Source organism: Streptomyces griseorubiginosus (assembly GCF_001514195.1).
GTDB classification, from domain to species: Bacteria; Actinomycetota; Actinomycetes; order Streptomycetales; family Streptomycetaceae; genus Streptomyces; species Streptomyces griseorubiginosus.
In genome coordinates, this window is the sequence record NZ_KQ948735.1 from 883,550 (window position 1) to 939,996 (window position 56,447).

The 56,447-nt window shown below is 71.7% G+C and carries 51 protein-coding genes and 1 pseudogene (2 of these 52 running past the window's edge); 22 read left to right on the forward strand and 30 right to left on the reverse strand.

All coding sequences use genetic code 11. From position 1 onward, the window contains the following. Positions 1–252, forward strand: the 3' portion of a protein-coding gene (locus tag AQJ54_RS10315) for a hypothetical protein (protein WP_062236204.1). It extends 33 nt beyond the left edge of the window; 252 of the gene's 285 nt are visible here — the last part of the coding sequence; the start codon falls outside the window, past its left edge; it ends in the stop codon at positions 250–252. A gap of 41 nt (positions 253–293) precedes the next feature. On the opposite strand, the gene pspAB is transcribed toward AQJ54_RS10315, so the two are convergent. From pspAB to glnA, 5 genes are all read right to left on the reverse strand, one after another. Then, the gene (gene pspAB, locus AQJ54_RS10320) at positions 294–878 is read right to left on the reverse strand and encodes a PspA-associated protein PspAB (protein WP_062024902.1); all 585 of its coding nucleotides are present in this window, start codon (positions 876–878) and stop codon (positions 294–296) included. Positions 879–880: 2 nt separating this feature from the next. Then, positions 881–1,798 carry a zinc metalloprotease HtpX gene (gene htpX / locus AQJ54_RS10325; RefSeq protein WP_062025298.1) on the reverse strand — a complete coding sequence of 306 codons (918 nt, stop codon included), beginning with the start codon at positions 1,796–1,798 and terminating at the stop codon, positions 881–883. Between the two features lie 219 nt (positions 1,799–2,017). Beyond that, positions 2,018–3,331 carry a hypothetical protein gene (locus AQJ54_RS10330; RefSeq protein ID WP_062236207.1) on the reverse strand — a complete coding sequence of 438 codons (1,314 nt, stop codon included), beginning with the start codon at positions 3,329–3,331 and terminating at the stop codon, positions 2,018–2,020. 91 nt (positions 3,332–3,422) lie between these two features. Further along, on the reverse strand, positions 3,423–3,704 hold the full coding sequence (locus AQJ54_RS10335; protein ID WP_062024900.1) for an SCO2583/SCO2584 N-terminal domain-containing protein: 282 nt from the start codon (positions 3,702–3,704) through the stop codon (positions 3,423–3,425). Between the two features lie 131 nt (positions 3,705–3,835). Next, on the reverse strand, positions 3,836–5,245 hold the full coding sequence (glnA, locus tag AQJ54_RS10340; protein WP_020137338.1) for a type I glutamate--ammonia ligase: 1,410 nt from the start codon (positions 5,243–5,245) through the stop codon (positions 3,836–3,838). A 200-nt stretch (positions 5,246–5,445) separates the two neighbouring features. Between glnA and AQJ54_RS10345 the strand changes: the two genes are divergently transcribed. After that, positions 5,446–5,916, forward strand: coding sequence for an RDD family protein (locus tag AQJ54_RS10345; protein ID WP_062236211.1), 471 nt, complete (start codon positions 5,446–5,448; stop codon positions 5,914–5,916). 164 nt (positions 5,917–6,080) lie between these two features. After that, complete coding sequence (locus AQJ54_RS10350; protein ID WP_062236213.1) at positions 6,081–7,340, forward strand: lipase family protein; 1,260 nt, start codon at positions 6,081–6,083, stop codon at positions 7,338–7,340. 71 nt (positions 7,341–7,411) lie between these two features. Here the strand turns inward: AQJ54_RS10350 and AQJ54_RS10355 are convergent, their stop codons facing one another. The 4 genes from AQJ54_RS10355 to lipB all read right to left on the reverse strand — a co-directional run bounded on the left by AQJ54_RS10355 (position 7,412) and on the right by lipB (position 10,484). Beyond that, the gene (locus tag AQJ54_RS10355; protein WP_062024895.1) at positions 7,412–8,113 is read right to left on the reverse strand and encodes a DUF4191 domain-containing protein; all 702 of its coding nucleotides are present in this window, start codon (positions 8,111–8,113) and stop codon (positions 7,412–7,414) included. A 65-nt stretch (positions 8,114–8,178) separates the two neighbouring features. Further along, positions 8,179–8,379 (reverse strand): SCO2195 family GlnR-regulated protein, encoded by a 201-nt coding sequence (locus AQJ54_RS10360; RefSeq protein ID WP_062024893.1) that lies wholly within the window; start codon positions 8,377–8,379, stop codon positions 8,179–8,181. A 264-nt stretch (positions 8,380–8,643) separates the two neighbouring features. Beyond that, positions 8,644–9,609 carry a lipoyl synthase gene (gene lipA / locus AQJ54_RS10365; protein WP_062024892.1) on the reverse strand — a complete coding sequence of 322 codons (966 nt, stop codon included), beginning with the start codon at positions 9,607–9,609 and terminating at the stop codon, positions 8,644–8,646. A 74-nt stretch (positions 9,610–9,683) separates the two neighbouring features. Further along, the gene (gene lipB, locus AQJ54_RS10370; protein ID WP_028809586.1) at positions 9,684–10,484 is read right to left on the reverse strand and encodes a lipoyl(octanoyl) transferase LipB; all 801 of its coding nucleotides are present in this window, start codon (positions 10,482–10,484) and stop codon (positions 9,684–9,686) included. Between the two features lie 244 nt (positions 10,485–10,728). On the opposite strand from lipB, the gene AQJ54_RS10375 reads away from it, so the two are divergent. Then, complete coding sequence (locus AQJ54_RS10375; protein WP_062024888.1) at positions 10,729–12,165, forward strand: NsdA family TPR-like regulatory protein; 1,437 nt, start codon at positions 10,729–10,731, stop codon at positions 12,163–12,165. Between the two features lie 97 nt (positions 12,166–12,262). Here the strand turns inward: AQJ54_RS10375 and AQJ54_RS10380 are convergent, their stop codons facing one another. Both AQJ54_RS10380 and AQJ54_RS10385 read right to left on the reverse strand, forming a co-directional pair. Then, positions 12,263–13,684 (reverse strand): NAD(P)/FAD-dependent oxidoreductase, encoded by a 1,422-nt coding sequence (locus AQJ54_RS10380; protein WP_062236216.1) that lies wholly within the window; start codon positions 13,682–13,684, stop codon positions 12,263–12,265. Positions 13,685–13,935: 251 nt separating this feature from the next. Then, positions 13,936–14,829, reverse strand: coding sequence for a TIGR01777 family oxidoreductase (locus AQJ54_RS10385; protein WP_211278519.1), 894 nt, complete (start codon positions 14,827–14,829; stop codon positions 13,936–13,938). A 74-nt stretch (positions 14,830–14,903) separates the two neighbouring features. Here AQJ54_RS10385 and AQJ54_RS10390 point away from each other — a divergent pair, with 74 nt between their 5' ends. Next, on the forward strand, positions 14,904–15,392 hold the full coding sequence (locus tag AQJ54_RS10390; protein WP_062024882.1) for a GNAT family N-acetyltransferase: 489 nt from the start codon (positions 14,904–14,906) through the stop codon (positions 15,390–15,392). 154 nt (positions 15,393–15,546) lie between these two features. Here AQJ54_RS10390 and AQJ54_RS10395 read toward each other — a convergent pair whose 3' ends face one another. After that, positions 15,547–16,731 carry a MarP family serine protease gene (locus tag AQJ54_RS10395; protein WP_062236222.1) on the reverse strand — a complete coding sequence of 395 codons (1,185 nt, stop codon included), beginning with the start codon at positions 16,729–16,731 and terminating at the stop codon, positions 15,547–15,549. Between the two features lie 1,202 nt (positions 16,732–17,933). Here AQJ54_RS10395 and AQJ54_RS10400 point away from each other — a divergent pair. Further along, the gene (locus AQJ54_RS10400) at positions 17,934–18,683 is read left to right on the forward strand and encodes a peptidoglycan recognition protein family protein (protein ID WP_062025295.1); all 750 of its coding nucleotides are present in this window, start codon (positions 17,934–17,936) and stop codon (positions 18,681–18,683) included. Between the two features lie 86 nt (positions 18,684–18,769). Continuing rightward, the gene (locus tag AQJ54_RS10405) at positions 18,770–18,979 is read left to right on the forward strand and encodes a hypothetical protein (RefSeq protein ID WP_062236224.1); all 210 of its coding nucleotides are present in this window, start codon (positions 18,770–18,772) and stop codon (positions 18,977–18,979) included. A gap of 56 nt (positions 18,980–19,035) precedes the next feature. Here the strand turns inward: AQJ54_RS10405 and AQJ54_RS10410 are convergent, their stop codons facing one another. From AQJ54_RS10410 to AQJ54_RS10425, 4 genes are all read right to left on the reverse strand, one after another. Next, positions 19,036–19,554: a DUF4240 domain-containing protein gene (locus AQJ54_RS10410; RefSeq protein ID WP_020137353.1), complete on the reverse strand. Its 519-nt coding sequence runs from the start codon at positions 19,552–19,554 to the stop codon at positions 19,036–19,038. A 56-nt stretch (positions 19,555–19,610) separates the two neighbouring features. Further along, positions 19,611–20,588: a helix-turn-helix transcriptional regulator gene (locus tag AQJ54_RS10415; RefSeq protein WP_062237101.1), complete on the reverse strand. Its 978-nt coding sequence runs from the start codon at positions 20,586–20,588 to the stop codon at positions 19,611–19,613. 59 nt (positions 20,589–20,647) lie between these two features. Next, on the reverse strand, positions 20,648–23,353 hold the full coding sequence (gene aceE, locus AQJ54_RS10420) for a pyruvate dehydrogenase (acetyl-transferring), homodimeric type (protein ID WP_062236227.1): 2,706 nt from the start codon (positions 23,351–23,353) through the stop codon (positions 20,648–20,650). Positions 23,354–23,614: 261 nt separating this feature from the next. Beyond that, entirely contained in the window at positions 23,615–24,238 is a 624-nt protein-coding gene (locus tag AQJ54_RS10425; protein ID WP_020115869.1) for a GntR family transcriptional regulator, read from the reverse strand. Between the two features lie 214 nt (positions 24,239–24,452). On the opposite strand from AQJ54_RS10425, the gene AQJ54_RS10430 reads away from it, so the two are divergent. Next, positions 24,453–25,115 carry a hypothetical protein gene (locus AQJ54_RS10430; RefSeq protein ID WP_062236230.1) on the forward strand — a complete coding sequence of 221 codons (663 nt, stop codon included), beginning with the start codon at positions 24,453–24,455 and terminating at the stop codon, positions 25,113–25,115. Between the two features lie 52 nt (positions 25,116–25,167). Here the strand turns inward: AQJ54_RS10430 and sucB are convergent, their stop codons facing one another. The 3 genes from sucB to AQJ54_RS10445 all read right to left on the reverse strand — a co-directional run bounded on the left by sucB (position 25,168) and on the right by AQJ54_RS10445 (position 30,172). Continuing rightward, on the reverse strand, positions 25,168–26,898 hold the full coding sequence (gene sucB / locus AQJ54_RS10435) for a 2-oxoglutarate dehydrogenase, E2 component, dihydrolipoamide succinyltransferase (protein WP_062236233.1): 1,731 nt from the start codon (positions 26,896–26,898) through the stop codon (positions 25,168–25,170). Between the two features lie 59 nt (positions 26,899–26,957). Beyond that, positions 26,958–28,346 (reverse strand): dihydrolipoyl dehydrogenase, encoded by a 1,389-nt coding sequence (gene lpdA, locus AQJ54_RS10440; protein ID WP_030327201.1) that lies wholly within the window; start codon positions 28,344–28,346, stop codon positions 26,958–26,960. Between the two features lie 290 nt (positions 28,347–28,636). After that, entirely contained in the window at positions 28,637–30,172 is a 1,536-nt protein-coding gene (locus tag AQJ54_RS10445; protein ID WP_062236236.1) for a leucyl aminopeptidase, read from the reverse strand. A gap of 207 nt (positions 30,173–30,379) precedes the next feature. Between AQJ54_RS10445 and AQJ54_RS10450 the strand changes: the two genes are divergently transcribed. Continuing rightward, the gene (locus AQJ54_RS10450; RefSeq protein WP_062237103.1) at positions 30,380–31,171 is read left to right on the forward strand and encodes an endo alpha-1,4 polygalactosaminidase; all 792 of its coding nucleotides are present in this window, start codon (positions 30,380–30,382) and stop codon (positions 31,169–31,171) included. A 31-nt stretch (positions 31,172–31,202) separates the two neighbouring features. On the opposite strand, the gene AQJ54_RS10455 is transcribed toward AQJ54_RS10450, so the two are convergent. Further along, complete coding sequence (locus AQJ54_RS10455; protein ID WP_062236239.1) at positions 31,203–31,985, reverse strand: adenosylcobinamide-GDP ribazoletransferase; 783 nt, start codon at positions 31,983–31,985, stop codon at positions 31,203–31,205. Positions 31,986–32,058: 73 nt separating this feature from the next. Between AQJ54_RS10455 and AQJ54_RS10460 the strand changes: the two genes are divergently transcribed. Then, the gene (locus AQJ54_RS10460) at positions 32,059–32,814 is read left to right on the forward strand and encodes a hypothetical protein (RefSeq protein WP_062024864.1); all 756 of its coding nucleotides are present in this window, start codon (positions 32,059–32,061) and stop codon (positions 32,812–32,814) included. Between the two features lie 656 nt (positions 32,815–33,470). On the opposite strand, the pseudogene AQJ54_RS46360 reads toward AQJ54_RS10460, so the two are convergent. From AQJ54_RS46360 to cobT, 3 genes and pseudogenes are all read right to left on the reverse strand, one after another. Next, a pseudogene (locus AQJ54_RS46360) lies at positions 33,471–34,139 on the reverse strand (hypothetical protein); the annotation flags it as partial. A 10-nt stretch (positions 34,140–34,149) separates the two neighbouring features. Beyond that, positions 34,150–35,916, reverse strand: coding sequence for a phosphatidylglycerol lysyltransferase domain-containing protein (locus AQJ54_RS10470; protein WP_062236242.1), 1,767 nt, complete (start codon positions 35,914–35,916; stop codon positions 34,150–34,152). Between the two features lie 84 nt (positions 35,917–36,000). After that, complete coding sequence (gene cobT, locus AQJ54_RS10475; RefSeq protein ID WP_062024860.1) at positions 36,001–37,104, reverse strand: nicotinate-nucleotide--dimethylbenzimidazole phosphoribosyltransferase; 1,104 nt, start codon at positions 37,102–37,104, stop codon at positions 36,001–36,003. 151 nt (positions 37,105–37,255) lie between these two features. Here cobT and AQJ54_RS47570 point away from each other — a divergent pair, with 151 nt between their 5' ends. Next, positions 37,256–38,020: a class I SAM-dependent methyltransferase gene (locus tag AQJ54_RS47570; RefSeq protein WP_346265458.1), complete on the forward strand. Its 765-nt coding sequence runs from the start codon at positions 37,256–37,258 to the stop codon at positions 38,018–38,020. Here AQJ54_RS47570 and AQJ54_RS10485 read toward each other — a convergent pair. Next, the gene (locus tag AQJ54_RS10485; RefSeq protein ID WP_062236245.1) at positions 38,009–39,211 is read right to left on the reverse strand and encodes a bifunctional adenosylcobinamide kinase/adenosylcobinamide-phosphate guanylyltransferase; all 1,203 of its coding nucleotides are present in this window, start codon (positions 39,209–39,211) and stop codon (positions 38,009–38,011) included. The genes AQJ54_RS47570 and AQJ54_RS10485 overlap by 12 nt on opposite strands. Positions 39,212–39,329: 118 nt before the next feature. Between AQJ54_RS10485 and AQJ54_RS10490 the strand changes: the two genes are divergently transcribed. Then, positions 39,330–39,545, forward strand: coding sequence for a hypothetical protein (locus tag AQJ54_RS10490; protein ID WP_020137368.1), 216 nt, complete (start codon positions 39,330–39,332; stop codon positions 39,543–39,545). A 73-nt stretch (positions 39,546–39,618) separates the two neighbouring features. On the opposite strand, the gene AQJ54_RS10495 is transcribed toward AQJ54_RS10490, so the two are convergent. Beyond that, positions 39,619–40,320, reverse strand: coding sequence for a methyltransferase domain-containing protein (locus tag AQJ54_RS10495; RefSeq protein ID WP_062236248.1), 702 nt, complete (start codon positions 40,318–40,320; stop codon positions 39,619–39,621). Between the two features lie 83 nt (positions 40,321–40,403). After that, complete coding sequence (locus AQJ54_RS10500) at positions 40,404–41,006, reverse strand: DUF3043 domain-containing protein (RefSeq protein ID WP_062024854.1); 603 nt, start codon at positions 41,004–41,006, stop codon at positions 40,404–40,406. Between the two features lie 317 nt (positions 41,007–41,323). Between AQJ54_RS10500 and AQJ54_RS10505 the strand changes: the two genes are divergently transcribed. The 7 genes from AQJ54_RS10505 to AQJ54_RS10535 all read left to right on the forward strand — a co-directional run bounded on the left by AQJ54_RS10505 (position 41,324) and on the right by AQJ54_RS10535 (position 48,583). Then, positions 41,324–42,088 carry a PspA/IM30 family protein gene (locus AQJ54_RS10505; RefSeq protein ID WP_028809590.1) on the forward strand — a complete coding sequence of 255 codons (765 nt, stop codon included), beginning with the start codon at positions 41,324–41,326 and terminating at the stop codon, positions 42,086–42,088. Between the two features lie 22 nt (positions 42,089–42,110). Further along, entirely contained in the window at positions 42,111–42,389 is a 279-nt protein-coding gene (gene pspAA / locus AQJ54_RS10510; RefSeq protein ID WP_020137372.1) for a PspA-associated protein PspAA, read from the forward strand. A gap of 184 nt (positions 42,390–42,573) precedes the next feature. After that, positions 42,574–43,803, forward strand: a complete 1,230-nt coding sequence (locus AQJ54_RS10515; protein WP_062236251.1) for a sensor histidine kinase — start codon at positions 42,574–42,576, stop codon at positions 43,801–43,803. Next, complete coding sequence (locus tag AQJ54_RS10520; RefSeq protein ID WP_062024850.1) at positions 43,800–44,477, forward strand: response regulator; 678 nt, start codon at positions 43,800–43,802, stop codon at positions 44,475–44,477. The genes AQJ54_RS10515 and AQJ54_RS10520 overlap by 4 nt, the downstream gene beginning before the upstream one ends. 165 nt (positions 44,478–44,642) lie before the next feature. Continuing rightward, on the forward strand, positions 44,643–45,068 hold the full coding sequence (locus AQJ54_RS10525) for a YciI family protein (RefSeq protein ID WP_062024848.1): 426 nt from the start codon (positions 44,643–44,645) through the stop codon (positions 45,066–45,068). A 16-nt stretch (positions 45,069–45,084) separates the two neighbouring features. Continuing rightward, positions 45,085–46,278: an RNA polymerase sigma factor gene (locus tag AQJ54_RS10530; RefSeq protein ID WP_062236254.1), complete on the forward strand. Its 1,194-nt coding sequence runs from the start codon at positions 45,085–45,087 to the stop codon at positions 46,276–46,278. Between the two features lie 73 nt (positions 46,279–46,351). Continuing rightward, positions 46,352–48,583, forward strand: coding sequence for a protein kinase domain-containing protein (locus AQJ54_RS10535; protein ID WP_062236257.1), 2,232 nt, complete (start codon positions 46,352–46,354; stop codon positions 48,581–48,583). A 21-nt stretch (positions 48,584–48,604) separates the two neighbouring features. Here the strand turns inward: AQJ54_RS10535 and nadA are convergent, their stop codons facing one another. Continuing rightward, entirely contained in the window at positions 48,605–49,789 is a 1,185-nt protein-coding gene (gene nadA, locus AQJ54_RS10540) for a quinolinate synthase NadA (RefSeq protein ID WP_062025290.1), read from the reverse strand. A 265-nt stretch (positions 49,790–50,054) separates the two neighbouring features. On the opposite strand from nadA, the gene AQJ54_RS10545 reads away from it, so the two are divergent. Beyond that, complete coding sequence (locus AQJ54_RS10545; RefSeq protein ID WP_020137379.1) at positions 50,055–50,411, forward strand: iron-sulfur cluster assembly accessory protein; 357 nt, start codon at positions 50,055–50,057, stop codon at positions 50,409–50,411. A gap of 87 nt (positions 50,412–50,498) precedes the next feature. Here the strand turns inward: AQJ54_RS10545 and AQJ54_RS10550 are convergent, their stop codons facing one another. Together AQJ54_RS10550 and AQJ54_RS10555 are read right to left on the reverse strand one after the other, a co-directional pair. Then, positions 50,499–52,490: an ICP22 family protein gene (locus AQJ54_RS10550; protein ID WP_062236260.1), complete on the reverse strand. Its 1,992-nt coding sequence runs from the start codon at positions 52,488–52,490 to the stop codon at positions 50,499–50,501. Positions 52,491–52,739: 249 nt separating this feature from the next. Further along, entirely contained in the window at positions 52,740–52,949 is a 210-nt protein-coding gene (locus tag AQJ54_RS10555) for a hypothetical protein (protein WP_020137381.1), read from the reverse strand. A 151-nt stretch (positions 52,950–53,100) separates the two neighbouring features. Here AQJ54_RS10555 and AQJ54_RS10560 point away from each other — a divergent pair, with 151 nt between their 5' ends. Further along, on the forward strand, positions 53,101–54,075 hold the full coding sequence (locus AQJ54_RS10560; protein ID WP_030327179.1) for a carbohydrate kinase family protein: 975 nt from the start codon (positions 53,101–53,103) through the stop codon (positions 54,073–54,075). A gap of 4 nt (positions 54,076–54,079) precedes the next feature. On the opposite strand, the gene AQJ54_RS10565 is transcribed toward AQJ54_RS10560, so the two are convergent. After that, positions 54,080–55,441 carry a cysteine desulfurase/sulfurtransferase TusA family protein gene (locus AQJ54_RS10565; protein WP_079069806.1) on the reverse strand — a complete coding sequence of 454 codons (1,362 nt, stop codon included), beginning with the start codon at positions 55,439–55,441 and terminating at the stop codon, positions 54,080–54,082. A 243-nt stretch (positions 55,442–55,684) separates the two neighbouring features. Between AQJ54_RS10565 and ctaC the strand changes: the two genes are divergently transcribed. Further along, positions 55,685–56,447 carry the 5' portion of an aa3-type cytochrome oxidase subunit II gene (ctaC, locus tag AQJ54_RS10570; protein WP_062024841.1) on the forward strand. Its footprint extends 197 nt past the window's final position, so 763 of the gene's 960 nt are visible here — the first part of the coding sequence; it begins with the start codon at positions 55,685–55,687; its stop codon lies off the right edge, out of view.

A 56,447-nucleotide genomic window follows, 5' to 3' on the forward strand; every position in this document is an offset into this window, starting at 1 on the left:
CTGGTGATTCTGGGCTTCGGGAACCACACCTGGTGGCTCGTCGCCGTAGCCCTGCTCTTCGTCTACCTGCAGTACGGCCGCGGTGCCTCGGCATCCTCGTCGGGCGGCGCGGCCGGCGGCGCCTCGGACGCCTCGCCCGGCGGCTACCGCGCGTACCGCGACCGCCGCGACAAGCAGGCGAAGTGGGACCGCAGGTACCGCCGCGAGCGCCCGCTGGAGTCCCGTCGCCAGGCGCGCGAGAGAAAGGGCTAGGGCTGAGGGCCGTCCAGCAGGCTGAAGCCAAAGGCTGAAGCTCAGAGGCCGGGAGCGCCCCACAGGGGGAACCACCGGTTCAGGTCCTGCTCGATCCGTAGATCGTTCGAGAGCGTCGCCTTCACCCGCAGCTCCAGCGCGTTGTCGCGGCGCTGTTCCGCGCCGGGCAGCGGGGCGAAGGGGTAGAAGGTGCCGCGCTTGTAGAGGTAGACCAGCGCCAGTGACCGGCCCGCGGTGTCCTGGAACCCGGCAAGTGAGCACAGCAGTTGGGGCCCGAAGCCGTTGACCTCCATCGAACTGTTCACCGCGTGCAGGTCGTTGACCAGCTGCGGCAGCTGCTCCGGGACACGTTCGGAGACCAGCCAGGAGTAACCGAAGTCGTCCCTGCGCAGTTCCACCGGCGGTCCGTCCCGCTCGGCGTCCGCGTCCAGCAGGGCCTGGACCTCCCGGTGCGTCTGTTCGAAGGCGGCCCCCTCGACCGTCGCGAAGCACACCGCTCCGCGCCCGGTCGGGGTGAAGGAGGCGGCCGCCTCCAGCGTCACGGCCGCCGACGGCAGCGCGAACAGCTGGTCGAGATCGGGCGCGACGGGCTTGGTGCGCCCGAGCAGGATGTCCAGCAGCCCCATCCTCAGCCCGCCTTCCCGGGCTCCAGCGGCTCGCCCAACTCCGCGGAGATCCGCCCCAGTTGCTCCAACCGCTGTTCCAGGGACGGGTGGGTCGAGAAGTACCGCTCGATGCCGGGCTCCTTGCCGGTGGCCGGGGTGAAGTAGAAGGCGTTGAAGGCCTGGGCCGTGCGCAGGTCCTTGGTGGGGATACGGGCCAGCTCCCCGGAGACCTTGGTCAGCGCGGAGGCGAGTGCCGAGGGCCGGCCGGTCAGGTGGGCCGCCGCCCGGTCCGCCGCCAGTTCGCGGTACCGGGACAGTGCCCTGATCAGCAGGAAACTGAGCGCGTACACGGCCGCCGAGACACCCATCACCCCGGCGAACAGCATGGCGGTGTTCTGGTCCTTGCGCCCGCTGAACAGCTGGCTGTAGAAGGCGAACCGGACGATCAGCCCGGCGATCACGCCCAGGAACGAGGCGATGGTGATCACGGCGACGTCCTTGTGCGCCACGTGCGACAGCTCGTGCGCGAGGACGCCCTCCAGCTCGGCGGGCTCCAGCCGGTCGAGCAGCCCGGTGGTCACGCACACCACGGCGTTGTCCGGGTTCCGGCCGGTGGCGAACGCGTTGGGCATGTCCATCGTGGACACCGCGACGACGGGCTTGGGCATGTCCGCGATGGCGCACAACCGGTCGACCACGGCGTGCAGTTCGGGATACTCCACCGGCCCCACGACCCGCCCGCGCATCGCGAACATGGCGATCTTGTCGGAGAACCAGAACTGCGCCACGAACATCACGGCGATCAACGCCACGACCATCAGCCAGGACTTCAGCAACACGATCAACGCGGCGAAAAAGGCCACGTACAGCAGCCCGAGCAGGAACAGCGTGACCGTCATCCGCACGGTCAGGCGCCGGTCGCTCCGGAAACGGCTCCGCATCTGCATCACCCCGCAGTCAGGCACTCGTCCCACGCTCCAGTGTGCACCCGGCCCGGCCATGAAGCGGTTCCGATCAGCCCTAGGACCAGCAAAGGCTCAGCCTCTGAGCCCCACCTCCCACTTGCGCCTGATCAGCACGTACTCGCTGAACAGCGGCCGCGCCCGGTCCAGCAGCACCGCCCACCTCCGTCGCCCCATGCGGCACATCGGCGGTGGGCGCTACCGACGCACCGCCTGCCGGGCCCAGTGCCGCAGCTGGTCGTCAGGGTCGTCGATCAGAGCGAAGGCAGCCCGCAGCCGTACGACCCCGTCGTGCGCGCTGAGCAGCCGGAACGCGGCGACCCGTTCCGCCCGGGGCCGCTCCGGCCCGAGCCGCGCCATCAGCCACTGATCGTCCAGGGACCGCGCGGAGGGCACCAGGGCCAGGGCCGCCTCCCGTACGACCCCGGGGGCGGGGTCGTCGAGCAGCTCACGCATCCGCTCCACGTCCGTCACGTCCAGGGCCCGCAGTCCGGCCACCGCCCGGGTCCGCACGGCAGCCACCGGATGCGAGGTGAGCGCCCGCAGCAGGTCGGCGTCGGCCCGCTCCCCGCACTCCGCCAGCCCGCTCACCACGCCGGGCGCGAGATCCCCGGCGGCCGAGCACCGCTCCCGGTACCAGGCGAGCGGATCACCCCCGCCCTGCCGCACCACGTACCGGGCACAGGCCCGCACCACCCCGGCCCGGTCCCCGAGGAACTCCACGGCCCGCCCAGTACGCCCGGCCCGCCGCAACGCGGTGACCCCGGCGGCCCGGGCATGCGCCCCGCGGGCACCGAGCAGCGTCTCGAGCACGTCGTCGTCCGCGCCGCCCTCCGCGACGGCTGCCAGGGTGGCGTCCGCACACAGGCTCTGGACGACCATGTCGGTGTCCCGGGCGGCGGCCCGGGCCAGCTCGGCGGGGGAGAGGTGCCCGGCCTCCACGGCGAGGCGGTAGGCCCACCGGCGTACCGTCCGGTGGGTGTGGGTGTAGAGGGGTGCGAGGGTCCCCGGAGCAGCGCCGCGCAGCAGCCCGGCGGCCAGGTCGGCGACGAAGTCGCCGCGTCCCCGTCGCCCGATGCGCAGGATCAGCGGCAGCAGCCGTACGGCGGCGTCGGCGTCGAGCAGTTCGGCCAACAGCCGCCTGGCCGTCTCCCGTACGGGTTCGGCCCAGTCGGCGCACCGCAGCACGACCAGCGGCAACAAGTCCGGGCGCCCCGCGGCCCGGCCCAGCGCCCGCTCGCGGATCCGCCCGTCACGGTGGCACAGGGCGAGCGCGAGCCGCCCGTCGGTGAGCTCCTCGCCACGGTGCAGGTCGTCGTTCAGGGTGCGACCCTGCTCGGTCCGCTCCCAGGCCGGCAGCCAACTGCCGTCGAGCCAGGCGCCGTGCCGTGCCTCCGCGTCGAGCGCGATCCAGACGGCCGGGTCGGCCGCGTCGGGCAGGACCTCCCGCAGACCGGCCCCCTCGGCGAGCCGCACCGCCACTGCCGCTATGTCCTCGACAACCCCGTCCACGCCCGCTCCCCACCCTCGATGTGTCCGCAGATCGTAGGCGGGTGCCGCGCTGGGTGCTCGCGAATTACCTGCTCAGCCGGTCGAGGCGGGCCTAGTACGACCCCCGGGAGTTCACGTACCCCAGCAGCAGGATGACCGCCGCCAGGCACCCGAACACAATCGCCGCCGACCCCCACGCCGACCGGCGAGGCGTCCTGAGCGACGACCGACGACGCGCCCTGAACTCTGGCTCCGCACGGAACGGCTGCGGCTCCGGCGGGTTCTCCTTCCAGCGGGCGGCCAGCATCCGGGCCCGCGCCGAGGGCTCCTTCAGCTCGGCCCCGTCGGCCCACTTGATGTCGAACTCCCGCGCCTCGTCGTCCTGTTCCGGCATCCCCTGACCCCCGTCACTCTCGAACAGCCGTACACAGAAAACGATACGACGACGCCCCCACCCCTGAACAACAGGAGTGGGGGCGCCGCAAAGCCGCCGTAGCGCGACCGTAGGACCGGCCTACGCGTCGATCACACGTCGAAGTAGAGCTCGAACTCGTGCGGGTGCGGACGCAGCTGGAGCGGGGCGATCTCGTTCGTGCGCTTGAAGTCGATCCACGTCTCGATCAGGTCCGGCGTGAAGACGTCGCCCTGGAGGAGGAACTCGTGGTCGGCCTCGAGGGAGTTGAGGACCGCCGGGAGGGAGGTCGGGACCTGGGCGACGTTCGCGTGCTCCTCGGGAGCCAGCTCGTACAGGTCCTTGTCGATCGGCTCGGCCGGCTCGATCTTGTTCTTGATGCCGTCCAGGCCCGCGAGGAGCAGCGCCGAGAAGGCGAGGTACGGGTTGCCGGAGGAGTCGGGCGCGCGGAACTCGACGCGCTTGGCCTTCGGGTTGGAGCCGGTGATCGGGATACGCATGGCCGCGGAGCGGTTGCGCTGCGAGTACACCAGGTTGATCGGCGCCTCGAAGCCCGGCACCAGACGGTGGTAGGAGTTCACCGTCGGGTTGGTGAAGGCGAGCAGCGACGGGGCGTGCTTGAGGATGCCGCCGATGTAGTAGCGGGCGGTGTCCGACAGGCCCGCGTAACCGGCCTCGTCGTAGAAGAGCGGCTGGCCGCCGGCCCACAGGGACTGGTGGACGTGCATGCCCGAGCCGTTGTCACCGAAGATCGGCTTCGGCATGAAGGTCGCGGTCTTGCCGTTCTTCCAGGCCACGTTCTTCACGATGTACTTGAAGAGCTGGAGGTCGTCGGCCGCGGCGAGCAGCGTGTTGAACTTGTAGTTGATCTCGGCCTGGCCGGCGGTGCCCACCTCGTGGTGCTGGCGCTCGACCTGGAGGCCGGAGGCGGCGAGCTGGAGGGAGATCTCGGCGCGCAGGTCGGCGAAGTGGTCGACCGGCGGGGTCGGGAAGTAGCCGCCCTTGTAGCGGACCTTGTAACCGCGGTTGTTCTCGACCGCACCGGTGTTCCAGGCGCCCGCCTCGGAGTCGATGTGGTAGAAGCTCTCGTTCGCCGAGGTGGCGAAACGGACGCTGTCGAAGACGTAGAACTCTGCCTCGGGACCGAAGTACGCGGTGTCGGCGATGCCGGTCGACGCGAGGTAGGCCTCGGCCTTCTTGGCCACGTTCCGCGGGTCACGGCTGTACTGCTCACCGGTGATCGGGTCGTGGATGAAGAAGTTGATGTTCAGCGTCTTGTCACGGCGGAAGGGGTCGACCCGCGCGGTCGACAGGTCCGCGCGCAGCGCCATGTCGGACTCGTGGATGGCCTGGAAACCGCGGATCGACGAACCGTCGAACGCGAGCTCCTCGTCCGGGTCGAACGCCTCGACGGGCAGCGTGAAGTGCTGCATGACGCCCGGCAGGTCGCAGAAGCGGACGTCGACGAACTTGACGTCCTCGTCCGCGATGAACTTCTTGGCCTCGTCGGCGTTCTGGAACATCCAGCTCCTCCTACTCCCGACCGTTCCTGGACCGGGGTGGTAGTTCGTTCGTGCGGCCAGTGCGGTGGCACACGTTGTCCTCGACCCTAGGGACGGGTGGTTTCTCGGGCGTGACCCATTTGTTTCGCACAAGTTAACCGGACATCGGCGGCCCCGCCCCTACTGTCCGTATCCCGAAACGCGGGCAGTACCGTGGACCCGTGGACAAGAGGGATGCAATCGGATCGTGGCTCTCCGGCCCCCGCGCGGCCGCCGAGGACGCAGGTGTCGACTTCGGATACCGCGGACAGCAGCTCGGCCTCCCGGAGGAGGGGCCGGGCTCGATCGCCCGCCCCGGGCGCCGTCTCGGCGCCCTCGCCGTGGACTGGGCGATGAGCGTCGTGATTGCATCCCAGTTCATCACGCAGGGCTATGGCGACCACGCCACCTCGAACTGGGCCCTTCTGGTGTTCTTCCTGATGAGCGCCCTGACCGTCGGCACCATCGGCTTCACCCCGGGCAAGCGCCTCTTCGGCCTGCGGGTGGTCGCGCTCGACACCGGCCGGGTCAACCCCCTGCGGGCCCTGCTGCGCACGGCCCTGCTCTGCCTCGCCGTCCCGGCCCTGATCTGGGACCGCGACGGCCGTGGCCTGCACGACCGGCTGGCGAAGACCGTCGAAGTACGGATCTGACGGCGCCCCTCGCCCCCTTTTTTTCGGCGCCCTCCGTCTTTGTCGTGTCCTGACAGTCCCGGCGACGAACATGCGCGGCGGCTGACTATAGGTCAGTAGGTCCCGGCTCCTAGCGTCTGGCACCCAGAGCAACCTCCCCCGTTGCGAAGGGACCCTCCGGACCGATGAAGCGAGCCGCCCTCGTCACCCTCCTCACCGCCGCCCTCCTGGGCGGCGGTCTCGCCACCGCAGCACCCCAGGCATCCGCCGCCGCCCGCCCGGCCGCCGCCTGTACGGCCGCCGACGCGGACGTCTACACACCCCCCGCCACCGTCCCGGCCACCCCCGGCACCGTGCTGGCCTGCCGTTCCGTCACGCTGAGCCAGGTGCCCGGCGGCATTCCCATGGCCGCCTGGAAGGTCCTCTACAGCTCCACCGACAACCAGGGCCGCCCCGTAGCCGTCTCCGGCACCCTCGCCGTCCCCACGGCGCCCTGGACCGGCACCGGCACCCGCCCCGTCGTAGCCTTCCACCCCGGCACTCTCGGCCTCGGCCCGCAGTGCGCGTTCTCCAAGCAGCTCGCCGGGGCCTTCCAGGACGAGTACGAGGGCGACAACATCGCGGCCCTGCTCAAGGCCGGGTACGCGGTCGCCGCGACCGACGGCCCCGGATACCTGGACGGGCAGACGCACCGCTATGTCGCCGGCACCGACTCCGGCCACGCCCTGCTCGACATCGCCCGCGCCGCGCCAGCGGTGCCCGGCAGCGGGTTGTCCCGGCAGGCGAGAGTGGGCCTCTGGGGCTACTCCGAGGGCGGCGCGGCCAGCCTGTGGGCCGCCCAGCTGGCGGCGGGCTACGCACCCGAGCTGAACGTGGTCGGGGACGCCTCCGGCGGTGTCCCGGGTGACCTCAAGCAGGTGGCGACCGCGCTCGACGGCGGCGCCTTCTCCGGCTTCCTCGCCGACGCGGCCCTCGGCATCCAGGCCGCCTACCCCACACTGCCCTTCGACTCGCTCCTCAACGATCAGGGCAAGGAGGCCGTGAAGACCGCCAAGTCCGTCTGCCTGGTCGGTACGGTCACCGCCCTCGCGGGCAAGAGCATCAAGGACTTCACCACGGCCGGCCTCACCCTCGACCAGCTCTACCAGCAGCGCGGCAGCGACGGCCGCACCTGGGGGCAGGTCCTGGACGCCCAGAAACTCGGCGTGAACCTCGGCACCTACCGCATCGGCTTCCCCGTCCTCCAGTACCGGGGCGCCCTCGACGAGGTCATCCCCACCGCCACCGAGGACGCCGTCCGCACCGCCTACTGCGCGGCCGGCGTGCGGACCGGCTGGAAGATCTATCCCGGCGACCACCTCCTCACCGACAACCAGGCCGTCGGCGACGTCGTCTCCTGGCTCGGCGACCGGTTCGCGGGCAGGGCGGCCCAGAACGACTGCTGACGCCCGAGGTCCGTCACGACGACGAGGGCGCCCGGAGTGATCCGGGCGCCCTCGTCGTCGTACGGGGAAAGTCAGCGGGCCTTGCCGCCGCCCTTCGGCAGCTTCATGCCCTTGGGCATCGGGCCCTTCGGCAGCGGCATGTTGCTCATCAGGTCGCCCATCGCCCGCAGGCGGTCGTTGGTGGCGGTCACCTGGGGGCCGGTCAGCACGCGCGGCAGCTTGAGCATGGTGGTCCGCACCTTCTTCAGGGGGACCTGTCCCTCGCCCGTGCCCACGATGATGTCGTGCACCGGGACGTCCACGACGATGCGGTTCATCTTCTTCTTCTCGGCGGCCAGCAGGCCCTTGACCCGGTTCGGGTTGCCCTCGGCGACCAGGACGATGCCGGCCTTGCCGACGGCCCGGTGCACCACGTCCTGGCTGCGGTTCATCGCCACCGCGGGGGTGGTCGTCCAGCCCCGCCCGATGTTGTCCAGCACGGCCGCGGCCGCTCCCGGCTGTCCCTCCATCTGCCCGAACGCGGCCCGCTCGGCGCGGCGCCCGAAGATGATCGCCGTTCCGAGGAAGGCGAGCAGGAAGCCCAGGATGCCGAGGTAGACCGGGTGGCCGATCAGGAAACCGATCGCGAGAAAGACACCGAGGATGAGGATGAAGACACCCGCGAGCACCAGGCCGATCTTCTTGTCGGCCTTGCGGGTCATCTTGTACGTCAGGGCGATCTGCTTCAGTCGCCCGGGGTTCGCGGCATCCGCCGCACTGTCACTTCTCGCCATGCCCCGAAGTCTACGTGGCCCCGTAGGCGCTTTCGACGGCAGTGTCCGCCCTCACAGGGGAGGGTTCAGGAGCTGACGCTGAACGTCTGGTCGAGGACGCGCTGGACCTCGACCCGGTCCTTGGCGCGGCGGCGGTCCTCCAGGACGGAGGTCCAGGCGTTGCGGCGGGCGGTGCGCTGGCCGCTGCTCAGGAGCACGGACTCGACGGCACGGAGTGCATCGGTGAACGACGGGATCGCGGTGGCGCGAACGGGTGCGGCCTGCATGGAGGTCCCCCTCGGGAGCGGCGGCTCGGGTGGATGGTGCACGGGCTGTACAGCCAGCGTCACTGATTGGTGTTACCAGGGCGTGACCGGCTGGTCAAACGCCCATGAAGCCCTGTTGCCGGCCCCGAAAACACTGACGCGGCCCCGATGGCCCCCCTATCTGCGGGGACGTCCGGGACCGCGTCAATTGGCCGCTACCTGAAGGTAGTTGCTTGTGCTCGGATTCACATGTTTAGCGTGGCACTCCGTGCCATCGGAGGGGGTTCAGACGGCCTGCGAGGCGACGTAGGAACCACGCTTCTCTACGGCCATCTGGTAGAGCCGACCCGCCCGATAGGAGGACCGGACCAGGGGCCCGGACATCACGCCGGAGAAGCCGATCTGCTCGGCCTCCTCCTTCAGCTCCACGAACTCCTGCGGCTTGACCCAGCGCTCCACGGGGTGGTGGCGGACGCTCGGACGCAGGTACTGCGTGATGGTGATGAGCTCGCAGCCGGCGTCGTGCAGCTGCCGGAGCGCCTCGCTGACCTCCTCACGGGTCTCGCCCATGCCGAGGATCAGGTTGGACTTGGTCACCAGACCGAAGTCGCGGGCGTCGGTGATGACCTTCAGTGAGCGCTCGTAGCGGAAGCCGGGGCGGATCCGCTTGAAGATCCGCGGGACCGTCTCGACGTTGTGCGCGAAGACCTCGGGGCGGGACTCGAAGACCTGCCGGAGCAGCTCGGGCACCGCGTTGAAGTCGGGGGCGAGCAGCTCGACCTTGGTGCGGCCGGCCTCGCGGGCAGCGGTCTGCTCGTGGATCTGGCGGACCGTCTCCGCGTACAGCCAGGCACCGCCGTCCTCCAGGTCGTCGCGGGCGACGCCGGTGATGGTGGCGTAGTTGAGGTCCATGGTGACCACGGACTCGCCGACGCGGCGCGGCTCGTCGCGGTCGAGCGCCTCGGGCTTGCCGGTGTCGATCTGGCAGAAGTCGCACCGCCGGGTGCACTGATCGCCGCCGATGAGGAAGGTCGCCTCGCGGTCCTCCCAGCACTCGTAGATGTTGGGACAGCCGGCTTCCTGGCAGACCGTGTGCAGGCCCTCGCTCTTCACGAGTTTCTGCATGGCGGTGTACTCGGGGCCCATTTTCGCCCGGGTCTTGATCCACTCGGGCTTGCGCTCGATGGGGGTCTGAGCGTTACGGACCTCCAGGCGCAGCATCTTGCGTCCGTCGGGTGCGACTGCGGACACGACCGGCTCCCTAGCGATTGATTCTTCGGCGTGCTCAAGGGTACGCCCGTGGATTTGAAAGCCCACTGCCTGTCTCAGGCCGCAGGTGTCTTCTCGATCACCCTAGGCTTGAGGTCCGCGTTCTCCAGCACGTCCCTCAGGTGCCGCTCGGCGACCGGCAGCACCTCGGCGATGGTCACGTCCCGGCCCAGTTCGTTCGCGAGGGAGGCGACGCCCGCGTCCCGGATGCCGCAGGGGATGATCCGGTCGAACCACTTGTTGTCCGGGTTCACGTTCAGCGCGAAGCCGTGCATGGTGACGCCCTTGGCGACCCGGATGCCGATGGCCGCGATCTTGCGGTCCTCGCGGCGCTGGCCCGCGTTGGACGGCGCGTACTCCGGGCCGTTCATCCGCGGGTCGAACTCCTCGTCCGTGAGCCGGGGGTCGAAGTCGAGGGAGAGCCCGCCGAGCGCGGGGCGCGTCTCGACCGGATCGCCGAGCACCCAGACGCCGCTGCGGCCCTCGACCCGGGTGGTCTCCAGGCCGAACTCCGCGCAGGTGCGGATCAGGGCCTCCTCCAGGCGCCGTACGTGCGCCACCACGTCCACCGGCCGCGGCAGCTTCTGGATCGGGTAGCCCACCAGCTGGCCCGGACCGTGCCAGGTGATCTTCCCGCCGCGGTCGACGTCGATGACGGGGGTGCCGTCGAGGGGGCGCTCGTTGTCCGCGGTGCGCCGGCCGGCCGTGTAGACAGGGGGGTGTTCGAGCAGCAGGACGGTGTCGGGGACCTGGTCCTCGAAGCGCGCCGCGTGCACCCGGCGCTGCTCGTCCCAGGCTTCCTGGTACTCGACCGCGTCCGCACCGAACCCCATGCGGACGAACCGCAACCCACTCACGGCAAGCGCCTCCCTAGAAGGTCGTAAGGCACGAAAGGTGCCTACGCCACTGTACGTCCGGCCCGCGGGCGTCAGCCCCGGGGGCAATCCTCACACGATCGGATGAACGAGCGTCGAAGTGTGCGATCGTCTGCTCACTCTCCGCTACATTCGCGCCGTTCGCAGCGGCCATAAGGGCAGCTCACAGGCAATCCGGGCACCACGTACCACGTGCCGGCCCGAAAGGCAGGAGACCGCACCGCAGATGACGGAACGACCCGCGCAGCGCACTCCCAACCGACAGCTCGCCGCGCTCATCGCAGAAGCGGGGTTCTCCAACGCGGGTCTCGCCCGACGCGTGGACCAGCTCGGTCTGGAACACGGGCTGGATCTCAGATACGACAAGACATCCGTGACCCGGTGGCTGCGCGGGCAGCAGCCCCGGGGCACCACACCGGCCCTCATCGCCGAGGTCTTCACCCGGCGCCTCGGCCGCCGGCTCTCCGCGCAGGACCTCGGCCTCGACGCCTGCGCGCCGGTGTACGCCGGGCTGGAGTTCGCCGCCGGTCCCGAGGAGGCCGTCGACATCGTCAGCGGGCTGTGGCGCAAGGACTCCGGCAGCCACGCCGAACTGCGCAAGATCGCCTTCACCCCGGCCGGCCTGGTCGTCCCCAGCCGGGACTGGCTGATCGGCCGCCCCGACGACCGGGTGGCCCGCGGCGAGCCGCCGGTCCGCATCCCGCCCCAGGGGCGCCCGGTGGTGCCCCGCCAGCGTGGACAGGCCGAACGCGGACCCGGACAGCGGGTCACCGGCGGGGACATCGCCGCGCTCGCCTCGGTCGGCAGCCTCTTCCGCACCCTCGACGACCAGTACGGCGGCGGGCACGCCCGGCAGGCCCTGGTCCGCTACCTGGAACACGAGTGCGAGCCGATGCTGCGCGGCACCTACGGGGAGACCACCGGACGCAGGCTCTTCGCCGCGGCCGCCGACCTCACCCGGCTCGCGGGCTGGACGTCCTACGACATCGCGGCGCACGGGCTCGCCCAGCGGTACTTCGTCCAGGCGCTGCGGCTCGCGCAGGCGGCGGGGGACCGGGCCTACGGGGCGTACGTCCTGGTCACCATGAGCCGGCAGGCCGTCTACCTGGGGCACGGCAGGGAGGCGATCCAGCTCGCGCGGGTGGCCCAGCAGGGCGTCGGCGCGAGCGCCCCGCCGGTCGTGCAGGCGCTGCTGCACTCCGCCGAGGCAAGAGGGCACGGGGTGCTGGGGGAGGTACGGGCCTGCACGGCGTCCCTGGTCCGCGCCGAACGGGCCCTGGAGGCGGCCCGGCCCGGCGACGAGGTCCCGCACTGGGCGCGGTTCTTCGACGAGGCCCAGCTGGCGGACGAGTTCGGGCACTGCCACCGGGATCTCCAGCAGTTCCGGGCGGCCGCGCAACACGCCGAGCGCTCGCTTCAGTTGAGGGCGCCGGCGTATGCGCGGAGCCGGTTGTTCTGCCGGGTGGTCCTTGCCTCCGCGCGGCTGGGGCTGGGGGAGTTGGACCAGGCGTGTTCGCTCGCCGCGGAGGCGGCGGGGCAGGCGGCCGAGATGCGGTCGGTGCGGGCGGTGGAGTATGTGCGGGACTTCGAGCGGCGGTTGGAGCCGTACAAGGATGCTGCGCCGGTTCGGAGTTATCGGGACAAGGTGGCTGCGCTTCAGTAGGAGTCTCGCCGTAACTCCGCACCGCTGTGTGCCGGGTGCCGGTCCGTTGTGGCTTGTCGCGCAGTTCCCCGCGCCCCTTACGGGGCGCGGGTGATCCCTAGGCTGCCTGGGCCGTCGGAGTCGGGTCTGCTCGGTGCATGGATCCGGACGTGCCAAGGTCTTTCAGAATTGCTGTCGTCGCCCTGTGGGCCGAGTGCAGGGCTCCCTGGACCGTGCTGGTGTCGCGGTGGTCGCCGCAGACGTACAGGCCGGCCAGAAGGCGGACCGGGCGGCGCAGGTCGTGCGGGGGGCGCATGGCGGGGACCGCTTCACGGGTGTGGTGGACCGCCAGGGTTTCCCAGGCCCGCGTCGACGTGCCGTAGAGACGGGCGAGGTGGGTCCGGACCGCGGTGTCGAGGTCCGGGGGAGGAGTCCCGAGGACCGTCGACGACACCAGGACCCGTCCCGCGGGGGCCCGGCTCGGGTCGACCTCGCTGATCACCGCGGTGTGGGCCACCGGACCGCCCCGGTCGGCGTCCAGCAGCAGCGCGGAACCGGTGCGCGGCGGTTCGTCCGTCGTGTGGTGGACGACCGTCACCGGATGGAAGTCCGGCACCCGCAGGCCGGGCAGCAACTCGGCCGCCGTGCGGCCGTCCGTCGCCAGCAGCACCGCACGGCACCGGAACTCGCCGTGCTCCGCCGTCGTCACCGAGGTCGTGGCGACGGACGTGACCCGCACCCCCGTGTGCACGGTCCCCTCGGGCAGCGTCCGCGCGAGCAACTCCGGGAGCATCTCGGCGCCCCCCTCGGGGACGCACAGGCGACCGGCCGCGAAGGCCCGCAGCGCGAGGTCGGCGCACCGGCTGGACGTGGTCAGCGCGGGGTCGCAGAGCAGCGCGGCGAGCAGCGGCCGCAGAAAGCCGTCGATCGTGCGGGCGGGCAGTCCGCGCGCCGCGAGCGCCTGCCCGGCGGGCAGTTCGGGACGGGCGAGGAGGCGTTCGACGGGCACGTTCGCGAGCCGGGTGAGCGCGGCGCCGAGCCGGGCCTGGTCGACGGCCCCGCCGATCGGCGCAGCCGCCCGCGCGGCCCCCTGACCGGCCCCGGTCAGGACCCGGAACGCCCTCCTGGACGCGGTCCCCGGCACCGGGCCGCCACGACCGCCCGACACCCCCCGAGGGGCGCTCGCCAGGGCGCGCACCGCGTGCAGTGCGCCCCTTGCGCTACCGGCGCCCGCCGGAGCGTCCACCCGGTGGTGACGTCCGTCGCCGTGCAGCAGGACGCCGGGTGCGAAGGGCCGCAGCACCAGCCCGTCGAGCCCGGGCGCCAGACGTAGTTCGGGATACGCCGTGGACAGCAGCTGTCCGATCCGGTCGAGCCGGAATCCGTCCACCTTCTCCGTCGACATGCGGCCGCCCGCCCAGGGGGCGGCCTCCAACACCGTGACGGTCACTCCTGCGCTGGTCAGCCGATGCGCCGCGGAGAGCCCGGCGACCCCGGCTCCCACGATCACGACGTCCGCCTGGTACGCGGGCTCAAGCACGTGCCCCTCCTCGAGGTTGCGCGGCCGGTGGAGACGTGATGCCCCCAACAGGCTCCGGGGATACCCGAGTTCGGGTCGAGGGTAGGGCCGGAACCGGTCAGGAACAGTCGCGCATCCACAGGGCACGGTCGCACACCGGTCGCATGTCGTCACGGGTTGTCGCCGAGGCGGTTGCCAAGGAGGTCGCCGAGGAGGTTGCCCAGGAGGTCGCCAAGGGGGTCGTACGACGGCGCGCGGGTCCGAAGTGCTCCTCAGGCCGCCCGGATCGCTCCCTCGATGTCCGGGAACGCGAAGGTGAACCCCGACTCCAGCAGCCTCTTCGGCCGGACCCGGGCGCTGCCCAACACGTCGCCGGCCATCTCCCCGAGCACCGACCGCAGGACCGGCGCGGGCACGGAGAAGAGTGTCGGCCGGTGCAGCACGCGACCCATCGCCTCGGTGATCTCACGGTTCGTCAGGGGCTCCGGGGCGGTGAGGTTGAACGGCCCGGACAGTCCGTCGGTCTCCAGCAGATGCCGGATCGCGGCCACCTCGTCGTGCAGCGCGATGAACGACCAGTACTGCCCGCCGTCACCCATCCGTCCGCCGAGCCCCGCCTGGAACAGCGGGAACAGCTTGCCCCAGGCCCCGCCGCCGCGGCCCACCACGAGCCCGGTACGGGTGAACGCGGTTCGCACGCCCGCCTCCTGGGCCGGGGTGGCGGCCGCCTCCCACTCCACGCACAGCTCCGGCAGGAAGCCCCGTCCGGCGGGCGAGTCCTCGTCGACGACCCGGTCGCCGGTCTCGCCGTAGTACCCCATCGCGCTGCCGTTCACGAAGACCTTCGGCGGCTCGTCCAGGGAGGCGACGGCCTTGGCGAGCGCGGTCGTGCCGTTCACCCGGCTGTCGCGGATCTGCTTCTTGTACGCGTCCGTCCAGCGCCGTGAGCCGACCCCGGCCCCGGCGAGATTGACCACGGCGTCGCAGCTGGCGAGCCCGGCCGTGTCCACCCGTCCGGCCTCGGGGTCCCAGCGGACCTCCGTCTCGTCCCGCGGCTCCCGGCGCACCAGCCGCACCACCTCGTGCCCGTCCGCGGTGAGCGAGCGCACCAGGGCCGAGCCGATCAGTCCGGACGCCCCGGCCACCGCGATTCTTGAAAGTTGCATGACTTCATCCTGCCTGGTGGGTGCGTAAAAGCGATGTCTGGTTCCGGTACCCGCCGGGTCGTAGGGTGGCGGCCATGTCCCAGCTGTCCATACGCCACGCCCTTCCTGACGACGAAGAGGAACTGGCCCGTCTCGACCGCGCCGAGTGGTCGCCCCTGCACGAGGTCCTGCCCGAACAGCGGCCGCCCTACCGGCCGTTCTTCGACGAACGCCACCTCCCCGGCGACACTCTGGTCGCCGAGGCCGACCGCCGCATCCTCGGGTACATCCGTCTCGCCTTCCCGACCGGGCTCGAGGCGAACGCCCATGTGCGCCAGATCCAGGGTTTCGTCGTCAGCGGGGAGGCCCGCGGCCGCGGGGTGGGCCGGGCCCTGATCCGTGCGGTCACGGAGGAGGCCCGCCGCCGGGGCGCCCGCCGGCTGAGCCTGCGCGTCCTCGGCCACAACACACCCGCCCGCAGGCTCTACGAGTCCGAGGGCTTCGCGGTCGAGGGGGTGCTGCCCGAGGAGTGGCTGCTGGCGGGGGAGTACGTCGACGACGTGATCATGGGGCGCCGTCTCTGAGCACCTGATCGGCCGCGGCGGTCCTGCGGCGCCTGCGCACCACCAGACAGAGCGCGACCCCCGCCGCGAGCAGCGAGATCAGGAAGAACACGGGCACGTCAGCCTCCGGGGTGCCATGCGGGACCGGGGCCCCATCATCCGGCAGCCCGTGGCCCTACGACGTGACCAGCTCGCCCGTGTCCACCGGCGCCGTGGCGTTCGCAGCCCTGTCGGCGTCCCCGGCGACCTCGTCGGCGGTCAGGACGTACCCGGTCTCGTCGTCGGAGGTGGAGCGGGCGAAGACCACGCCGTAGACCTTGCCGGAGGTGGTCAGCAGCGGGCCGCCGGAGTTGCCGGGGCGGACGGTCGAGCGGATCGAGTAGATCTCGCGGGTGACGGTGGCATCGCTGTAGATGTTCTGGCCGTTCGCCTTCACCCGGTTGGCCACGGTGGCCGCCTGGAGGTTCAGGGACCCGTCCTGCGGATAGCCGGCCACCACCGCGGAGTCGCCGCGTGCGGCGCTGTCGTCGAAGCGCAGGACCGGGGCCCGCAGCTCCGGGACGTACAGCACGGCCACGTCCTTGTCCGGATCGAACAGCACCACTCGGGCCTCGTACGGCTGCCCGACCCCGCCGACCCGGACGCTGGGGTCGTCGATGCCGGCCACCACGTGGGCGTTGGTCATCACGTGCTCCGGCGCGTACACGAAGCCGCTGCCCTCGCGGCCCTGAGTGCCGGAGGAGCCCTCGATCTTGACGGTGCTGAGCTTGGCGGCGTTGGTGGCGGCGGCCGTGACGCTGTCGCCGGTGGGCTTGGCGACCTCGGCCGTCGACTCGTTCTCGAACGGGTTGAAGACCTGCGGGAAGCCGGCCTCGGTCAGGGCGGAGGTGGCGCGGGAGAACCATGTGGGGGTGGTGTCCGGCATGGAGTCCTGTACGGCGCCGAGCAGCGCGGAGTCCCGGATGGCGGTGGTGACCAGGGTCGACGAGGAGGCGCCGAGGACGCTAGCGGCGACCCAGGCGACGATCAGCACGGCCACGGAGTTGGCGGCGGCCCCGCCGATGCCGTCGGCGACCCTGAGCGGGCCCTGGTCCAGCTCCCTGCGCAGCCGCAGCGCCAGGCGTCCCGCCAGCTCGTGGCCCACGGCGGCCGGGACCAGCACGGTCAGCACGGCGGTCACCGTCGCCTCGGTGCTGCCCGGGGTGACCAGCTCCATCATCCACGGCAGCACCCACACGCCCACGATCGCGCCGCCGACGAAGCCGGCGAGCGAGACACAGCCGGCCACCAGGCCGCGCCGGTAGCCGGAGGCCGCGTAGGCGGCGATCACCAGCATCAGCAGGATGTCGAGCACGTCCACGGAGCCGCCCTTCTCTTTGGAACCTTCAGTACGCAGGCGAGGCGTCCAGTGATCAGCTGTGCGCACCCGTGCCGCCCGAAACCGGCCACGCGTGCGTGCACCTGGGAAAACGTCGTGGACCAGGACGATGGTTCCACCGGGTGGCACACCCCACATCGCGGACGGAACGGATCCGGCCGACAGTGGGAGTCATGCGTGTCCGAAGACCGAAAGGCCTCCGAAGGCGCCGAGCGCCCCGAATACGCGACGCGGTCCGCATACGCCGTGCGGTCCGCCTACGTGACGCGGTCCGCATGCGGGATGCGGTCCGCATGCGTGACGCGGTCCGCATGCGGGATGCGGTCCGCATGCGGGATGCGGTCCGCACGACCGGTGCGGTCCGGCTACGGGATGCTGCCCGGGCGCGCCTGACCCGCCACTTCCGCCCCGCACTCCGGTTCACCGGGCTGGGAGCACCTCCGCCCCCGGAACGGCCCACGGAGGCCGCCCCAAGCCCCGCCGCGGCCTCCGGAACCGCGGAGCCCGCCGTCTCCGAGGCAGCCGCAGGCCGGCGCGAACCGACCCGAGGCCCGATCACCCACCCCGAGAGCCACACCCCCTCTGAGCAGCCCCCGGAGCCCGCCGCCCCCACCCCTACGGCTCCTGCCCGGCCCTCGGTCCCCGCTGAACCCACGGCCGAGGGCCCCACGCCCACCGAGCCGACGGCTCCTCGTGCGGACCCCGCGGGGTCGACGGCTCCCGCTGAAGACGCCTCGCCCACCGGGGCGGCGGTCACCGGTGGAGGCGACTCCTCCAGTGGGCCGGCGGCTCCCTGCGGCCCTGGAACCCTGCCAGACCCCACCCCCGGAACCGAGCCCGCGCCCTCCGGCGAGCCGGTGGCCCCCGCCGAGCCCTTGGGTTCCACCGCGCCCCGCAAGGGGTCTGATCCCGCCGAGCCCTTGGGTTCCACCGTGCCCCGCAAGGGGTCTGATCCCGCCGAGCCCTTGGGTTCCATCGCGCCCCGCAACGGGACTGCCCCCGCAGAGCCTGCGTGCGTCGGCGAGCCGGTGGCGCCAGCCGAGCTCCTGGCCCCCACCGAGCCTTCCGCCCCGGCCGACGGCATCACCCCTGCCGCCCCCGACCCTTCCGCCGAGCCCCCCGCACCCCCTTCCGAACGGCGCCCCCTCCTCCGTACCCGCGGCGTCCGGTTCGGGCTTGCATGCGTGCCCGGGCTTGTCGTCGTGCTCGTGCTCGTGCTCTGTGTCCGGGGGGTCGAGAGTGCCGTCGAGGGCAAGGCGGCGCACGGCGCTGCCGTGGTGCGGCGGCCCGGTGTCGTGTCGTACTCCGCCGACCGGCCGCACATCGTGCCGCGGTCCGTGTGGGCGAGGGGGGACGGTGAGGCGAACACCGCCGCCCGCACCCCACCCGCCCCGCGCTACGACGACAAGGTCGTCGCCGTGTTCATCCATCACACCGACTCGCCCAACACCTACGACTGCGCCGACGCGCCCCGCATCATCCGCTACCTCGCCGCAGGTCAGACCGGCAACCGTGACTGGGACGACATCGGCTACAACTTCCTCGTGGACCGCTGCGGCACCATCTACGAGGGCCGCGCCGGCGGCGTCGACCGTGCCGTCACCGGCGCCCACACCCAGGGCTTCAACCACCGCACCGCAGGCATCGCCGCCCTGGGCACCTTCACCGCCGGCGTCCCCGTCCCCCGCGCCATGACCGACGCGATCGCCGCCCTGGTCGCCTGGAAGCTCGGACTGGCCGGAATCGACCCCCGCGCCACCGTCCGGCTGACCTCGAGCAACAGCCACAGCCGCTACCCGGCCGGCACCACCGCACGCCTGCCCGCCCTGGCCGGCCACAAGGACGGCTACATGACCACCTGCCCCGGCGCCGCACTCAGCGCACGACTGCCCGAGATCAGACAGGCCGCCGCCCGCCTCCAGGGCCGTACCTAGTCACAGGAACGCCACAGCGCTCCCGCAGGGCCCTCCGAACTCCGCGCCCTACGGTCGTCACCACAAGCCGACCGAAGGTGGGGATCATGAACGGCAGCAGCATCCACAAGAGCAACCAGCGGGTCTGGACCGTCGTCTGCGCGGTCGCGGCCGTCGTCCTCGGCCCGGCCGCCGTCACCGCATCCGCACTCGACCAGGCCAACGCGGCCCCCCTGCACCACGCGGTGAAGGCCGACCAGAGCCAGGCCTACCTGCCGACGGACCCGACCCGACGCCGGGCCACCGCGACGAGCTGAACTGAGGTCGGCCTGAACTCAGGGCGGCCCGAACAGAGGTGGCCGCCGACAAGCCCTCAGCCTCGAAACCGCTCCCACAGCTTGGGATACCGCTCCGCCAGCACCCGGTCGTTCTCCAGCTCGACCGGCGCCCCCAGCGGCTCGGCGGCCGCCGGCGGAATGCCCAGATCGGGAGCGACCGTGCCGGTGAGCTGCTCGTAGGCCTCGTCGGCCGCGTATCCCAGTTCCTCGCCGTCGCCGTCGATCTCCTCGTCGAAGTCGGCCAGGAGGTCGGCGAGCGAGTCGGGATCGTGCACCCCGCCCTCGTACACCTCACGCCCCTGCCCGATCAGCCAGCACCGGAAGAAGTCGAAGGCGTCGTCGCTCGCCCCGTCCAGCAGGATCCACGCGGCGCCCCACAGATCCCAGGTGTACGCGCGGTTGAAGCGGGCCTCGAAGTGACGGGCGAAGTCGAGGACCATGTCCGGGTCCAGCGCGAGGAGCCGGTCCACGAGCAGGTCGGCCTGCTCCTCGGGGTCGCCCTCGGCGGCGTCGCGGGTGGCGTCCACCAGCTCCCAGAACTCCGTCTCGTCCATCACGGGTCCAGCATCGGGCCTCCCGGGACGGGGCGCACGTGGAGTGCGGCGGATTGTTATGTCCCGTACAGGCGGCCAAGGCGCCGCGCGTCCGCGGCGAAGCGCGCCCGCAGGCCCTCCGGGGCCAGCACCTCCACCTCCGGCCCCAGTCCCGCGAGCTGGGAGTGCGCGACCTCCTCGGACTCCACCGGCACGGTCACCGTCACCCAACCCTCCGCGTCCGGCGCCGCGGCCTCCGCCAGCGCCTCCTGCACGGAGAGCCGGTCCAGGACGTGCGGCAGCACGCGCACACCGTCCGGGGACAGCCGTACGAGCACTTCCGCCCGCAGGATGGCCCGCGCGAACTGTGCGGCCCGCTCCTCCCAGAACCCCGGCAGATCGAAGTCCTCGTCGCGATCGAAGCGATCGCCGTCGGGCGCCACCGCCGTGAACCGGTCGATCCGGTACACCCGGAACGCTCCGGACGCCTCCGGCACCCGTGCGCACAGGTACCAGACGCCCGCCTTCAGCACGAGCCCGTACGGCTCCAGCTCCCGCTCGACCTCAGCCTCGCCCTTGCGGTAGCGGGCGACGACCCGCCGGTCGTCCCACACCGCGTCCGCGACGGCGGGCAGCAGCTCGGGCGTCTTCGGCTCGCTCCACCAGGTCGGGGCGTCGAGGTGGAAGCGCTGGGCGGCCGAGCGTGAGGCGTCGCGGAGTGACGGCAGCAGTGCCGCCGAGACCTTCAGGCGGGCCGCCGAGGCCGCGTCCTCCAGGCCCATCTCGCGCAGCGCCCCCGGCAGCCCGGACAGGAACAGGGCCTCCGCCTCGCCGCGGTGCAGTCCGGTGAGCTGGGTCCGGTACCCGCCGATCAGCCGGTACCCGCCGGCCCGCCCCCGCTCGGCGTACACCGGCACCCCCGCCTCGGACAGCGCCTGCGCGTCCCGGGTGACGGTCCGCTCGGACACCTCCAGCTCCTCGGCGAGCTCGGCGGCGGTCATGGAGGGCCGGGACTGGAGGAGGAGCACCATCTTGATCAGGCGGGCGGCACGCATGGGGCCCATCATGCAACGAGGCCCCCGCCGCGGCGGGGGCCTCCTCAGTCACCGGGTCGCTACAGCCCGTACTTCTCCCGTGCTTCCTTCACCGCCGTCGCCTTGACCTCGCCGCGGCGGGCCAGCTGGGCCAGGGCCGCGACCACGACCGACTCGGCGTCGACGCCGAAGTGGCGGCGGGCGCCCTCGCGGGTGTCGGAGAGGCCGAAGCCGTCCGCGCCGAGCGAGGACCAGTCCTGCTCGACCCACTGCGCGATCTGGTCCGGGACCTGGCGCATGTAGTCGGAGACCGCGAGCACCGGGCCCTCGGCGCCGTGCAGCGCCTGACGGACGTAGGGGACCCGCTCCTCGCCGCGCAGCAGGGCCGCGTCGGCCTCCAGCGCGTCGCGGCGCAGCTCGGTGAAGGAGGTCGCGGACCACACGTCGGCGGCCACGCCCCACTCCTCGGCCAGCATCCGCTGCGCCTTCAGCACCCAGTGGATCGCGGTGCCGGAGCCGAGCAGCTGGATGCGCGGGGCGTTGGCCGCGGCCACGCCGATCCCGGCCGACTCGACGGTGTTGAAGCGGTACAGGCCCTTGACGATGCCCTCGTCGATGCCGGCGACGGACGGCTTCGCCGGCTGCGGGAGCGGCTCGTTGTAGACGGTGAGGTAGTAGAAGACGTTCGGGTCCTCACCCGGGGCCGCCTCGCCGTACATCCGGCGGATGCCGTCGCGCACGATCGCGGCGACCTCGTAGGCGAACGCCGGGTCGTACGTCAGTGCCGCCGGGTTCGTCGCCGCGATGACCGGGGAGTGGCCGTCCGCGTGCTGGAGGCCCTCGCCCGTCAGCGTGGTGCGGCCCGCCGTGGCGCCGACGAGGAAGCCGCGGCCCAGCTGGTCGCCGAGCTGCCACATCTGGTCGGCCGTGCGCTGCCAGCCGAACATCGAGTAGAAGATGTAGAACGGGATCATCGCCTCGCCGTGCGTCGCGTACGACGTCGAAGCGGCGATGAAGTCGGCCATCGAACCGGCCTCGGTGATCCCCTCGTTGAGGATCTGGCCGTTCTTGGCCTCCTTGTAGTACATCAGCTGGTCGCGGTCGACCGGCTCGTACGTCTGGCCCTTGGGGGAGTAGATCCCGAGGGACGGGAAGAGGCTCTCCATGCCGAAGGTGCGCGCCTCGTCGGGGACGATCGGCACCCAGCGCTTGCCGGTCTCCTTGTCGCGGACCAGGTCCTTGACGAGCCGGACGAAGGCCATCGTGGTCGCCACGTTCTGCGAGCCGGAGCCCTTGTCGAAGGAGGCGAACGCCTTCTCCGCGGGGGCCGGCAGCGGAGCCACCGGGTGGACACGGCGGGCCGGGGCGGGACCGCCGAGGGCCGCGCGGCGCTCCTGGAGGTAGCGCACCTCGGGGGAGTCGGCGCCGGGGTGGCCGTAGGGAACGACCCCGTCGACGAACTGAGCGTCGGAGATGGGGAGTTCGAGAAGGTCACGCATCGTCTTGAACTCGTCCACCGTCAGCTTCTTCATCTGGTGGTTGGCGTTCTTCGACGCGAAGCCCTCGCCGAGGGTGTGGCCCTTGACCGTCTGGGCCAGGATCACGGTCGGCGCGCCCTTGAACTCGACGGCGGCCTTGTAGGCGGCGTACACCTTGCTCGCCTCGTGGCCACCGCGCGAGAGGTGGAAGCACTCGAGGATCTTGTCGTCGGAGAGCAGTTTCGCCATCTCGACGAGCGCCGGGTCCTTGCCGAAGAAGTCCTGGCGGATGTAGGCGGCGTCACGCGTCTGGTACGTCTGCACCTGCGCGTCCGGTACCTCGCGGAGCCGTCGTACCAGGGCGCCCGTGGTGTCCAGCTGGAACAGCTCGTCCCAGGCGGAGCCCCACAGCGACTTGACGACGTTCCAGCCGGCGCCGCGGAACTGGGCCTCCAGCTCCTGCACGATCTTGAAGTTCGCGCGGACCGGGCCGTCGAGGCGCTGGAGGTTGCAGTTGATGACGAAGGTCAGGTTGTCGAGACCCTCGCGGCTCGCGAGTGCGAGGGCGGCCGTGGACTCCGGCTCGTCCATCTCGCCGTCGCCGAGGAAGGCCCAGACGTGGGACTGCGAGACGTCCTTGATGCCGCGCGCCGTCAGATAGCGGTTGAAGCGGGCCTGGTAGATCGCCGAGAGCGGGCCGAGGCCCATGGAGACGGTCGGGAACTCCCAGAGCCAGGGCAGCCGGCGGGGGTGCGGGTACGACGGGAGGCCGTTGCCGCCCGACTCGCGGCGGAAGTTGTCGAGCTGCTGCTCGGTCAGCCGGCCGTCGAGGAAGGCGCGGGCGTAGATGCCGGGGGAGGCGTGGCCCTGGATGTAGAGCTGGTCGCCGGACCCGTCGGCCTCCTTGCCCTTGAAGAAGTGGTTGAAGCCGGTCTCGTAGAGCCAGGCCGCGGAGGCGAAGGTGGCGATGTGGCCACCGACGCCGTACTTGGAGCCGCGGGTGACCATCGCGGCCGCGTTCCAGCGGTTCCACGCGGTGATGCGGGCTTCCATCGCCGGGTCACCGGGCAGGCCCGGCTCCGCGGCGGTGGGGATGGTGTTGACGTAGTCGGTCTCGAGGAGCTTCGGCAGCGCGATGCCGTTGCCCTCCGCCCTCTCCAGCGTGCGGCGCATCAGGTACGCGGCACGGTGCGGGCCGGCCGCCTTGGCGACCGCGTCCAGGGAGGCCTGCCATTCGGCGGTCTCCTCGGGGTCCCGGTCGGGGAGCTGGTCGAGCTCGCTGGCCTGGATGGCGTTGGGGTCGGTCATGTCGCCGCCTTCCTCAGTCGAAGGGGGTTCCCTCAATCAGGCAGGGTTTCGGGGGTGCCCTTGGTCTTTGGCAGGACAGGGCGGAGGGCCCCGGTAAGGGCCCGTCGGCGACAATAACTCGCTGATCGATGATCGATCAAAGGGTTCCCGGGCAAAACTTCTCGATATCGAGAAAGTAGGCACGGGGTGCCTCCGACGGAGACACCGGGTGCCCTGTTCTTGAGGGATTTCCGCAGGTGAGCGCAGGTGCGCTCGACTGCGTCAGGCCCGCGGCGCGCACCCCAGGACATGGGCCTTCACGATCTCCGGGATCCGCGGGTCCCGCCGCTTGAAGGCCGCCACCAGCTCCTCGTGCTCCTCCGCGTACGACTGCTGGACGGTCCCCAGCCAGCGGATCGACAGCGCGGTGAACACCTCGATGCCCAGGCCCTCCCAGGTGTGCAGCAGCACCGAGTTGCCGGCCGCCCGCACCAGCTCGCGGTGGAAGCCCACCGTGTGCCGGACCTGGCCCGTACCGTCCGAGTCCCGGTCCGCCTCGTACAGCGCGGCGACATGCGGCTCCAGGGCCGAGCAGTCCTGCGCCAGCCGCTCCGCCGCCAGCTCCGCCGCGATCGCCTCCAGACCGGCCCGGACCGGGTAGCTCTCCTCCAGGTCGGCCGCGGTCAGGTTCCGTACCCGGACGCCCTTGTTCGGCGCCGACTCGATCAGCCGCAGCGACTCCAGCTCGCGCAGCGCCTCCCGCACCGGCGTCTGGCTGACCTCCAGCTCGGTCGCGATACGGCGCTCCACGATCCGCTCGCCCGGCTGCCAGCGCCCGCTGACGATCCCCTCCACGATGTGCTCGCGGATCTGTTCGCGCAGCGAGTGGACGACGGGCGCGGTCATGGGAGCTCCTTAAGGGCGTTTGACGTAAAGACAATAAGGCCGAGGGCCCGTCCGGGAGGGGCGCACGGGGGCGCTTCCATGCAGGTGAGACGAGGCTTACACGCTCCCAGCCGCACGACTTCTGTCAAGTCACGGAACCCCACGGCTTCCAGGGCGTGTCGCGTCGGTCAGGGGTTCCCACGCGGGGCGCCCCTTCGCACCACAGGGGGACGGCATGCACATCGGGGGACGACGGGGACTGGCCGTCGCGGCCGTGATCGGCGCGATCGTCGCCGTGACGGGTTGCCAGGAGACGACCACCCGGGCGACGGCGGGGACGACACCGGCCGGCGCGGAAGCGATCACGGGGATGGCGGGAAAGGCTCGCGGCACCGGCGCCGCCTGCGTCTTCGTCAAGCCGGACGGGGCACAGAAGTTCGGTCACGTCGGCTGGGGCTTCAGGATCCCGGCCACCGGCCGCTGGGTCTACGGCGCCGTCGAGAACCCCAGCGGCAAGCTGTACACCCCGCCGGGCGGCGACATCGGAGCCTGGCACGCGCAGGGGTCGTACGACCGCATGCTCAGGGACATGTCCACGGACGCCCACTATCCCGGCACCGCCGAGCACCCCTACAGCCGCTACCGCTGCACGACGACCTCGACCTACCACGTGAACAGGGCCCGGGCGATGATCCGTACGGTCGAGCAGCGCGGCTTCCTCGTCGGCGTCGACCCGAGGACCGGCGAGCTCACCTCGCGGGACTGCCTGGACGCCACCTACGACGTCCTCAAGGCGTACCGGACGAAGGGCCTCACCCCGACGCCCAGGCTCTCCGTCCCCAACGTGTGGGTGGAGGAGCTGTGGGGCTGGTCGGACCAGACGCTGACGCCCCGGTGACATGGCGGTGCCCCCTGCCCGGAGAGTTCCGGACAGAGGGCACCGGACAGCCTTACAGGCCGAGCTCGACCTCGAACTCGCCCGCCTCCAGGATCGCCTTGACCGCGGTCAGGTAACGGGCCGCGTCGGCGCCGTCCACCAGACGGTGGTCGTAGGAGAGGGTCAGGTAGGTCATGTCGCGGACGGCGATGACCGTGCCCTCCTCCGTCTCCAGGACGGCCGGGCGCTTGACCGTGGCGCCGATGCCGAGGATCGCGACCTGGCCCGGCGGCACGATGATCGTGTCGAAGAGCGCACCGCGCGAACCGGTGTTGGAGATGGTGAAGGTCGCGCCGGACAGCTCGTCGGGCGTGATCTTGTTGGCGCGGACCTTGCCGGCGAGGTCCGCCGTGGCCTTCGCGATGCCGGCGATGTTGAGGTCGCCCGCGTGCTTGATGACCGGGGTCATCAGGCCCTTCTCGGAGTCCACCGCGATACCGATGTTCTCGGTGTCGAAGTAGGTGATCGTGCCTTCGCCCTCGTTGATCTTGGCGTTGATCGGCGCGTGCGCCTTCAGCGCCTGGGCCGCGGCCTTGACGAAGAACGGCATCGGGGACAGCTTGACGCCCTCACGGGCGGCGAAGGAGTCCTTGGCCCGGGCGCGCAGCTTCATCAGACGCGTGACGTCGACCTCGACGACCGAGGACAGCTGCGCCTGCTCGTGCAGCGCCTTGACCATGTTGTCGCCGATGACCTTGCGGATGCGGGGCATCTTGACGGTCTGGCCACGGAGCGGGGAGGCCTCCAGGGACGGCGCCTTCTTGGCGGCCGGGGCGGCGGCAGCGGCCGGAGCCGGAGCGGCAGCGGCGGCCTTCGCGGCCTCGGCGGCGGCGACGACGTCCTGCTTGCGGATGCGGCCACCGACGCCGGTGCCCTTGACGGAGGCGAGGTCGACGCCGTTCTCGGCGGCGAGCTTGCGCACCAGCGGGGTGACGTACGCGCCGTCGTCACCGGAGGTCGCGGCCGGGGCCGGGGCCGGGGTGACCGGGGCGGGCGCCGGAGCCGGAGCGGCGGGCGCCGGGTCGGGAGCCGGAGCCGTCTGCTGCTGCGGGGCCGGAGCCGAGGGCGCCTGCGGGGCCGGGGCGGGCGCGGCGGGAGCCTGGGCGGCGGCCGGAGCCGCACCCGGGGCGCCGATGACGGCGAGCTTGGCGCCGACCTCGGCGGTCTCGTCCTCGCCGACCACGATCTCCAGCAGCACACCGGCGGCCGGGGACGGGATCTCGGTGTCGACCTTGTCGGTGGAGACCTCGAGCAGCGGCTCGTCCTCCGCGACCTCCTCGCCGACCTCCTTCAGCCACCGGGTGACGGTGCCCTCGGTGACGGACTCGCCGAGCGCGGGCAGGACGACGTCCGTGCCCTCGGCGGAGCCGCCGCCGGACGCGGCCTCGGCGGTGGGAGCGGGCGCCGGGGCGGCCTGCTCGGTGGACGGAGCGGCCGCGGCCGGCTCCGGGGCGGGCTCGGCGACCGGCTCGGCGGCCGGAGCCGGGGCAGCGGCAGGGGCGCCGGTGCCGTCGTCGATCACGGCCAGCTCGGCGCCGACCTCGACGGTCTCGTCCTCGGCGACCTTGATGGAGGCCAGGACGCCGGCGGCGGGGGAGGGGATCTCGGTGTCGACCTTGTCGGTCGAGACCTCGAGCAGCGGCTCGTCGGCCTCTACACGCTCACCCTCGGCCTTCAGCCAGCGGGTGACGGTGCCCTCGGTGACGCTCTCGCCGAGCGCCGGAAGGGTTACGGAAACCGCCATGGTTTCGGTTGCTCCTTACGAATTGCGGAAGTCTGTGTCGTCGCTTCGTCGACCGAGGGTCAGTCGTGCGAGTGGAGCGGCTTGCCGGCCAGCGCCAGGTGCGCCTCGCCGAGCGCCTCGCTCTGCGTCGGGTGGGCGTGGATGAGCTGCGCGACCTCGGCGGGCAGCGCCTCCCAGTTGTAGATCAGCTGGGCTTCGCCGACCTGCTCGCCCATGCGGTCGCCGACCATGTGGACGCCGACCACGGCACCGTCCTTCACCTGGACGAGCTTGATCTCGCCGGAGGTGTTCAGGATCTTGCTCTTGCCGTTGCCCGCGAGGTTGTACTTCAGAGCGACGACCTTGTCCGCGCCGTAGATCTCCTTGGCCTTGGCCTCGGTGATGCCCACGGAGGCGACCTCGGGGTGGCAGTACGTCACCCGCGGGACACCGTCGTAGTCGATCGGGACGGTCTTCAGACCGGCCAGACGCTCCGCCACCAGGATGCCCTCGGCGAAGCCGACGTGCGCGAGCTGGAGCGTCGGGACCAGGTCACCGACGGCGGAGATGGTCGGGACGTTGGTGCGCATGTACTCGTCGACCAGGACGTAGCCGCGGTCCATCGCGACGCCCTGCTCCTCGTAGCCGAGACCGGCGGAGACGGGCCCGCGGCCCACGGCCACCAGCAGCAGCTCGGCCTCGAACTCCTTGCCGTCGGCGAGGGTGACCTTCACGCCGTCCTGCGTGTACTCGGCCTTCTGGAAGAAGGTGCCGAGGTTGAACTTGATGCCGCGCTTGCGGAACGCGCGCTCAAGAAGCTTGGAGGAGTTCTCGTCCTCGAGCGGGGCGAGGTGCTTGAGGCCCTCGATGATGGTGATGTCGGTCCCGAAGGACTTCCAGGCGGAGGCGAACTCGACGCCGATGACACCGCCACCGAGGACGATCGCGGACTTCGGGACCCGGTCCAGCACGAGGGCGTGGTCCGAGGAGATGATCCGGTTGCCGTCGATCTCCAGACCCGGCAGCGACTTCGGCACGGAGCCGGTCGCCAGCAGGATGTGGCGGCCCTGGACGCGCTGGCCGTTCACGTCGACGGAGGTCGGGGAGGACAGGCGGCCCTCACCCTCGATGTACGTCACCTTGCGCGAGGCCACGAGCCCCTGGAGGCCCTTGTACAGACCGGCGATCACGCCGTCCTTGTACTTGTGCACCCCGGCGATGTCGATGCCCTCGAAGGTGGTCTTCACACCGAACTGCTCGCTCTCGCGGGCCTGGTCGGCGATCTCGCCCGCGTGCAGCAGGGCCTTGGTGGGGATGCATCCCCGGTGCAGGCAGGTACCGCCGACCTTGTCCTTCTCGATCAGGGCGACGTCAAGCCCCAGCTGCGCCCCGCGCAGGGCCGCGGCGTAACCGCCACTACCACCGCCGAGGATCACTAGGTCGAAAACGGTGCTGGCGTCGTTCGCCACGTCACGTCCTCCATGCATGTGCGCCGTACGCCGGTCTGCAGTGACCGGGCGGCGGCTGGTGTCCGGCCGCTCTTTCTTCGGCCCTGTGGTGGGGGCCCTGTCCTGCCGAGCCCCATCTTCGCACTTGTCGGGACCGAACGAGACGCCGGGCCGGGGTGTGAGACACCACACGCTCACATGTGAAGCGGGGCCCCGGTGAGACACCTGAAGGGGCGCGGGGAACTGCGCGACCAGCCACAACCGGCCCGCAGTCGCCCACGCCCCTCAGGTATCGAGCTCTTAGGCGAACATCACCCCAGGTCACCGGAGCCGACAAGCTCCGCCAGCCGCACCAGCGTCCGCACCGCGGACCCCGTCCCACCCTTCGGCGTGTACCCGAACGGGCCCCCGTCGTTGAACGCAGGACCCGCGATGTCGAGGTGCGCCCAGGCGATCCCCTCACCCACGAACTCCCGCAGGAACAGTCCCGCGACCAGCCCGCCGCCCATCCGCTCACCCATGTTCGCGATGTCGGCGGTGGCGGAGTCCATGCCCTTGCGCAGGTGCTCCGGCAGCGGCATCGGCCAGGCCGGCTCGCCGACCTCCTCCGCGGCCTCGTGCACCGCCGTGCGGAACGCGTCGTCGTTCGCCATGATCCCGAAGGTGCGGCTGCCCAGCGCCAGCATCATCGCCCCGGTCAGCGTCGCCACGTCCACGATCGCGTCCGGCTTCTCCGCCGACGCCGCCCACAGCGCGTCCGCCAGCACCAGCCGGCCCTCGGCGTCGGTGTTGAGCACCTCCACCGTCTTGCCGCTGTACATGCGCAGCACGTCACCGGGCCGGGTGGCGGACCCCGACGGCATGTTCTCGGCCAGCGCCAGCCACCCGGTCACGTTGACCTCGAGACCAAGGCGCGCGGCCGAGACCACGGCCGCGAACACCGCCGCCGCCCCGCTCATGTCGCACTTCATCGTCTCGTTGTGACCGGCCGGCTTCAGCGAGATGCCGCCCGAGTCGTAGGTGATGCCCTTGCCGACCAGCGCGAGGTGCTTCTTCGCCTTGGACGAGGTGTACGACAGCTTCACCAGCCGCGGCCCCGACGTCGACCCCGCGCCGACGCCGAGGATGCCGCCGTAGCCGCCCTTCTCCAGGGCCTTCACGTCGAGCACCTGCACCTTGAGCCCGTGCTCCTTGCCCGCGGTCTGCACGATCGCGGCGAAGGCCTCGGGGTTCAGGTCGTTCGGCGGCATGTTGATGAGGTCGCGCGCGCGGTTGAGCTCCTCGGAGACCGCGACGGCCCGGGCCAGGGCGGCCTTGTGCGCGGCGTCCCGCGGCTTGCCGCCGAGCAGCGCGGCCTCGGCCAGCGGCGCCTTGCCGTTGCCGGCCTTGGGGGCGCTTTTCGAAGGCGCATTCTCCTTGTAGGCGGTGAAGGAGTACGCCCCGAGCAGCACGCCCTCGGCGACCGCGCCGACGTCGGCGGCGTCGCCCAGCGGCAGCACGAACGCGGCCTTCTTCGCGCCCGTCAGCGCGCGGGCGGCGACACCGGCGGCCTTGCGCAGCGCCTCCGCGGCGAAGGAGGAGTCCTTCTCCGGCTCGGCGCCCAGGCCGACCGCCACCACGAGCGGGGCCTTGAGGCCGGCGGGCGAGGGCAGCTTCGTCAGCTCGCCCTCGGCGCCGGAGGCACCGAGGGTCTCCAGGACACCGGCGAGCTTGCCGTCGTAGGCCTTGTCCACGGATTCGGCGCCCGGCGCCACGACGGGGCCCTTAGCGCCCTTGGCGACGCCGATCACGATCGCGTCGGCCCGCAGGCCGGGCGCCGCGGAGGTGCTGAGAGTCAGAGCAGTCACGGTGGTGAATTCTCGCTTCCGATGTGAAGTTCGCATGAGTCGAGCGGGTGGGTCGACCGGGCCCGACGGCCGACCCTATTTCGTGTCCGAAAACGGATCCCGATCGGGGCCTCCACCCCTGTCGGCGACCACCCGTGAAGAGCCTACGCTCGGGTCGGCCGCCGATCGTCCCGCATGCCCAGGAGCCCAGCCTTGAAGCGCCCAGCCCTGAAGCGCCCCCTCCTCCTCGTCGCCCTGCTCCTGATGACCGCGGGGTGCTCGACCACGTCCGGGAGCACGTCCGGTTCCGATGCCGGGGACGCGCGGTGGCGGCCCCGCCCCGGCACCGCCTGGCAGTGGCAGCTGACCGGCCGGATCGACACCTCCGTCGACGTGCCGGTCTACGACGTCGACGGCTTCGACCAGTCGAAGGCGCTGGTGTCCGCCCTGCACGACAAGGGCCGCAAGGTCATCTGCTACCTGTCCACCGGCGCCTTCGAGGACTGGCGGCCCGACGCCGGCAGGTTCCCCCGGTCGGTGATCGGGCGCGGCAACGGCTGGGAGGGCGAGCGCTGGCTCGACATACGCGCCACGGACGTCCTCGAACCGCTGATGGCGCGCCGCCTCGACATGTGCCGTGAGAAGGGCTTCGACGCGGTGGAGCCGGACAACATGGACGGCTACAAGAACCGCACCGGCTTCCCCCTCACCGCGGCCGACCAGCTCCGCTACAACCGGCTGATCGCGCGGCTGGCACACGAGCGGGGCATGGCGGTCGGCCTGAAGAACGACCTCGACCAGATACCGGCACTGGTGGGCGACTTCGACTTCGCGGTCAACGAGCAGTGCGCGCAGTACGACGAGTGCGCGGACATGACACCATTCATCAAGGCCGACAAGGCCGTCTTCCACGTCGAGTACGAACTGCCCACCAGCCGCTTCTGCGTCGAGTCCCGCCGCCTGAAGCTGAGTTCGATGCTGAAGAAGTACGAGCTGGGGGTGTGGCGCGAGGCCTGCTAGAAGGCCGGGGCTGTCAGAAGGCCGGGGCCCGTCAGAAGGCCAGCGAGAGGATCACCAGCGCCGCCGTCGCCGCCGTCTCAGCAATCCCTCCGAACACATCGCCGGTCACCCCGCCGAAGCGGCGCGTGCAGTGCCGCAGCAGCAGTTCGGCGGCGGCCACGGAGGCGGCGACCGCGAGGACCGTGCGGACCACGTCGTACGGCCCGAAGAGCGCGCTTACGGCGGCCGCCCCCAGCGTCACGGCGAGGGCCACCAGTGCGGCGGCACGGAGCGGGACCACTCCGGCCACGGCGGCGCCCAGGCCCTCCGGACGGGCCGCGGGGACGCCGGTACGGGCGGCCAGGGTCAGCGCCAGGCGGGCCGCCGTCGCGGAGACCACCGCGGCGACCGCGCCCCGGGCCCAGGAGCCGCCGTACACCTGGGACAGCGCGGCGACCTGGGCGAACAGCACCAGCACGAGGGTGATCACACCGAACGGGCCGATGTCGGACTGCTTCATGATGCGCAGGGCGTCCTCGGCGGGCTTGCCGCTGCCCAGGCCGTCGGCCGTGTCGGCGAGGCCGTCGAGGTGCAGGCCGCGGGTGAGGACGGCGGGCACGGCGACCGTGGCGATCGCGGCGAGCAGCGCGGAGGCGCCGAGGAGGAGCAGCAGGAGACCCACGGCGGCCGAGAGACCGCCCAGCACCAGACCGACCAGCGGCGCGCACAGCATGCCGCCGCGGGCCGCCTCACGGTCCCAGCGGGTCACCTTCACCGGCAGCACGCTGAGCGTGCCGAAGGCGAAGCGGAGGCCGTCGGCGCGGGGTGAGGTCATGGACACGTCCGCAGGGTAGCCCGGACGACCTAGTGGCACGGCGGGCCGCCCCCGGTCCCGTGAGACTGGGGGCATGGGCCACTGGCTGCACCGCAACATCGTCGAACCGGGCAAGCTGCCGCTGCTGCTGGCGCTGACCGCGTTCGTGCTGACCTTCCTGATCACCCGGTGCGTGACCCGGCTGATCCGGGCCGGCAAGGGGCCCTTCGGCAACATCAGCACCGGCGGGGTGCACATCCACCATGTGGTCCCCGGGGTCGTGCTGTCGATCGTGGGCGGCTTCGGCGCGGTCGCCAGCGGGCGGCACGGCTTCGGTGCGGCGCTGTTCGCGGTCGTGTTCGGGATCGGTGCGGGGCTGGTGCTGGACGAGTTCGCGCTGATCCTGCACCTCGACGACGTGTACTGGAGCGAGGAGGGCCGCAAGAGCGTCGAGGTCGTCGTCCTCACGGCGGCGCTCGTCGGACTGGTGCTCGCCGGGTTCTCGCCGTTCGGCGTCGACGACGTGACGCAGGGCGAGGCGCAGGACCGCGGGGGCGTCATCTCCAGCGTGGTGGTCAACTTCCTGTTCGCGATGGGCGTGCTGCTCAAGGGCAAGGCGCGGATGGCGATCTTCAGTGTGATCGTCCCGCTCGTGGGGATCATCGGACTGATCCGCCTGGCCCGCCCCGGCTCCTTCTGGGCCCGCCGCTTCTACGGCCGCCGACCGCGTGCCCGGGCCCGGGCGATGCTCCGCGCCTACCGCCACGACAAGCGCTGGGCGGGCCCCCGCCGCAAATTCCAGGACCTCATCGCCGGCAAACCGGACCCGGTACGACCACTGGAGCCATGAGTCCCACCCCGCCGGCCTCAGCGACCGCGCGCCGGCAGCCCGGACCCCGATCCGGCGTCGGGCCGTGTCTCGGTCGCGGCCCGGGTCCGCGCCCTGAACCACGCGCCGGCCTCGGCCTCGGTTCCGGCCCCAGCATCGACAGCATGCCCGAGCCCCCCACGCCGACGACCATGACGATCGCCCCGACCCCCCCGCCCGTCACCACCGACCCCGGTCCCGGGCTCGGCTCCAGTCCCGGTCCCAGGCCCGGTCCCAGGGTTGGCCTCCGCTCCGGTCCCGGCCCGTGACCCGACCTCGACTTCACCCCTGGCCCCGGCTTCCGCCCCAATACCTGCTCCGGCATCGGCAGCGGGTTAGGACACCTGGCGTCGTCGAGCGTGACGCTCAGTACGAGGGCCCCTGCCATCACCACCTGCCCCGGCCCCAGCCCGTAACCCGACCTCGGCCTCTCCCCCGGCTCCTGCTTCCGCCCCGACACCAGTCCCGGTCCCTCGCTGAGCTCCAGCGCCAGCCCTAGTTCCGATCCGACCCCGTGGCTCGCCCCCACCTCCGGCCGAGGATCCGGCCCCGCCTTCAGAGTCCGTCCTGGGGACGCCTGATCCGTCGTCGCTCACCCGGGACCCAGCCCCGCTGCCCGCCCCGGCGTTCCGCGCCCCGCCCCCGCCGACCCGTCCGCCCCGGCGTCGCCGTACCGCCGACAGTGCGCACAGCAGCAGCATCGCTGCGATCGCTGCCAGGTGTTCTCTGCCGGCGAGGTTCTCCTTCGCCACCACCTCGATCACCATCGCCACGATCACCGCGCCCGCCGTGACCCGGGCGCCGTAGCGCCAGCCGAGGAAGACGGCGAGGCCCACCACGGCCGCCGACGGGCCGGTGTCGACGACATGGGCGTCCGTGGCGGTGAGGCCGAAGGGGTGGTGGGGGCCCAGCGAGACGCCCACGCGGGCGTACAGCGTGCCGGCGAGCGTGGCCGCGTAGGCCAGCGCCAGCGTCCGCCACCGGCCCAGACAGATCTCGGCGATCCCGAACACGAACAGGATCTGGACCAGCGCACCCCACACCGGCAGGTCGAGCGCGGGCACGAACAGGGAGAGGGGGGTGCGCAGGAGAGCGAGCCACAGGGGGTCCGCCGCGCGCACGGCACCCACGTCCTGGACGACGTCGTAGCCCCAGGGCTGGTTGTGCACGACGTGGAGGGTCAGTGTCAGGCAGACGGCCGTCATGGCCAGGGGGACCGCCCGCCACCTCCGCCGGAGCACGTGCGCGCGCACGGTGACGTACAGCGGCCCCCACTCCGCTCGGGCCCAGCGGGCGACCCTCTTCATCCCACCGTCCTCATCTGTGCGTACTCAGGTGCTCCCGGCGCCGCAGCCACCCCGGCAGACCCGGCACCTCCAGGAAGCCCTCCGCGCGGGCCGAGGCGATGCCGATCCGGGGCAGGTCCGCGCTCTTCTCGAAGAGCAGGAACCGCGGCTCCCAGATGGGCCGGTACTTGGCGTTGGCCCGGTACAGCGACTCGATCTGCCACCAGCGCGAGAAGAAGCTGAGCAGCGACCGCCACAACCGCAGTACCGGCCCGGCGCCGAGCCGTGCCCCACGTTCGAAGACCGAACGGAACATCGCGAAGTTGAGTGAGACCTGGGTGATCTGGATCTCCTGGGCCCGATTCAGGAGCTCGATGACCATGAACTCCATGAGGCCGTTGTCGGCGTCGCGGTCCCGGCGCATGAGGTCGAGCGACAGCCCGTGCGGCCCCCAGGGCACGAAGGAGAGCACCGCCTTCAGCTCACCCTCGCCGTCATGGCACTCCAGCGCCACACAGCGACCGTCCTCGGGGTCCCCGAGCCGCCCCAGCGCCATGCTGAAGCCGCGTTCGACGGCCCCGTCCCGCCAGTCGTCGGCCCGCCGTACGAGCGCCTCCATCTCCTCGGCGGGGATGTCCTCGTGGCGCCGGATCCGGACCGTGTACCCGGCCCGTCCGACCCGGTTGTAGGCCTGCCGGACGGTCCGCATGGCACGGCCCTCCAGGGTGAAGTCGGCGATCTCCACGATCGCCTCGTCACCCAGCTCCAACGCGTCCATGCCGTGCCGCGCGTACACCGTCCCCGCGTCCTCGCCCGCGCCCATCACCGCCGGCAGCCACCCGTGCTCCCGCGCCTCGGCGAGCCACGGCTCGATCGCCCCCGGCCAGGCCTCCGGGTCCCCGATCGGATCGCCGGAGGCCAGCGAGACCCCGCCGACGACCCGGTAGGTCACGGCCGCCTTCCCGGTCGGCGACCACACCACGCTCTTCTCCCTGCGCAACGCGAAGTAGCCGAGGGAGTCCCGTTCCCCGTGCTTGTCGAGGAGTTCCCGCAGCCGCCGCTCGTCGTCCTCGGTGAGCGGGTCGACGGCACGCCGGGAGCGGAAGGCGGCGTAGAAGACGGCCAGGACGAGGACCGTGCTGAGCACGTTGATGACGACGTCGACCCAGTTCGGCGTCACGATGCCGTCGAAGCGGGAGTCGTCGGCGGCCACGGAGACCAGCCGCAGGGTGCCGTACCACCACCGCTGCGCGAAGTTCGACGACGTGGACGCCTCGTTGGTGACGGTCACCAGCAGCGCGGCGAGCAGCGAGGACACGAGCAGTCCGCCGACCGCGACGGCCGCCGCGAGCCGCGGGTTGGACCGGTCGCCCTTGGCGTAGAACTCCCGCCGCCCCACCAGCAGCGCGACGACGAACGCGGCGGTGAGGACCAGCGAGATCCAGTTCTGCGCGTACCGGCGGATCTCCGGGAACGCCATCGCGAAGAGGAACAGCGCGAGGAACGCCCCGGAGAGCACCAGGTTCAGGATCCACGCGGCCCGCTTGCGGCGCCGCATGGTGATGGCGAGGAACGCCGTGAACACCCCGGAGGCGAATCCCGCCGTCAGCAGATACGGCGTGAAGTAGTCCTCCTGGTTGTGCCGCCGTACGTCCTGCCCCAGCGTCACCCACACCGCACTGAGGAAGTTGACGAACGCGACGACCCGCAGGTACCAGACGGCGAACCCGGCGGCCCGCCGTGAGGCGGCGGTGGACGGTCGGCGGGCACGGGCACCGGAATCCAGGACATCTCCCATAAAGGGTGATCCTGCCCCGCTTCGCCGCCGTGACGCCGCTCAGCCACGGCGGCGCGGCCCTGCGGTGCCCGACCGGCCGAACCCCTACTCCTCCGTCTCGGGCTTCTCGGACTCCGCGGACTCGGGCTCCTCCGAGACGACGTCCGGCCTCTCCGGCAGCTCGGCGGCCAGCGCTGCCGCGGCCTGCACCAGCGGCAGGGCCAGCAGCCCGCCCGCGCCCTCGCCGACGGTCACCCCGTGGTCGAGGAGCGGCTCCAGGGCCATCCGGTCCAGCGCCTTCGTCTGCCCCGGCTCCCCGCTGTTCTGCCCGGCCAGCCACCAGTCCGGCGCCCGGAACGCGATCCGCTGGCCCACCAGCGCGCAGGCGGACACCACGACCCCGTCCAGCACGACCGGCAGCTTGCGCACCGCGCTCTGGAGCAGGAAGCCCGTGATCGCCGCGAGATCGGCGCCGCCGACCGTCGCCAGCAGCTGCAACTGGTCCCCGAGCACCGGCCGCGCCCGCCTGAGCGCGTCCCGGATCGCCGCGCACTTGCGCATCCACGCCAGGTCGTCGATCCCGGTCCCGCCGCGCCCGGTCACCACGGACGCGTCGGTCCCGCACAGCGCGGCGACCAGCACGCCCGCCGCCGTGGTCCCGCCCACGCTCACATCGCCGAGCACGACGAGATCGGTACCGGAGTCGGCCTCCTCGTCGGCGACCGCGATCCCGGCCCGGAGAGCGGCCTCCGCCTCCTCGAGCGTCAACGCGTCCTCGACATCGATACGGCCGCTCCCGCGCCGCACCCGATGCCGTACGACGTCCTCCGGCAGTTCCTGCGGATCGCAGTCCAGCGCCATGTCGACGACCCGCACCGGCACGCCCAGCCGCCGCGCGAGGACCGACACCGGACGGCCGCCCTCCAGAACCTCCCGCACCAGCTCCGAGGCGCTGCCCGCGGGGCGTCCCGAGACCCCCTGGGCGGCGATCCCATGGTCTCCGGCGAACAGCACGACCCGCGGCCGTTCGACCGGCCGTACCGGAACGGCCGACTGCGCCGCGGCCAGCCACTCACCCAGGTCGTCGAGGCGGCCCAGCGACCCGGGCGGCACGACCTGCCGCTCCCGGCGCGCCTCCGCGTCGCGACGCACCCCGCCGTCGGGGCGCTCGATCAGATCGGTGAAGTCGTCGAGATTAAGCGAGCTCATTCGCCGAACAGTACCGGCCCTGATCGAACACGGCGGCGCCACGGGGCCCGGACGTCATTGCACCCCGGATCGGGATCCCATACGTTCCGTTTTGTAGTGGATTGCCGTGCTGGATTGCCGTGCTGAACTCCGTGCGTCCCCGGGAGGCCCCATGCCCGCACCGACCGCCCCGTCCGTACGGCGTCTTCGCTCCACCGCACGGGCGCTGCGGTGGCTGCCGGAGCCGGAGAGCTGGCTGGACGTGGGGACGGGGGACGCGGACTTCCCGGAGGCGGCCCGCACGTTCTTCCCCTACACCGCCTTCGACGGCATCGACCCCACGCCCCGCGTCCTGCACGCCCAGGCCGTCGAGCGCCTGGAGGAGGGCTACCGGGGCGCCCTGACGGACCCGCACCTCGCCGCCCACCTGCGCGCCCGCTACGACGTGGTCAGCCTCCTGAACCGGCCGGCCGATCCCGGTGAGCTCCGGGCCGCCCTCGCGGTCCTGCGCCCCGGCGGCCACCTCCTCGTGGAGTCCCCGGACGACCCCCGGCCCGCACTGGAGTCCCAGGGCTGCGCGATCGTCGCCACGTCCCGCAGATCCGCCCACATCCCGCCCCGCCTGACCCCCCACGTCCCGGCCGACCTCCTCCCCGTCGCCCGAGCCCTGGACCACACCGCGTCCCTCCTCCTGTCCGGCACCCGTTTCGCGAGGACGTACCGGGTGATCGCCCGCAAGCCGCTGAACCCGGTCGCCGGGAGGGAGCGCATCCCGGACGCGGCTGTCTGGGACGCGGTGGACACCGCCGTCACGGGCACCCAGGGCACCGCGGACGTCCAGGAAACCGGCACCCCCGACGTCCAGGACACCGGCGTCAACGACGTCCAGGACACCGGCGTCAACGACCCGTCCGCCCCGGCCCCCTCAGCCCCGTAGGACCAGTGCCTGGCCCGCCACGACCAGCACCACCTGCTCGCACTCGTTCGCGAACGCCGTGTTGAGGCGTCCGAGTTCGTCCCGGTAGCGGCGGCCGGAGGCGGTCGCCGGGACGATGCCCGAGCCCACCTCGTTGGAGACGGCGACCACGGTTCGCCGCGTCCCGCGCACCGCCTCCGTCAACTCCCGCACCCGCGACCGCAGTTCCCGCTCCCCGCCGCCGGCCCACTCGGCGTCGTCCCAGGCTCCCACGGCATCCATCGCGTCCGTCAGCCACAGCGACAGACAGTCGATCAGCAGTGGCGCCCCGTCGTCCTTCAGCAGCGGCACCAGATCGCACGTCTCGGTCGTCCGCCACGACCCCGGCCGCCGCTCCCGGTGGGTGGCGACCCGCGAGGCCCACTCGGTGTCCCCGTTCCGCGACCCCCCGGTGGCGACGTACAGCACCTCGGGAAACGCCTCCAGCCGCCGCTCGGCCTCCACCGACTTCCCGGACCGCGCCCCGCCCAGCACCAGCGTCCGCCGGGGCACGTCCGGCACGTCCTCGTAGACGCCGACGGCGAGGGTCGTCCCGTCGGGCACGGCACGCGCACCGGCCGCGGCCAGCCTCCGCCGCAACTCCGCCCCCGGCGGCACGTCATGGTCGACATGCACGGCGACCACGTCGGTCGTCGGCCCCACCGCCCCCACGGCCCGCAGCCGCGCCAGCGCGTCCGGCCGCCGTACGACGTCGGCGAGCACCACGTCGTACGGCTCGACGGCCCCCTCCTCAAGGCCCGCGGGCGCGCCCCCCGGCGGCAGGTACAGCACCCGCTGGCCGTCCGGCCCGGTCACGGCGTACCCGGTGCCCGGCGCGTCCATCGCCACCGCCCGCACCCGATGCCCGGTCAACAACGCCAACTCCCGCCCGTCCGGCACCCGCCCCGGCTGCGGGACCCCCGCGGGCACCTCGACGGGAGGCCCGTCGTGGGGGTGCGACAGCAGAACCTGCCGCACACCCGCGAGTGAATGCCCCGATCTCGCCGCGGCGAACGCGGCACCGGGCGTGAGATCGAGCAGCAGCGTCTCGTCGACGAGTACGGAGGTGGCCGCCCGGGCGTCCGTGGCGACCGCGGTTGCGCAGGCGGCGCAGGGGCAGGACGGTCGGGGGAGACCGGCGGGAGCACCTGTTCCGAGCAAAGTGAGTTCCACGCAACCGATTCTCGCCGGTCCCTGTTGATCAAGCGCGCCGACTTCCCCCCGCCGCCCCGCGTCCGACGACCAACCGCTTAGGGTGCTCTTCGTAACGGCTCAAACACGGGAGGCTCACATGGCCACATGGACCTGGCGATTCGAGAAGTCCGACGGTGCGGAGACCGAGCCCGCGGTCGAGCCCGAGGAGTTCACGACCCAGGGAGACGCCGAGTCCTGGCTCGGTGAGTACTGGAAGCCCCTGCTCGCCGGCGGCGCCGAACAGGTCCGCCTGTTCGAGGACGCCACCGAGATCTACGGCCCGATGAGCCTGAAGGCGGCCGAAGAGGCGTAAGCGGCGTGGAAGAGGCGTGGGCGGGGGCCCGCAAGAGCCCCCGCCCACACCTCTGCCGTTCGCCGGAACGGGCTCAGCCGCGCACCCCGCACAGGTGCAGCAGCGCCGCCACCCCCCGGTACGGATCCGTCCGCCCGGCCCGCTCCTCGCAGGCCAGCAGTGTCTCGATGTCGTCGGGCACCTCGGCGTCGTCGCCGGCCGTGTCCGTGAACACCCGCACGCCGTACCAGGCCTGGAGCGGCGCCCCGATGCCGGCGAGCGTCGCGGTCAGGGCGCCCAGCCGGTCGGCCCGCACATCGAGCCCCAGCCGGTTGCGGTACGCCGTGGTGTCGAAGGCGCCGAGCGCGTCGGCCCAGTCCGCGGCCAGCCCCGGCCGCATCGCCAGCGCGTCGCCGTTGCGCACCAGCAGCGACAGCAGCCCGCCCGGCGCCAGCATCCGCGCCAGCCCGGCCAGCAGCGGATCGGGCTCCTCGACGTACATGAGCACGCCGTGGCAGAGCACGACGTCGAAACTGCCCGGCAGGAAGTGCACCCCGGTGTCCCGGCCGTCGCCCTCGATGATCCGCATTCGGTCCCGGATGCCCTCGGGCTCGGCGGACAGCGACTCCCGGGCCGCAGCCACCATCGTGGCGTCCCGTTCGAGCCCGGTGACCTGATGTCCGGCACGGGCCAGCCGCAGCGCCTGGGTGCCCTGCCCCATCCCCACGTCGAGCACCCTGAGGCGCTGTCCGACCGGGTACCGCCCGACTATCTGCTCGTCGAGCTGCCGGGCCACCAGCTCCTGCCGTACGACGTTCCGCAGCCCGCCCAGCTTGCCCAGCCAGGCATCGGCCGCACCCCCGGAGAAAGACGTCGTACTCAGGGCCGCTCTCCGCGCTTGACCTGGGGCTTCGGCAGCCGGAGGCGACGCATCTGGAGGGAGCGCATGAGGGCGTAGCCGACCGCGCCCCTGCGGTTGTGGTCCGGGAAGCGCTCGATGAGCTGCTTGCGCAGCCGGACGCCGTTGACGATCGCGTCCAGCACGATGAGCACGATCACGACCAGCCACAGCAGCAGCGCGATGCTCTGGAGCGCGCCCACCCGCACCATGCTCAGCACGAGGATGACCACGGCCATCGGCAGGAAGAACTCCGCCACGTTGAACCGCGAGTCGATGAAGTCGCGGGCGAACTTGCGCACCGGGCCCTTGTCGCGCGCGGGCAGGTACCGCTCGTCGCCGCCGGCCAGCGCCTGGCGCTGCCGGTCCAGGGCCGCACGGCGCTCGTCGCGCTGCCTCTTGGAGGCCTCCTTGCGCGAGGTCGGCGTGTTGGCGACGCTGCGGCGCTGGGACTGGGCCTCACTGCGCTTGGGCGTGGGCCGGCCCTTGGGGGCCTGCGGGTCGCGGATCTGCTTGGAGTCGGTCAGCTGCGCCTTGTCGGCGACGGCGGCCTTCTCTTCCTTGGTGGCACGGCTACGGAACACAAAACCCAAGGGTAAGGGGTGTCCGGGGTTGGACCCCAGCCCCGTGGGGAACGATCCGGCAACACCAGTCGTCATGTAGGGGGACAGAGGGGACGTCCGGTGACGGGTCACTCACCCTGGTGACCCTGAAGGTCACCTACTCCTTACGCCGGAGCAAGGGATTCGTCAGTCGTCCTTGGGGATGAGCGCATCGGTCCCCGAACAGTGCGTCAATGGAAGCAGGGCCCGTACTGTGGGTTCTGTCGCAGAGCTGGAGCTGGAAGTCCGTCAGAAGGGGGCGCGCGAAGCCCATGAGCGGTGTCATGAAGCGTATGGGGATGATCTTCCGCGCGAAGGCGAACAAGGCCCTTGACCGGGCCGAGGACCCTCGCGAGACCCTCGATTACTCGTACCAGAAGCAGCTGGAGCTGCTCCAGAAGGTGCGCCGGGGCGTGGCCGACGTCGCCACCTCGCGCAAGCGCCTGGAGCTCCAGCTCAATCAGCTCCAGTCGCAGTCCTCGAAGCTGGAGGACCAGGGCCGCAAGGCGCTCGCGCTCGGCCGTGAGGACCTGGCCCGCGAGGCCCTGTCCCGCCGTGCCGCGCTCCAGCAGCAGGTGACCGATCTGGAGACCCAGCACTCCACGCTCCAAGGTGAGGAGGAGAAGCTCACTCTCGCGGCCCAGCGGCTCCAGGCCAAGGTGGACGCCTTCCGTACCAAGAAGGAGACCATCAAGGCGACCTACACGGCGGCCCAGGCACAGACCCGGATCGGCGAGGCCTTCTCCGGCATCTCCGAGGAGATGGGCGACGTGGGCCTGGCGATTCAGCGCGCCGAGGACAAGACGGCCCAGCTCCAGGCGCGGGCCGGCGCGATCGACGAACTGCTCGCCTCCGGCGCCCTCGACGACCAGTCCGGCATGCACAAGGACGACATCCAGGCCGAGCTGGACCGGCTCTCCGGTGGTACGGATGTAGAGCTGGAACTGCAGCGCATGAAGGCGGAGCTGGCGGGAGGGTCCTCGCAGCAGGCGATCGAGGGCGGCACCGGCCAGTCGCAGTCCCAGCAGCAGCCGCAGGACACCCCGCGCTTCGACAAGCAGTAGGGCCCACGCCGAGGAGGGCGACATGATCGTACGGATCATGGGGGAGGGTCAGGTGAGGCTGGCCGACAGCCACCTCGCCGACCTGAACACACTGGACGACGAGCTGTTGGCCGAGATGGAGAAGGGCGACGGCCCGGGCTTCCGCCGCACCCTCCAAGCCCTCCTCACCCGCGTCCGGGACCTGGGCGACCCGCTCCCGGACGACTCCCTGGAACCCTCGGAACTGATCCTCCCGTCCCCGGACGCCACGTTGGAGGAGGTCCGGGAACTCCTCAGCGACGACGGCTTGATCCCGGGCTGACGTTTCTTGTGTCCTTGGACGCCGGTCCAGGCCATTCCAGCCCGTCCGGCGTCCGAGGACGAGGCCCTCAGGGCCTAAGGGGGGTCTGGGGGCACAGCCCCCAGGACGCGCACCCCCACACAGCCAGGCAGCCGCAAACGCACAGCCACCCCCGACACCCCCGGCCCCAGCGCCGCAGGAAGACGTGACCCCCCGAGACCGAGTCCGCCGCCACCTCAAGGCACACCCCGTCGCCGCGGACGCCGTCCTCGCCGCGGGGGTCTTTCTCTGCATGGTGGCCGGCTCCTTCGTGGACCCGCACAGCGAGCACGACGTCAGCTGGAGCCTGCGCACCCCGGCCCCCCTCAGCCTCGTCCTGATCGCGGTCGCCGCCGCGGCCCTGGTCCTCCGCCGCCGCGCCCCCCTCGCGGTCCTCGCCGTCACCGGCGCCGCCTCCGTCACCGAATGCGTCACCGGCGACCCCCGCGCCCCCGTCGCCATGGCCGCCGTCATCGCCCTCTACACGGTCGCCTCCACCACCGACCGCACCACCACCTGGCGCGTCGGGCTGCTCACCATGACCGTCCTCACCGGTGCCGCCATGCTCGCCGGCCCGCTGCCCTGGTACGCCCAGGAGAACCTCGGCATCTTCGCCTGGACCGGCATCGGCGCCACCGCGGGCGACGCCGTCCGCAGCCGCCGCGCCTTCGTCCAGGCCATCCGGGAGCGCGCCGAGAAGGCCGAGCGCACCCGCGAGGAGGAGGCCCGGCGCCGGGTCGCCGAGGAACGCCTGCGCATCGCCCGCGACCTGCACGACGTGGTCGCCCACCACATCGCCCTGGTCAACGTCCAGGCCGGAGTCGCCGCGCACATCATGGACAAGCGGCCCGACCAGGCCAAGGAGGCCCTCGCCCACGTCCGCGAGGCCAGCCGCTCCGCGCTCAACGAACTCCGCGCCACGGTGGGCCTGCTCCGGCAGTCCGGCGACCCCGAGGCGCCCACCGAACCCGCCCCCGGCCTCGCCCGCCTCGACGAGCTCGTGGGCACCTTCCGCAGTGCGGGCCTCCATGTCGAGGTCGCCCGCGCCGACCACGGCACGACCCTCCCGGCCGCCGTCGACCTGGCCGCCTACCGGGTCATCCAGGAGGCCCTCACCAACGTCCAGAAGCACGCGGGCACGGAGGCGAAGGCCGAGGTCAGCGTCGTACGCGTCGGCCCGAACGTGGAGATCACCGTCCTCGACAACGGCAACGGCGAGGACCACGACCCGGACGGCGGCGGTGGCCACGGCCTGCTCGGCATGCGCGAGCGGGTCACCGCCCTGCGCGGCACCCTGACCACCGGTCCCCGCTACGGAGGCGGTTTCCGCGTCCATGCGATCCTGCCGGTCAAGACCCGATCCGCCACCAAGGACCAGCTGGGGGAGCCCGTATGACGATCCGTGTCCTGCTCGCCGACGACCAGGCGCTGCTGCGCAGTGCCTTCCGTGTGCTCGTCGACTCGGAGCCGGACATGGAGGTCGTCGGTGAGGCGTCCGACGGCGCCGAGGCCGTGCGGCTGACCAAGGAGGAGCGCGCCGACGTCGTCCTCATGGACATCCGGATGCCCGGCACGGACGGTCTCGCCGCCACCCGCCTGATCAGCGAGGACCCCTCCCTCGCGCACGTCCGCGTGGTCATCCTGACCACCTTCGAGGTGGACGACTACGTGGTGCGGTCGCTGCGGGCCGGCGCTTCCGGCTTCCTCGGCAAGGGCAGCGAGCCCGACGAACTCCTCGCGGCCATCCGGGTCGCGGCCGGCGGCGAGGCCCTGCTGTCCCCGGCCGCCACCAAGGGCCTGATCGCCCGCTTCCTCGCCCAGGGCGACGACGAGGAGCCCGACCCGCTCCGCACCGAACGCCTCGCCGCCCTGACCGTCCGCGAGCGCGAGGTCCTCGTCCAGGTCGCCGGCGGTCACTCCAACGACGAGATCGCCGAGCGCCTCGAGGTCAGCCCCCTCACCGTCAAGACCCACGTCAACCGGGCCATGGCCAAGCTGGGCGCCCGGGACCGGGCCCAGCTCGTGGTGATCGCGTACGAGTCGGGGCTGGTACGGCCGAGGGCGGAGTGACTCCAGGCCCGTCCCCGGTCCCGAGCCGACCGGCGCGCGGGCTCCCGCCGTTCCACGAGAACCGGGAAAAAGAAATCCCCCGGCGATGTCGAGAACCCGCGTCCCGCTCCGTCCCCGTGGTGAGAGCGGCCAGAATGGGCCGCATCGGGACCGAGGAGAGACACCATGGCCAAGTACCTGCTGCTCAAGCACTACCGCGGCGCTCCGGCTCCGGCCAACGACGTGCCCATGGAGAAGTGGACGCCCGAGGAGATCTCCGCGCACGTGCAGTACATGCGGGACTTCGCGGAGCGGCTGGAGAAGAGCGGGGAGTTCGTCGACGGCCAGGCGCTCGCCCCCGAGGGGACGTGGGTGCGCTACGACGGCGAGGGGCGCCCGCCCGTCACCGACGGCCCGTTCGCCGAGACCAAGGACCTCATCGCCGGGTGGATGGTGATCGACGTCGACACCTACGAGCGGGCCCTCGAACTCGCCGGCGAGCTGTCGGCCGCCCCCGGCGCCGGCGGCAGGCCCATCCACGAGTGGCTGGAGCTGCGCCCGTTCTACGCGACCTCGCCCACCGCCACGGACGACTGCCACGCCGGTGGATGAGCGGACCGCCCCACCGGTGGACGAGACGACCGCCCCGCCGGCGGCTGAGAAGACCGCGCCGCCGGTCGACGAGGCGCTGCTCAGAAGCCTCACACCGGGCGTCCTGACGATCCTCGTCCGCCGCGGAGCCGACTTCGCGGCGGCCGAGGACGCCGTCCAGGACGCGCTCGTCGAAGCGGTGCGGGTCTGGCCTGCCGACCCGCCGCGGGACCCCAAGGGCTGGCTGGTCACGGTCGCCTGGCGCAAGTTCCTCGACGCGACCCGCGCCGACACCGCACGCCGCCGCCGTGAGGACCGTGTCGACGAGGAACCGGCACCCGGCCCCGCGTCCGCCGTGGACGACACGCTCCAGCTGTACTTCCTGTGCGCCCACCCCTCGCTGACCCCGTCCTCCGCCGTCGCGCTCACCCTGCGGGCCGTCGGCGGACTCACCACCCGCCAGATCGCCCAGGCCTACCTGGTCCCCGAGGCGACCATGGCCCAGCGCATCAGCCGGGCCAAGAAGACCGTGTCCGGTGTGCGCTTCGACCAGCCCGGCGACGTGGCCACCGTCCTGCGCGTGCTCTACCTCGTCTTCAACGAGGGCTACTCCGGCGACCTCGACCTGGCCGCCGAGGCCATCCGCCTGACCCGGCAGCTCTTCGCGGCCTTCGACCACCCGGAGGTCGCGGGCCTGCTCGCGCTGATGCTGCTCCACCACGCCCGCCGTGACTCCCGCACCGCCCCCGACGGCAGCCTGGTGCCCCTCGCCGACCAGGACCGCACCCGCTGGGACACCACGGCGATCGCCGAGGGCGTACGGATCCTCCAGAGCGCCCTGTCCCGCGACCGGCTGGGCGAGTTCCAGGCCCAGGCCGCGATCGCCGCCCTGCACGCCGACGCGCCCACCGCCGGGGAGACCGACTGGGTGCAGATCGTGGAGTGGTACGACGAACTCGCCCGCCTGACCGACAGCCCCGTCGTCCGCCTCAACCGCGCGGTCGCCGTGGGCGAGGCGGACGGCCCCCGCGCGGGCCTGGCCGCCCTCGCCGCGCTGGACGACTCCCTGCCCCGGCACACCGCGGTCGCCGCCTACCTCCACGAACGCGACGGCGACCTCGCGACCGCGGCCCTGCTGTACGCCGAGGCCGCCCGCAAGGCCCCCAACCTCCCCGAACGCGACTACCTGACCCGCCAGGCGGCCCGTCTCAACTCCCGCGGGAGCGGGTGACCCCCACCCGCGTCGGGGCCCATTACCTATGCTGGGCTCGCGAACTGCTGTGCACGGGGGAGGGGGTTCGGGCGTGCCGCTGCACAAGGACGACCCGAAATCGGTCGGCGGGTACAAGGTGCTCGACCGGCTCGGCACCGGCGGCATGGGCGTCGTCTACCGGGGCAGATCGCGCTCCGGGCGCGAGGTGGCCGTGAAGGTCGTGCACGCCCAGTACGCCGAGGACACCGTCTTCCGGGCCCGGTTCCGCCAGGAGATCGATTCCGTCCGCAAGGTGAGCGGGGCTTTCACCGCGCCGGTGGTGGACGCCGATCCCGAGGCGCTACGGCCCTGGATGGCCACCCAGTACGTGCCCGGCCTCTCCCTCGCCGACCGGATCCGCGAGCGGGGCGCCCTCAAGGACACCGAACTGCGGCAGCTGGCCCTCGGGTTGGTGGAGGCGCTGCGGGACATCCACCGGGCCGGGGTCGTGCACCGCGACCTCAAGCCCGCCAACGTCCTGCTGGCCGAGGACGGACCCCGCGTCATCGACTTCGGCATCTCCCGCGCCGCCGAGAACCACAACACCCTCACCGAGACCGGCCAGATGATCGGCACCCCGCCCTTCATGTCCCCGGAACAGTTCACCGACGCACGCACGGTCGGCCCGGCCTCCGACGTCTTCTCACTCGGCGCGCTGCTGGTGTACACCCTCACGGGCCGGGGGCCCTTCGACGCGGACAGCCCCTACCTCACGGCCTACCAGGTGGTCCATGACGAACCCGTCCTGGACGGCGTGGGCGAGGAGCTGGGGACGGTCCTGCGGAGCTGTCTGGCCAAGAAGGCCGCGGACCGGCCCGAGCTGGACGAGGTTGCCCGCGAGCTCGCGCGGGTGCTGCCCGAGGCGGCGGCCGACGACCCGCCGACGGTGACCTCGCGCGGGGATCTGCCGGACCCCGCCGACACCGGGGCTCCGGACCCGAAGTCGGCTACCTCGCCCGGCCGCCGACGCCGGCTGCGCCCGCTGTGGGCGGCGACCGCGGCCGTCGCCGTGCTGGCCACCGGGCTGACCTCGTATCTGCTGACCGGCGCGGGACGGGCCGACGGCGACGACGAGGGCGGTACGCCCCGTGCGAAGACCGCCGCTTCGCGCTGGACGGAGCTGCCCAGTGGCTGGCAGCCCTGGCAGACGACGGTGTACGCCAGTGCCGGGCACGGCCTCAAGAAGGGGATCACCCTCCTGGACGGAGACCACGGCCCGGAGTGCCGGATGTACGAGGGCGCCGTCTACTGCGCGGGCGACGCGGTGATGCCCGTACGTATCGACGGTGTCACCGGACGGGTCGACTGGCGTGCCGAGGGGATGCCGCCCCTTCCGATGATGAGGGCGCACGTTTTCTGGCTCCTCGGTGTCGCGGACGGCGTCATGCTGGTCAAACAGCAGTACCAACCCGAGGGCGGCGACCTCGTGACCTTGGTCGTCGCACTCGACACCAGGACGGGGAAGCGGCTCTGGCACCGCGCGGTGGACCTTGAGTCGACCCATGTGTCCGTCTCCGGCGACCTGGTGCTCGTCCCGGACATCGGCCGCGGATCGCTGACCGCTCGTGCGGTACGTACCGGTGCCCAGCGCTGGACTGCGAAGCTTCCGTCGGGGATGCAGTGCGACCCAGCTGACACCAACGTGGGCCTCTACCTGGAGTGCGTCCCCGGCATGACGCCCGCCAAGGAGATCCTGCTCCTGGGCTTCGACCGCTCCGACGGCTCGGTGCGGCGCGTGCGGGTGCCCCCTCACTCGACCCTCGTCGGTACGTACGACGGCCGCCTGCTCTACCTCGAGCCCGCCGAGGAGGTGCCGGGGCACCTGAGTACCGGTACGAAGGGTCCCTTCTCCCGAATTCGGTTGGTCGACCCCGACACCGGTGCCGCCACGACGACGGAGCTGGCCGAGAAGTTCGAAGGCACCGTGACGACCGCGGTCGGCACCCTCTGGTTCACCGGCACCTCCGGCCGCGTGACCGCTGTGTCGGTGCGTACCGGCAAGCAGCTGTGGCAGACCCCGACGAGCCTGGAGCAGCCGGGCGCCGTCACTCCCGGTGCGGGCGCGCGGGTGGTCTATCTGTCGAGCGCCAGCGGGCGGGTCGCTGCCCTGGACGGCAGTAAGGGCACGCTGCTGTGGGAGACCCTGCCCCGAGCCAAGTGGGTGAACTCGCAGAGCGAGTTGCCGTCCCAGGTACTGCTCAACAAGGGCGCCCTGGTCGTCACCACACAGTCCGGCGACGTCCTCACCCTCGACCCGGCCCACCCCGAGCGGAACCCGGGGTGAGCCCGTGGCGGGCGGGCACCGCTACGGCAGCGCCAGCATCCGCTCCAGTGCCAGCTTCGCGAACCTCTCCGTCTCCCGGTCGACCTCGATCCGGTTGACCAGCTTGCCCTCGGCCAGGGACTCCAGGGTCCAGACCAGGTGGGGCAGGTCGATGCGGTTCATGGTCGAGCAGAAGCAGACCGTCTTGTCGAGGAAGACGATCTCCTTGCCCTCGGGGGCGAAACGGTTGGCGAGCCGGCGTACGAGATTGAGCTCGGTGCCGATGGCCCACTTCGAGCCGGCCGGGGCCGCCTCCAGCGCCTTGATGATGTACTCGGTCGAGCCGACGTAGTCCGCCGCGGCGACGACCTCGTGCTTGCACTCCGGGTGGACTAGGACGTTCACCCCGGGGATGCGGGCCCGGACGTCCTCGACCGACTCGAGCGAGAAGCGGCCGTGCACCGAGCAGTGACCGCGCCACAGGATCATCTTCGCGTCCCGCAGCTGCTCGGCGGTCAGACCGCCGTTCGGCTTGTGGGGGTTGTAGACGACGCAGTCCTCCAGGGACATGCCCAGGTCGCGGACCGCGGTGTTGCGGCCGAGGTGCTGGTCCGGCAGGAAGAGGACCTTCTCCCCGTGCTCGAACGCCCAGTTCAGAGCCCGCTCGGCGTTCGACGAGGTGCAGATCAGGCCGCCGTGCTTGCCCGTGAACGCCTTGATGTCCGCAGAGGAGTTCATGTACGACACCGGCACGACCTGCTCGGCTATGCCCGCGTCGGTCAGCACGTCCCAGCACTCGGCGACCTGCTCGGCCGTCGCCATGTCGGCCATCGAGCAGCCGGCGGCGAGGTCGGGCAGGACGACCTTCTGGTCGTCGGAGGTGAGGATGTCCGCCGACTCGGCCATGAAGTGCACACCGCAGAAGACGATGTACTCGGCCTCCGGGCGGGCGGCCGCGTCCCGGGCCAGCTTGAAGGAGTCGCCCGTGACGTCGGCGAACTGGATGACCTCGTCACGCTGGTAGTGGTGGCCGAGGACGAACACCTTCTCGCCGAGCTTCTCCTTGGCGGCGCGGGCGCGCTCGACCAGGTCGGGGTCGGACGGAGACGGCAGGTCGCCGGGGCACTCGACGCCCCGCTCGCTCTTCGGGTCGGCCTCGCGGCCGAGCAGCAACAGGGCGAGCGGAGTCGGCTGTACGTCGAGCTCCGTGGTCTGGGCGGTGGTCACGACACGCACCCTTTCTACTTTTCGTCGAACTGACGTTATCTATCATAACCCGGTTCACGTCACTTTGACGATGGTCATTGCGTCGATGTGACGTGAATCCCGAAACGGGGCTCGTGCGGCCCGGACGCGGCATTTTCTGCTCACCGCGGCATGTGCGAGCATGAAGAAGGCGCCGAAAATCCGGCGTCCGGCCCGGAATGAATCCGCGGCCTTGCCGGTTGCACCAGTCGGCAAGCAGTCTCCGTACAACCCGGGAGAGATGTAGATGTCCGTATCGGACGAGACCGGCACCGTCACCGACGGCATCATTCTGTCCGACGCCGCCGCGGCGAAGGTCAAGGCCCTGCTCGACCAGGAAGGCCGTGACGACCTGGCCCTGCGCGTCGCCGTCCAGCCCGGCGGCTGCTCCGGCCTGCGTTACCAGCTCTTCTTCGACGAGCGCTCGCTCGACGGCGACGTGGTCAAGGACTTCGGTGGCGTCAAGGTCGTCACCGACCGCATGAGCGCCCCGTACCTGGGCGGCGCGTCCATCGACTTCGTGGACACCATCGAGAAGCAGGGCTTCACGATCGACAACCCGAACGCCACCGGCTCCTGCGCCTGCGGCGACTCCTTCAGCTAGGCCCCACGGCTTCGGCTGAGACATACGTCGTACGAAAGGCGGCGGCCCCTGCACCGGGGGCCGCCGCCTTTCGCGTGTTCAGCAGCGTCACCTGGCGCCAGAGGTCTCCGGCAGCCGTGCCCCGGCCTTGTTCAGCGGGATCTGCCTGCCGTCCGTGCCCACGACCTCACGGCCGCCGAGCGGTTCGTCCAGGGTCACCGTCTTCTGGATCTCCTTGGCGATCATGATGCAGACCTTGTCCCGCCAGGGCTTGGCCGTCACCTTGACCGTCACCTCGCCCGAACTCTCGCTCGCCGACGCCGAGTAGTCCGCGCACACGCCGCCCGTGAAGCTCACGGTCAGCTCGTCGCCCTCGGCCGTGTAGCCGTCGATCTTGACGTCCCGCGTCTTCGGCGCGGAGGTGGGCTCGTCCGAGGGAGCCGTGGGGGTGGGCGTCGCGGTCGCGGGGGCGGCGATGTACTTCGGGTCGACCGCCGGATACGTCACCGTGAAGGGCTCCTCCGCCCCTGCCGGCCGTACCTCGAACAGCCAGGACGGCACCAGCGCCTGCCGACCGCCCACGAAGTGCGAGGCCAGCCCGAACACCGCCTTGTCCACGGTGAGCGTGTCGCCCGCAGGGCTCGCCGTCGACTGCCCGCACGGCGCCTCGAAACGGTCCTTCAGCGGTACGGGACTGGCACAGCCGCCGATGCCCATGCGGTGGCCGGTCGCCGGCACCTTGTTCAGCAGGCCGAGCGTCTTCTCGGCGCTCAGCACGGGGTACGTGTCGCTCTTCACCGGCGCCTTCAACTGCCCGGCGCCACTGACCACCTCGCCCTGCGCGTTGACGGTGACGCCGGTGGCCCAGCCGTACGTGGGCAGCCCGCCCACCACCGGATCGGCGTTCACCACCCGCTGGGCGCCGATGACCTGGCTCGTGTCGAGCTTCGCGCCGCCCTGACCGACCGCCTTCAGCACCGGCGCGGCGGCCTTCACGGCGGCAGCGGCGCTCACCGGATCGTCGTCGTCGGCGGTGGCGCCGGGCTTCGCCCCGCACACGGTGGCGCTCTCGCAGTAGTCGACGACGGGGGAGTAGCGCTGGAAGTTCCACGCGCCCGGCGCCTGCCGGTTCACCTGGAGACTCGGCCCCGAGCCGTCCGTGGCCCCGACCCGCCAGACCTGCCCCTGCGCCACCGGCTTCCCGCTCACGCCGAGCGCCCCGGCGAGCCGCGTCACGTCGTCCTCGGTGACCTGCCCCTGAACCCGGTACACCGGCGCGGAAGCGGGCCCTTCGGGAAGGCTCCCGGCCACGCGATAGGTAGCGCCGTACGGATTCGGCTCGCCCGGCGCGATCCCGTTCCCCTTTCCGTCGCTCCCGCCGTAACCGTCGAGCGCGAGAGGCGGCGGGGTGTCGTCCCCGGCCGCACCGGAGGTGGCTCCCTCACCGGATCCGCCGGCCCCGCCGGAGGTACCGGCGGCGAGATACGCCCCGCCCCCACCCACCAACAGCACGGCAGCGGCGACGGCGGCGATCGCGACGGGCGAGCGGAACCGACCCGAGCGCGGAGCGCCGGTCTCCTCGTCGCGGGGGATCTCGGAGTCGGGGAGGGCCTCGGAATCAGGGAGGAGAGCGGGCTCTTCTGGAGCGGCGTCGGCATCGGCGGCGGGAGCGGGAGCGGGAGCGGACTGCTCGGGCTCGGGACCGTCAGCGGGCGTGGACTCCTCGGGCTCCGGATCGTCAGCGGTTGCGGCGGCGGAGGCCGTGAGCTCGCCGGGGGGCGTGAGTGCACCAGGTGCCGCGGGTCCGTCGGTGGCCGTAGGTGCGCCGGCCGCGGGCTCGTCGTCCTCGGCAGAGGCCTCGCCGACCGAGGACTCGCTCTCGCTCCTGTCGCCGTCGGTGACGTCCTCGGCCGGCTCCGCCGAGCTCGCCGCACCGCCGGTCACCTCGTCGCCCTCCACGCCGGCGGTCTCCCCGTCGACCGGACCCGCGGAACGCCGCTTCTCCTCGGCGTTCCGTGCCTCCTCGGTGCCCTGGGCTTCCACAGCCTTCCCGTCCCCGCCGCCCAAGGCCTCGCCGTTGTCGGGTCGCTCGGTGTTCACCGCATCGCTCCTTCTGCCGCGCAACTGTCCCTCGACCCTGACCCGACCCTGTCAAACAGGTCGATGAACGGGTCGTAGGCCGCATCCCCTTTCCGGGGGACGGCGATGGGACGCAGCGGGGGAGCGCACGGTTCCCTCGAACGCGCCGACACACGCGCTGTGCGACGCCCCCGACTCGGTCGCCGCGACTCAGTCGGCCTCCATCGGCCTCAGTCGGCCTCCACCGGCCTTCACCGGCCTCCGTCGGACTCAGTCGCCGTACTCCGACATCGCCTCCAGCAGCCGTGCGGACCCCTCGGGGACCGTCACCCCGTGGATGAGGGAGGGGGAGACCGGGAGGGAGACGATCCGGTCCGGGGCCGCCCAGTGCGGAGCCATCCGGGCGCAGTCGCCCAGCAGCGAGGCGAGACCGGCTTCCAGGTCGGCCGGGGCGGGGGCGTACAGCTCAACGTTGGTCATGACCGAACCGTAAGCACCCCGGAGCCTGCGAAGAAAGATCTACTATCGGGTAGTTTTACCTGCTTCACCGCGCCGCCGTTCGCCTCGCAGTACTCCATACGGACCGGATAGCGTTAACCGTCAACACACCCTTCCTCTGGAGAGCCTCGCCGTGCGTATCGCAGTCACCGGCTCCATCGCCACCGACCACCTCATGACCTTCCCCGGCCGCTTCGCCGACCAGTTCGTCGCGGACCAGCTGCACACGGTCTCGCTCTCCTTCCTGGTCGACAACCTCGACGTCCGCAGGGGCGGCGTCGGCGCGAACATCGCCTTCGGCATGGGGCAGCTCGGCACCAAGCCGATCCTCGTCGGCGCCGCGGGCTTCGACTTCGACGAGTACCGGGCCTGGCTCGACCGGCACGGCGTCGACACCGCGTCCGTCCGGATCTCCGAGACGCTGCACACGGCCCGCTTCGTGTGCACCACCGACGCCGACCACAACCAGATCGGCTCCTTCTACACGGGCGCGATGAGCGAGGCCCGCCAGATCGAGCTCAAGACGGTCGCCGACCGCGTGGACGGCCTCGACCTGGTCCTCATCGGCGCCGACGACCCCGAGGCGATGCTCCGCCACACCGAGGAGTGCCGGTCCCGCGGGATCCCGTTCGCCGCGGACTTCTCCCAGCAGATCGCCCGTATGAACGGCGACGAGATCCGCATCCTGCTGGACGGGGCCACCTACCTCTTCTCCAACGAGTACGAGAAGGGGCTCATCGAGTCCAAGACGGGCTGGTCCGACGCGGAGATCCTGGCCAAGGTGGGCCACCGGGTCACCACGCTCGGCGCCCAGGGCGTGAAGGTCGAGAAGGCCGGCGAGGAGCCGATCGTCGTCGGCTGCGCGGAGGAGGAGCGCAAGGCGGACCCCACGGGCGTCGGCGACGCCTTCCGCGCGGGCTTCCTGTCGGGCCTGTCCTGGGGCGTCTCGCTGGAGCGCGCGGCCCAGGTCGGCTGCATGCTGGCGACCCTCGTCATCGAGACGGTGGGGACCCAGGAGTACCGGCTGCGGCGCGGCGCCTTCCTGGAGCGGTTCACCAAGGCCTACGGCGACGAGGCGGCCGAAGAGGTCCGCACACACCTCAAGTGACCGGCTAGGAGACCCGGCGGACCACGTAGGCGGAACCCTGGTCCGCCGGCTCCTCGCCCACGTACTCCTGCTCCCGCATCTCGCACCACGCCGGGATGTCCAGGCGGGCCGCCTCGTCGTCCGACAGGACCCGGACGGTCCCGCCCACCGGCACGTCACCGATGACCTTCGCCAGCTCGATGACCGGGATCGGGCACCGTTTCCCGAGGGCGTCCACGACCAGCGCATCCTCACCCACCACGACCGCCGGGGCAGGCGCGCCGAGCTTCTCCCTCACCCGTGCCACCGCGCCCGGCAGCACCTCCAGGAACCGGTCCACCTCCTCGGAGACCGCCCCGAACGGCAACGACACCCGCACATTCCCCTCACTCAGCACCCCCATCGCCTTCAGCACATGGCTGGGCGTCAGCGTGCTGCTGGTGCAGGACGATCCGGACGAGACGGAGAAACCCTCCCGGTCCAGCTCGTGCAGCAAGGTCTCCCCGTCGACATAGAGACAGGAGAAGGTGACGATTCCCGGCAGCCGCCGCTCCGGATCCCCGACCACCTCCACGTCGGCGACCAGCTGAGGCACCCGCGCCCGGATCCGCTCCGTCAGCTCCCGCAGCCGTACCGCCTCTTGCGCCGCCTCGGCCCGCACCGCCCGCAGCGAGGCCGCCGCCGCGACGATCGCCGGCAGGTTCTCGAACCCGGCCGCCCGCCCGGACTCCCGCTCGTCGGCGGGTCCCTGCGGCGAGAACCGGACCCCTTTCCGCACGGCGAGCAGACCGACCCCCGAAGGGCCGCCCCACTTGTGCGCGCTGCCCGTCAGCAGGGACCAGGGCCCCTCGACCGGCCCCCACCCCAGCGACTGCGCCGCATCCACGAGCAACGGCACACCGGCCTCCCGGCACACCTCCGCCACCGCACCCACTGGCTGCACGGTCCCCACCTCGTGATTGGCCGACTGGAGACACGCCAGGGCGGTATCGGGCCGAAGGGCATCGACGTACGCCTGCGGACTCACGGCCCCCGTCCGCCGCACCGGAACCTCGGTCACGTCGAACAGCTCAGCCGAATGGAGTACGGAGGAATGTTCGACAGCAGACACGATCAGGTGGCGTCCCACCCGCCGACGACCCGCGACTGCCCCGGCGATGCCGGCGTGAACCGCCTGAGTACCGGACGAGGTGAAGACCAGCTCGTCGGGCCGGCACCCCACAGCCTCGGCAGCAGCCTCCCGAGCAGCATCCAACAACAACCGAGCCCGCCGCCCTTCCCGATAAAGCCGGGACGGATCGGCCCACCCCTCGTCCAGGGCCGCCAACAGCGCCTGACGAGCAACGGGATGGAGCGGAGCGCTGGAAGCAGCGTCAAAGTAAGACACACGCCAACGCTAACTCCCTGGGGGCGCGGGGAACTGCGCGACCAGCCACAACGCACCCGCAGCCGCCAATCCAGCGAACCCCCTACCCAGTAGGCACCCCTCCCCGCGAACCCTCGGAGAGCGTCGGCTAGGGTTTGGTCCGCATAAACATCCAAACCCCTGCCCGACGCAGGGCGGCGACCGACCACCGAAGAAGGCAGGCCGCAGCCACACGCGCGGGCGAGACTCTCGGGAAGGCGCTACGTGAGTCCCAACGGCTCCGACCGCTCGCCGCGGCGCCCGATGCGGCGGAAGCTGCTGCAGGCAATGACCGCGGGCCTGGTCCTGGCGACCGCCACCGGTTGCACATACAAGGACTTCCCCCGCCTTGGCATGCCCACCCCGACCACGGAAGAGGCTCCGCGGATCCTCTCCCTCTGGCAGGGTTCCTGGGCAGCCGCGCTGGCCACCGGCGTGCTGGTGTGGGCCTTGATTCTGTGGAGCTCGATCTTCCACCGGCGCAGCCGGACCAAGGTCGAGGTTCCTCCGCAGACCCGGTACAACATGCCCATCGAGGCGCTGTACACGGTGGTTCCGCTCGTCATCGTCTCGGTCCTGTTCTACTTCACGGCCCGTGACGAGTCGAAGCTCCTCAGCCTCAAGAAGCAGCCCGACGTCACCGTGAACGTCGTCGGGTACCAGTGGAGCTGGGCGTTCAACTACATCGAGCCCGTGGCCGGCTCGACGGGCGACGCGAAGACCGACAAGAACCTGGACGCGATTCCGTCCCGGTTCAAGAACGACTTCCCGGCGAACGCCGGCGGTGTCTACGACTTCGGCACGCCCGCCACCAGGAACCCGCAGACCGGCAACCCCGGCCCGACCCTCTGGCTCCCCAAGGGCAAGACGGTCCGCTTCGTCCTCACCTCGCGTGACGTCATCCACTCCTTCTGGGTGGTGCCGTTCCTGATGAAGATGGACGTCATCCCGGGCCACACCAACTCCTTCGAGGTGACCCCCAACAAGG

What these genes read in the sequence shown, in the direction of transcription:
- AQJ54_RS10460 (WP_062024864.1), top strand. Translation starts at nt 32,059, where the DNA reads ATGGGCCACTGGCTGCACCGCAACATCGTCGAACCGGGCAAGCTGCCG.
- AQJ54_RS10405 (WP_062236224.1), top strand. Translation starts at nt 18,770, where the DNA reads ATGAACGGCAGCAGCATCCACAAGAGCAACCAGCGGGTCTGGACCGTC.
- cobT (WP_062024860.1), bottom strand. Translation starts at nt 37,104, where the DNA reads ATGAGCTCGCTTAATCTCGACGACTTCACCGATCTGATCGAGCGCCCC.
- aceE (WP_062236227.1), bottom strand. Translation starts at nt 23,353, where the DNA reads ATGACCGACCCCAACGCCATCCAGGCCAGCGAGCTCGACCAGCTCCCC.
- AQJ54_RS10555 (WP_020137381.1), bottom strand. Translation starts at nt 52,949, where the DNA reads ATGACCAACGTTGAGCTGTACGCCCCCGCCCCGGCCGACCTGGAAGCC.
- AQJ54_RS10545 (WP_020137379.1), top strand. Translation starts at nt 50,055, where the DNA reads ATGTCCGTATCGGACGAGACCGGCACCGTCACCGACGGCATCATTCTG.
- AQJ54_RS10490 (WP_020137368.1), top strand. Translation starts at nt 39,330, where the DNA reads ATGGCCACATGGACCTGGCGATTCGAGAAGTCCGACGGTGCGGAGACC.
- AQJ54_RS10355 (WP_062024895.1), bottom strand. Translation starts at nt 8,113, where the DNA reads ATGGCGAGAAGTGACAGTGCGGCGGATGCCGCGAACCCCGGGCGACTG.
- AQJ54_RS10385 (WP_211278519.1), bottom strand. Translation starts at nt 14,829, where the DNA reads ATGCAACTTTCAAGAATCGCGGTGGCCGGGGCGTCCGGACTGATCGGC.
- AQJ54_RS10455 (WP_062236239.1), bottom strand. Translation starts at nt 31,985, where the DNA reads ATGACCTCACCCCGCGCCGACGGCCTCCGCTTCGCCTTCGGCACGCTC.
- AQJ54_RS10350 (WP_062236213.1), top strand. Translation starts at nt 6,081, where the DNA reads ATGAAGCGAGCCGCCCTCGTCACCCTCCTCACCGCCGCCCTCCTGGGC.
- AQJ54_RS10425 (WP_020115869.1), bottom strand. Translation starts at nt 24,238, where the DNA reads ATGACCGCGCCCGTCGTCCACTCGCTGCGCGAACAGATCCGCGAGCAC.
- pspAA (WP_020137372.1), top strand. Translation starts at nt 42,111, where the DNA reads ATGATCGTACGGATCATGGGGGAGGGTCAGGTGAGGCTGGCCGACAGC.
- pspAB (WP_062024902.1), bottom strand. Translation starts at nt 878, where the DNA reads ATGGGGCTGCTGGACATCCTGCTCGGGCGCACCAAGCCCGTCGCGCCC.
- AQJ54_RS10375 (WP_062024888.1), top strand. Translation starts at nt 10,729, where the DNA reads ATGACGGAACGACCCGCGCAGCGCACTCCCAACCGACAGCTCGCCGCG.
- AQJ54_RS10390 (WP_062024882.1), top strand. Translation starts at nt 14,904, where the DNA reads ATGTCCCAGCTGTCCATACGCCACGCCCTTCCTGACGACGAAGAGGAA.
- AQJ54_RS10520 (WP_062024850.1), top strand. Translation starts at nt 43,800, where the DNA reads ATGACGATCCGTGTCCTGCTCGCCGACGACCAGGCGCTGCTGCGCAGT.
- AQJ54_RS10505 (WP_028809590.1), top strand. Translation starts at nt 41,324, where the DNA reads ATGATCTTCCGCGCGAAGGCGAACAAGGCCCTTGACCGGGCCGAGGAC.
- sucB (WP_062236233.1), bottom strand. Translation starts at nt 26,898, where the DNA reads ATGGCGGTTTCCGTAACCCTTCCGGCGCTCGGCGAGAGCGTCACCGAG.
- glnA (WP_020137338.1), bottom strand. Translation starts at nt 5,245, where the DNA reads ATGTTCCAGAACGCCGACGAGGCCAAGAAGTTCATCGCGGACGAGGAC.
- AQJ54_RS10470 (WP_062236242.1), bottom strand. Translation starts at nt 35,916, where the DNA reads ATGGGAGATGTCCTGGATTCCGGTGCCCGTGCCCGCCGACCGTCCACC.
- AQJ54_RS47570 (WP_346265458.1), top strand. Translation starts at nt 37,256, where the DNA reads ATGCCCGCACCGACCGCCCCGTCCGTACGGCGTCTTCGCTCCACCGCA.
- AQJ54_RS10525 (WP_062024848.1), top strand. Translation starts at nt 44,643, where the DNA reads ATGGCCAAGTACCTGCTGCTCAAGCACTACCGCGGCGCTCCGGCTCCG.
- AQJ54_RS10360 (WP_062024893.1), bottom strand. Translation starts at nt 8,379, where the DNA reads ATGCAGGCCGCACCCGTTCGCGCCACCGCGATCCCGTCGTTCACCGAT.
- AQJ54_RS10335 (WP_062024900.1), bottom strand. Translation starts at nt 3,704, where the DNA reads ATGCCGGAACAGGACGACGAGGCGCGGGAGTTCGACATCAAGTGGGCC.
- AQJ54_RS10415 (WP_062237101.1), bottom strand. Translation starts at nt 20,588, where the DNA reads ATGCGTGCCGCCCGCCTGATCAAGATGGTGCTCCTCCTCCAGTCCCGG.
- AQJ54_RS10430 (WP_062236230.1), top strand. Translation starts at nt 24,453, where the DNA reads ATGCACATCGGGGGACGACGGGGACTGGCCGTCGCGGCCGTGATCGGC.
- AQJ54_RS10410 (WP_020137353.1), bottom strand. Translation starts at nt 19,554, where the DNA reads ATGGACGAGACGGAGTTCTGGGAGCTGGTGGACGCCACCCGCGACGCC.
- htpX (WP_062025298.1), bottom strand. Translation starts at nt 1,798, where the DNA reads ATGCGGAGCCGTTTCCGGAGCGACCGGCGCCTGACCGTGCGGATGACG.